The following is a 57,671-nucleotide window of genomic DNA, read 5'->3' on the forward strand; positions in this document are numbered from 1 at the left end:
ACATATATAAAAATGGTAGAAACTCTTAAAACACATTTAAAACACATTGATGGAGAAAGAGTTTTAGAGCATATAAAGTGTTTTAATGAAAGAATCCAGAAAAAAATAAATATGAAAATAGAAACAAATAGACTGATAGGAATAACGCTTCATATAGCTTGTATGATAGATAGATTAAGTGAAGGAATAAAGGCAGAGCCTTTTGAATTAAAGGAGAAATTTATAGCAGAAAACCAAGAGTTATTTAACTTGGTAAAGATTGAAATAAATAAATTAAAGAATAAATACTATGAAAATATTGAAGTAGATGATGATGAAATATGCTATATTACTAGTTTCTTCAAAGGTGGATTTATAAATTAATAATAATGTTTTAATAGAAACTCTCATTAATTGAGAGTTTTTATTTTATGTGTTTCATTAGTTTTGGCATGGCAATTGCTTTATATATTATTAAGAAAACATAAAAAATTAAGAGGTGAATAGAAGATGGATAATATGGAGTATCAAGAAGTAGTATTTGGATTAATAGTAAATGCAGGAAATGCTAGAAGTAAAGCTATGAACTCAATAAGGTTAGCTAAGAAAGGTAAGATAGAAGAAGCTAAAGAAAATTTAAAATTATCTGAAGAAGATTTAAATCTTGCTCATGAAATACAGACTAAGCTGATTCAAGGAGAAGCAGCGGGCGAGAAAACAGAACTTTCATTATTGATGGTACATGCTCAAGATCATTTGATGAACGCAATAACAGTAAAGGATTTAGCAAATGAAATAATTGATATTCATGAAAAATTTATGATAGAGCAAGGTTAATCTTTTATAAAAGTATTTATTTAAATTTATATATTTATTTTGGGAGGAAAGAATAATGAAAAAAATTACCTTAATTTGTGCAGCAGGTATGTCTACAAGTTTATTAGTAACAAAAATGGAGAATGTAGCAAAGAAAAACAATTTGCCGGTTGAAATAACCGCAATTCCACAATCAAAATTTGTTGAGTATGAAGATAAGACAGATATTCTATTATTAGGACCTCAAGTTAGCTTCCTATATGAAGATTTTAAAGAAAAATATGAACCAAAGGGAATAGTAGTTAAAGTTATAGATAGTGCAGATTATGGAATGATGAATGGTGCTAAAGTTCTTAAAGCAGCATTAACTAAATAAAAGGGGGATTTAAAAATGAACGGATCAAAAATACAAGAGAAAGTTATGCCAATTGTTAATAAAATAAGTAACAACAGATATTTAAAAGCAACATCAGATGGGGTTGCAGGAGCACTTCCAGTAATTATTGTGGGGGCAATATTTACTTTATTAGCTAACTTTCCATTTGAACCATATCAAAACTTTTTAGCAAACACAGGACTAAATACATTATTTAATTTACCAATAACATTTACAACAAATCTTCTTTCTTTATATGCCGTATTCTTTATTGGATATAAGATGTCAGAAAGCTTTGATTGTAGTGGACCTATTGCAGGGATGATATCACTATTATGTTTCTTTATAGTAACTCCATTAGCAAATGTAGATGGTACTAGCTTTATATCATTCGAATGGTTAGGAGCAACTGGATTTTTCGTTGCTATATTAGTTGGATTGCTTGTAGGTAGAATATATGCACTTATAGTTAATAAAAATATAGTAATTAAAATGCCAGCAGGTGTTCCACCAACAATTTCACAATCTTTTACCGGGTTAATACCAGCATTTATAATTACACCTATTTTTTTAGTAGTAGCAGCTATATTTACTAATACTTCTTTTGGAAGTATACATTCATTAGTCTATCAATTTGTACAAACACCATTACAAGGATTAGGTGGATCATTTGGAGCTTTATTAATAGTAATTCTGGTATCTCATTTTTTATGGTTATTTGGTATTCATGGAACTATGGTAGTTTTCTCAATAATGATGCCAATATGGACAGGATTAGATATGGCAAACTTAACAGCATATAATGCAGGAGAACCATTACCTAATATAGTAGGGTCAGCATTTTTAATGACATATGTTTTAATTGGTGGTTCAGGTGCAACTATGGGAATGAATATCTATATGTCATTTAGAGCGAAAAGCAAGCGTTATAAAACGTTAGGGGCACTAGCATTACCAGGAAGTATTTGTGGAATAAATGAACCTTTAATATTTGGAGCACCATGTATAATGAATCCAAAATTAGCGATACCATTTATATTATCTCCAATTGCTTGTGCAACAATAGCATATATGTTAACTGTAACAGGTATAGTACCAAAGTTAGCGTGTATTGGATTACCTTTAGGAACACCATTAGTAGTAGGTGGTTTCTTACAAGGTAGTTGGCGAATAGCTGCATTACAAGTGGTATTAGTAGCGGTTTCATTTATAATTTACTTACCATTTATTAAATTATTAGATAATGAAGCTTATGCAATGGAACAACAAGATTCGGAAGATGATGTAGATTTCAGTGATGTTGTTTTTGACTAAGAAAAATATAGTTTAAATTTAAAGTGAGGCTTGTTTATTATAAATGAGCCTCATTATTAGGAGGAAAATAATATGAGTAATAATAAATTTCCAGATAATTTCTTATGGGGAGGGGCTGTAGCTGCAAACCAATGTGAAGGAGCATGGAATGTTCACGGAAAAGGAGTTAGTACAGCTGATGTAGCCACAGCTGGTTCAAGAGAAAAGAAAAGAGAATATACTGACGGAGTAATTGAAGGTAAGTATTATCCATCTCATGAAGCAATAGATTTTTACCATAGATTCGAAGGTGATATTGCTTTACTTGCTGAAATGGGATTCAAATGTTTTAGAACGTCAATTGCATGGACAAGAATATTCCCAAATGGCGATGAAAGTGAACCAAATGAAGAGGGATTAAAATATTATGATAGATTATTTGATGAGTGTTTAAAGTATGGAATAGAGCCTGTAGTTACAATATCTCATTATGAAATGCCATATGCGTTGGTGGAAAAATATGGAGCGTGGAGAAATCGTAAGCTAGTAGATTTTTATGTTAATTATTGTGAAGCGATATTTTCAAGATATAAGAATAAGGTTAAATATTGGATGACTTTCAATGAGATTAATGTAATAGCATTACATCCATTTATACCTGCTGGAATAAAGTTTGTAGAAGGAGAAAACAAAGAACAAGTAGTATATCAAGCTGCGCATCATCAGCTAGTAGCAAGTGCTAAGGCTGTAAGTTTAGGTCACAAAATTAATCCGGATTTTAAAATTGGAATGATGATGATTTATCCTTTAATGTATCCTGAAACTTGTAATCCATCAGATACATTATTAGTACAAGAAGCTATGAATAAAAATTATTTCTTCTCAGATGTACAAGCTAGAGGATATTATCCAAATTATATGAAAAATTATTTTGAAAGAAATAATATAACTATAGAAATGGCTGAGGATGATGAAGAGGTATTAAGAGAGGGTTCTGTAGATTATATAGGATTTAGTTATTATATGTCTTTAGTAATGGGAACAAATAAGGATGAAGAATCTGTTTCTGGTAATATGATGGGTGGTAAGAAAAATCCTTATTTACAAGCGTCTGATTGGGGATGGCAAATAGACCCTGTTGGACTAAGAATATCATTAAATAATTTATATAATAGATATCAAAAACCATTATTTATTGTTGAGAATGGTTTAGGAGCTATAGATGCTGTTGAAGAAGATGGATCAATTAATGATGATTATAGAATAGATTATTTAAGAAAACATATAGAAGAAATGAAGAAAGCTGTTGTTATTGATGGAGTAGAGTTAATGGGATATACCCCATGGGGATGTATAGATTTGATTTCGGCATCGACTGGAGAAATGATGAAGAGATATGGATTTATATATGTTGATAAAAATAATGATGGGGAAGGAACGCTAGATAGAAAGAGAAAAAAGAGTTTCTACTGGTATAAGGATGTTATTAGAAGTAATGGAGAGAAGTTATAAAAGTTAATAATAAAAAGTATATGGAGGAAAAATTATGAAAAATATATTATTAGTATGTGCAGCAGGTATGTCTACAAGTCTTTTAGTTAATAAGATGAAGGATGCTGCAAAAGCAAAAGGAATAGAAATAAACATTAACGCTTTACCAGTTTCAGAATGTTCAAGCGTTGTTGATACAGTTGATATAGTTTTACTTGGACCACAAGTTAGATTCCAAAAGCCACAAGTTGATGCTTTAGTAAAAGGAAGAGTACCAGTAGAGGTTATAGATATGAGACTTTATGGAACAATGAATGGAGCAGCTGTTCTTGAAAGAGCATTACAATTAATTAAATAATGGTATTACAAATTTGATTTTTAGAGTAGATATATTAGGTTTTATAAATCTAATATATCTATTTAAAATTATGAAACTTATATATTGTTAAAATTGTGATAAATAAATTTAGAATGTTATGATATTGAAATGCAAGCTATAATAATACATTGGCTTGTATTTTTATGTTTTTAAAAAGTTTCAAAATAAGAAAATATAAGAACGTGTTCGATGATATAATCATAGGAGGAAGGAGATGGAAGCATGGAATTGACGGTATTTAAAAGAGAAAATGACTTCTATAAGAGAATGTTAGCTATAGCTATTCCAATAACGTTACAAAATTTAATTACGATAGGAATAAGTATGGCAGATACGATGATGCTTGGCTCATTAGGCGAAGTAGCATTATCAGCTTCTGCATTAGCAAACCAATTTAGCTTTATATTTCTAGTAATACATTTTGGATTAGCTGGAGGAGCAGGAGTTTTAACAGGACAGTTTTGGGGAAAAGGGGATAAAGAATCTATAAGTAAGACATTATCTATGATGCTTAAGATAAGTGCGATATTTAGCTTTACTTTCTTTATATTAGGACAGTTTTTCCCATCTCAAATAATGAGAATATATACTCCAGATCCATCAGTAATTGCTGAAGGAGTTAAGTATTTAAAGATATTATCTTTTGCATTTTTAGTACAAGGTTTTTCTACTATAGCAATAGGAATTTTAAGAACTGTTGGAATAGTTAAGTTAGCTTTATGTTCAACAGCTATTTCATTCTTTGCAAATATATTTTTAAACTGGATGTTTATATTCGGTAATTTAGGTGCTCCAAGGTTAGGTGCAGCTGGAGCAGCAGTAGGAACTTTAATATCTAGGATAATTGAATTCTTAATAGTTGCAATTTATTTAATATTTATTGATAAGAGAATACAATTTAAGGTTAAAGGTTTATTTAAACATGATAAGGCTATTTTTACTGATTATGCTAAGCATGGAACTCCAGTACTTATAAGTGATTTTATATTAGTAATAGGATTAAATATGTTATCTGTAATCATGGGGAGAATGGGAGCAGAAATGGTAGCTGCTAACTCTATAAATACAGTATTACAACAATTCTGTACAGTATTTTTAATGGGAGTAGCAAATGCAAGTGGTGTAATTATAGGAAATACTGTTGGAGCTAGAGAGTATGATAAGGCACAAGATTATGGAAAGACATTTTTAGTATTAGCAGTATTAATAGGATGTATTTCTGGACTTCTTATATTTAGCTTAAAGAATGTAATGATAGGATTTTATGATGTAGCGGGAAGTACAAAGGAAATTGCATATCAACTAATGAATACAACATCTATTATAGTAGTATTCTCGGCTGTTGGCTCAACATTAACTAAAGGTGTATTAAGAGCAGGTGGAGATACTAAATTCTTAATGAAAGCTGATGTACTTTTCCTTTGGTTATTAGCAATTCCTCTTGGGTTTATAGCAGGGGTAGTATTAAATTTACCAGCTGGTATAGTATTTTTCTGCTTAAAAATAGATGAGGTAATTAAAGCATTGTGGTGTACAAAGAGATTGCTTCTGGATAAGTGGATTAAAAATGTTACTCTTGCGTAGAGAGTAGGAATTAATAATGGGAAATTTATAACAATAAATTCCTTATTATTAATTCTTTTTTTTATTTAATATATTTTCAAAAAATGAAAACTTATGTATACCTTTACTGATATAATTTAATTATAAAATATAATAATTATAACTTAATTTGTAAAAGGGTGGAAAATATGAATAAATTAACTTTAGGAATAGATATAGGTGGAACTTTTATAAAATACGCATTAGTAGATTCAGCATTTAATATAATAGAAAAGTGGAAAATTCCAACAGTTAAGTGTAATACTAAAGATGAATTTTATGATTATATATGTTCAAATGCGAAATACTTAGATGAAGTAGATAGAATAGGGGTAAGTGCTCCAGGATTAGTTAATGAAGCATCAGAAATAAAGTCTTATGCAGCACCAAATGTTGTAATAATGTTTGGGACAAGCGTTAATGAAGAAATATCAAAGAGAACTGGTAAAATAGTTGCAACTATAAATGATGCTAAATCAGCAGGACTTTGTGAGCTTAAAGCTGGTAATGCAAAAGGAACTAAATCATCAGCCTTTCTAATTATAGGAACTGGTACTGGTGGATGCCTATGTAATGAAGATGATGTTATATATGGAGTTGATGGATTTGCAGGGGAGTTTCATCATATGCCATTTATAGATTTCCATGAAAATAAGGTATTAAGACAAGGTGACTATTGCTCAATGACTGCTTTAATTCAAATTTATAATACTAAAGTAAGTGAAGATGAGAGATTAGAGTATGGTCATGAAATAACAGCTAAATATTTAGCTGGAGATGAAGTGGCTAAGTTAGCTATAGAAGACTGGACTAGAAATATAGCAAATCAATTACTATCTATAACAACATTCTATAATCCTGAAATAATATGTTTAGGAGGAGGAATATCTGAAGAGGATTGGTTTATAGATTTAATATCAGAAAGATTTAAAGTAGCATCGAAGAATTTCTTAGGACTAGATATTCTTACAACAAAAATAGGTAGATGTAAGTACAATAATGATGCAAATATATTAGGGGCAGTAATTAAAGTAAATATGAAATAAAATTAAAGAATATAATTATTAAGTAAAAGTACGGAAAGGGATTTTCGTGCTTTTTTTATATTTAATTATGAAATTTTTATATAAATATATTTTCAGTTTAAAAATGTGACTATTATCACAGTTTTTTAGATAAAAGTATGATAGATTTTACTTAGTGAAATAAATAACAATGAATTTAATGATATTAATATATAAAGAAGTGGAGATGAAGTTACTTATGAAAAAAATTCAATCAACTTGTAACTTATGTGCATTAGCATGTAACATTGACTTTCATGTAGAAGACGGAAAAATATATAAGGTTTCACCAACTGTGGATTATCCTGTTAATAAAGGGTTTTGCTGTATTAAAGGTTTAAATTTAGATAAACAGCAAACAAAAATTAAAGCAAGAAAAACACCTCTTTTAAGAGATGAAAATGGAGAAATGAAAGAAATTTCTTGGGAAGAGGGAATAAAAACATTTGCTAAAAAAATGACAGAGATTCAAGAGAAGTATGGTAAGGAAAGTGTTGCTTTCATAAGTACTGGTCAGATGCCAACAGAAGATATGGCACTACTTGGACACGTAGGTAGAAATCATATGGGTATACCTGGTGATGGTAATACTAGATTATGTATGGCTACTTCAGTAGTTGCTCATAAGCAAAGCTTTGGATTTGATGCACCTCCATATACATTAAATGATGCGGAGCTTTCAGATACTATATTCTTAATAGGAGCAAATCCAGTTATAGCCCATCCAGTATTCTGGGGAAGAATAAAGGAAAATAAAGATGCTAAGATAATAGTAATCGACCCAAGAAAATCAGAAACAGCTATGAATGCTGATATATGGATAGATGTTAAGCCAAAAGCAGACTTAGTTTTATTCTATACATTAGCGAATGTATTAATAGAAAAAGGTTATATTGATAATAATTATATTGAAAACTTCACAGAAGGATATGAAGGATTCAAGGAACATGTTTCTAAGTTTACATTAGAAAATGTAGAATCTGAAACTGGAATATCAGCGGAAAGAGTTTTAGAATTAGCTGAAATAATCCATAACGGAAAAAGAGTTTCATTCTGGTGGACGATGGGAGTTAACCAAGGATATCAAGCTGTTAGAACTGCTCAATCAATAATTAACTTAGCTTTAATTACTGGTAATATGGGTAGACCAGGTACAGGTGCTAACTCTTTAACAGGGCAATGTAATGCTATGGGTTCAAGAGCATTTAGTAATACTGCAGGACTTTACGGTGGTGGAGATTTCGATAATCCAGTACGTAGAAAGGCTGTTGCAGAAGCTTTAGGAGTAGATGAAAGTGTACTTGCTACTAAGCCAACAATTCCATATAACGTTATAATAGAAAAAGTTATATCTGGTGAAATAAAAGGTTTATGGGTAATTTGCACAAATCCAAGACACTCATGGGCAAATAATCAGGAATTTGAAAAGGCAGTTAAGAACTTAGATTTCTTTGTAGTTCAAGATATATATGAAGATACAGATAGCGCTAAGCTTTGTGATTTATTCTTACCATCAGTTCCAGCTATTAAAAAAGAAGGTGTATTAATAAACACTGAAAGAAGATTATCAAAGGTTAATCCTGTAATAGCTAAGGAAGAAGGAGAGTTATCTGATTACGAAATCTTCTACAAGATTGGTGAAGAATTAGGAATGGGAGATACTTTAAAAGGATGGGAAACTCCAAGACAAGCATTTGAATTGTTAAAGAAGTGTTCAAAAGGAATGCCTTGTGATATTACTGGTGTAACTTATGAAATGTTAGAAGGTAAGAACATGGAAGGTTCAAGAGGAGTTCAATGGCCATTTAGAGAAGGGGATGTTCTTGAAGCAGATGAAAGAAGATTATTTGAAGATGGTAAGTATTATACTCCATCAAAGAAAGCTAAATTCCACTTTGAAGATATAGCAGAAAATCCAACTCAAACAAGCGAAGAATTCCCATATATATTTAACTCAGGAAGAGGAACAGTAGGACAATGGCATACTCAAGTTAGATCTAGAGAAATTGAAGAATCTGAAAGAATATATTCTAAAGAATCCTATGCATTTATGCATCCAGAACTAGCTAAAGAGTTAAATATAGTAGAAAACGAAAGAGTTAAGATAGCTTCTCAAAACGGAGTTACTAGTGAATTTACTATAAAAATTTCAGACCATGTTAAAAAGAATCATTTATATGCACCAATTCACTACATAGAAACAAATTCACTTACTCCTTCAGTATATGATCCATATTCAAAGGAGCCATCATTTAAGACTGTGGCAGTAAATATCATCAAGAAGTAAGAGGTAGAAAAATGAAGAGAATTAAGATAGATAGAAGTAAATGCGTTGGATGCCTAACATGTACAACTGCATGTATAGTATCTCACGGTTCAGAAGATACAAGAAGTAGAATTACAATAGATAGTAACGGTAAATATGCTCCAATATTCTGTAGACATTGTGATAAACCAGAATGTGTTTATACTTGTATGACTGGTGCTATGAGCAAGGATAGAGAAACAGGAAAAGTAATGTACGATAAAAATAAGTGTGCAAGCTGTTATATGTGTATAATGGCTTGTCCATACGGAGTGTTAAAGGCTGATTCAAGAACTCATAAAGAGATAATGAAATGTGATGGATGTAAGGAAAAAGGAAGCCCACAATGTGTGGCTAAATGCCCGATGTCAGCAATTACTTTAGAGGAGGTTAAGTAATGAGATATGTAGTTATAGGAGCCTCTGCAGCAGGAATCAGCGGAGTTAAGACTTTAAGAGAATTAGATAAAGATGCAGAAATAATATTAGTATCTAAAGATGAAAATGTATATTCAAGATGTATACTTCACCACTATATATCTAATCATAGAGATGTAGAAGCACTAAACTTCACAGATAAAAAATTCTTTGAAGATAATAATATAACTTGGATTAAAGGTGTTGAAGTTAAGTCTATAGATGATAAAGCTCAAAGTTTAGAATTATCTAATGGAGAAACTTTAACATATGATAAAGTGATGCTATGTACAGGTGCATCTGCATTTATACCTCCAGTAGAAGGTTTAAGAGAAGGTAACAATGTAGTTGGATTAAGAAACTTAGATGATGCTGTATTAATAAAGGAACAAGCTAAAAAAGTTAAAAATGTAGTAGTTCTTGGTGCAGGTCTTGTTGGAATAGATGCAGTTAGTGGATTATTAGGACAAGGGTTAAATGTATCTTTAGTTGAAATGGGAGATAAAATATTACCTATTCAATTAGATAAATATACTTCTGATGTATATCAAAAGAAGTTCTCTGAAAATGGTGTTAATTTAAAGCTTGGCGTTAGAGCTGAAAAGTTAATATTAGATGAAAATAAAAACCCTAAGGCTTTAGTTATAAATACTGGCAATGGAACAGAGGAAATTCCATGTGAGTTAGTAATAGTAGCAACAGGTGTTAGATCTAATACTGCATTCTTAGAAGGAAGCAACATAGAATTTGATAGATTTGGTTTAATTATAGATGAAAAGGGTAAAACTAACATTGACAATGTATATGGTGCAGGAGATATAACAGGTAGAAATCCAATATGGCCAACAGCTGTTAAGGAAGGTATTATTGCAGCTAATAATATGTTAGGAAATGAAATGATAATGACAGATTTCTTTGGAAGCAAGAATACTATGAACTTTGTTGGGATAGCAACTATGTCTCTTGGTGATACTGAACCAAAGGATGAAACTTATAAAGTAGAAGTTAAGATTGATGGAGATAACTACAAGAAGATTATCCATAAGGATGGTAAGATTTATGGAGCTTTAATTCAAGGTGATTTATCTTATGCAGGAGTTTTAACTCAGCTTATAAAAGAAAATATAGATATTTCAAAAGTAACTAAAAGTATATTTGATATAGACTATGCAGATTTCTTTAATATGAAAGAAAATTTTGAGTTTATATATTAGTTATAAAAATATCATAACAATCAAGTTTCCACTAAAATTTATATATCAAGGAAGTCCCATCGTTACATTGAATGATGGGGCTTTTTTATAACAGCTGATATATTTTTACAAAAAGATTGTGAAAAAAATATTAAAATACCAAGTAAAACGTGATATTAATCACAGTTTTTAAAGAATTAGTTATATATAATTACAAGTGAAGAGAGACGTTTCGGGAAAAGAGTTAAAAACTTAACAAAAACTAGAAATTTTAATTGAATTAGGAGGTAATTATGAGTAATAAATCATTTTTACAAAAGGTCCAAAACATGCCAGTTGCGATTTTACCTACTATGGTGGGAGCCTTAACGTTAGGAAATGTTTATTCAGGTATGGGTTATACATGGGTAAGACATATTACTACATGGGCGGCAATAATAATTTTATTAGTTTATTTAACAAAAATTATATTCCATTTTGATACTTTTAAGAAGGAATATTCAAACACTGTACCAGCTTCGCTTTATGCAGGAGCTACAATGATAACTATGATTGTAGGTAGTTATTTTTACAATGCAAGTGCTGTCTTTGGTAAGACTTTATGGTTTACTGGTTTAATATTACATGCAATTCATATTTTAATATTTACATATAGAAATGTTATTAAAGGTGTAAATATGCAAACTTTCGTTCCAAGCTGGTTTGTAACATATAATGGAATAATGGTTTCTACTGTTGTTGGCGGAGTTATGAATGAACCTCTTATTGGTAAGATAGTTGTATTTTATGGTATAGCAGTGCTTACTATAATAATGCCATTTATGATTTATAGATTAGTAAAACATGAAATTAAAGATCCAGTATTCCACACTCAAGCAATATTACTTGCACCATCAAGTCTTTGCTTAGTGAGTTACTTTAATTTTATTAAAGAACCGAATGCAATAATAGTATATTATTTATATGCTTTAGTATTAGCTGCATTTATATTTATATTATGGAGATTACCAAAGTTCTTCTCATTTGATTTCCATCCAGGATTTGCAGCATTAACATTCCCTATGGCTATAGGAATAGTTGCTTCAAATAAAATGTCAGCTTATTTAATAGCTCAAGGATATGAAGCTGCTGGAAACGCAGTTAATCAATTAGCAGGAATACAAATTTATGTAACAACAATGTTAATTGGATATATTTTATTACGTTTCTTCATGTTATTTAAAGATAGCTATAAGAAAGATAAACAAGAAAAAGCAGCTTAATTACAAAATAATAAGTTGATAAAGAGATAGAGGTATTTGTTAAAGAATACTTCTATCTTTTCTTTATTTTAAATTTTGAAAACAAAAATATATAATAATTGGTATAATAATTTGTGAAAGTTTTACAGTTGTAAGAATTAAATAATAAATGTAGGTAGAAGGAGATAATTATGATTAAACTTATTGCATCAGATATGGATGGAACATTACTAAATAGCAATCACACTATATCACAAGGAAATATTGAAGCTATAAGAAAAGCACAAGAGCTAGGTGTGAAATTTGCTATAGTTACTGGGAGAAGTTATGATGGTGTTAAACCAATTGCAGATGAATTTAATCTTGATTGTGAATATATTTTAATGAATGGTTCTGAATATAGAGATAGGAATGGAAATATTCTTGAAAATATAACAATTGATAAAGAGAAAGTTAAAGTTGTTATGGAGATTATGGAAGAAGCAGATTTATGTATAGAGCTTTTTACTAATAAAGGAACTTTAACATCAGATTATGAAAAAGTTAAAGCTTCAATAGAAGATAGGGTAAGGTCTTTAAATCCTGAACATAGTGATGAGGAAATTCAAGGATTTTTAAAGGAATTTATTGGCAGAAGAAAAATTACTATTTTTAATAGTATAAATGAGCTAATGGATGATAAAATAGATATATATAAAATTATAACTTTTAATAAAGATGTTGAATTAATTAAGAGTATTAAAGAAAAATTAAAGAAGTTACCAGGACTATCAGTAGTATCAACTTTTGATAATGATATAGAAATTAGTGACATGCAAGCCCAAAAGGGGTTAATACTTGCAAAGGTAGCTGAAAAGATGGGATTAGAAAGAGATGAAGTTATGCCTATAGGGGATAGTTTTAATGATTATTCTATGTTTACAGAGTTTAAAAATGCATGCGCTATGGGAAATGCTATACCTGAAATAAAGGAGTTAGCAGGTTTCATAACTGACACAAATGATAATGATGGAGTAGCTAAAGCGATTTACAGAGCTTTAAATATATAAAATAAAATTATTAGGTGAGATTATGGTTAAGATAAGCTTAGAAGAACTTAAAGACATGGAACTATTTCAAGAGCTATCAGATGAAACATTAAAGCTATTAAGCGAGCATTGTGATATGAAGGAGTATAAGAAGGGGAGTCATGTTTTTAGGGATAGGGAGATTGTAAGTAGAATATATATACTATATTCAGGAAAAGTATCATTATATAAAATGAATGAATCAGCTCAAAAGAAGATAATTTTTATATTAGGGGCAGGTAAGATAATAAATGATTATGCTATTGATGATCTTCCATCTTCAATAAATTGTGAAGTATTTGAAACAGCACAAATCTTATCTATAGATAAAAAGATTTTTCTTGAAATAATGAAAAGTGATTTTGACTTAACAAAGATTTTTATTAAGGCTCAAGCATTAAAAATTAGGAGACTATATAGGCAAATGAAGAATTCAACACCTATAAAAGTCGAAAAGCGTGTTGCAGCTAAACTGTGGAAATTAGCAAAGGACTACGGAGAAGAAGTAGAAGAAGGAACGTTAATAAAATTAAACATAAGTGTTACATATTTAGCTGATATGTTTGGCGCACCCCGTGAAACTATATCGAGAGCATTAAAACTTTTAAGTAAAGAAGATTTAATAATAAATGATAATAAAAAAATTATAATTAAGGACAAAGATAGGCTTTCGAAATTTTTTAAAGGACTGTGATATTAATCACAGTCTTTTTTTCTATCAAAAATTATAATAAAAACATAGATTATTGTTAGTTTAATAACAAAGATAAGAATAACAATTTGAGTAGGAAGTCTTTTAACCTAATAAAATAAAGTTGATTAAGAGGTGTTCAAATGGGATATAAGTTTGATATAGAAAATTTTAATGGCGCATTAAAAGAATTATCAAAGGAGTACAAGATATATGCTCCTAAGGTATTAGAAGGAAAAGGAAGATTCTCAGATACTGATATAGTAAGATATGAAGAAGTATCAAGAGTTGAAGAAATTGAGTTCAATAAAAAATCTCAATTTTCATATAAAGAAGTTTTACTTCCAATTTCTCAGACATTATTCTTCTTTACAGAAAATGAAATGAAAGAAGCTGATATGGAAGAAAAGGCTCCATTAATATTCTTAAGAAGCTGTGATATAAATTCTTTAAGAAGAATTGATGATATATATTTAAGAAATGGATTTGAAGATCCATTTTACAAGAAGATAAGAGAAAAAGCTAAATTTGTATTAATGGGATGCGAAAAAAGCTTTGAAAATTGTTTCTGCGTAAATATGGGAACAAACACAACTGATGAGTATGACATGTACATAAAAGTTAATGGAAATGAAGTTTACTTAGATGTTAAAAATGAAGAATTCAAAGACCTTATGGATAAATTCAACAACGAATCAGTAGATGTAACTCCAGATTTCGTAACTGAAAATGAAGTTAAAGTTAATATTCCAGAAAATTTAACTCAAGAAGTAATGAAATCTAAGATGTGGGATGAATATTCAGAAAGATGTATAGCATGTGGAAGATGTAACTTCGTATGTCCAACATGTACATGCTTCACAATGCAAGATATTTTCTACAAAGAAAACGAAAAATCAGGTGAAAGAAGAAGAGTATGGGCTTCATGTCAAGTTGATGGATACACAGATATGGCTGGAGGACATAGCTTCAGAAATGATAAGGGACAAAGAATGAGATTTAAAGCTCTTCACAAGGTTTATGACTACAAGAAGAAGTGGGGATACCACATGTGCGTAGGTTGTGGAAGATGTGACGATATATGTCCTGAATACATATCATTCTCAAACTGCATAAATAAATTAGAGAAAGCTATGGATGAGGTGAAATAGATGACAAACAATATATACAAACCATTTATATCAGAAATATTAGATGTTATTGAACATACTTCAATAGAATATACTTTTAGAATGGCATTTACAGGAGATGTAAAGCCAGGGCAATTCTTTGAAGTTTCACTTCCTAAGTACGGGGAAGCTCCTATATCTGTAAGTGGAATTGGAGAAGGATATGTTGACTTAACAATAAGAAGAGTTGGTAAAGTTACTGATGAAATCTTCAAGAACTATAAGGGTGACAAGTTATTTATGAGAGGACCATACGGAAATGGTTTCGATATAGATAACTATAAAGGAAAAGAAGTAGTTGTTGTTGCTGGAGGAACAGGACTTTCACCAGTAAGAGGAATAGTAGAATACTTCTCAAGAAATCCTCAAGATGCTAATGGATTCACTTTAATTTCAGGATTTAAATCACCTGAAGATGTATTGTTTAAGGCTGATATAGAAGAATGGAAGAAAAACTTAAATGTAATAATAACAGTTGATAAAGCTGAAGAGGGATATACAGGAAATACAGGACTTGTTACAAAGTATGTTGCGGAGCTTAAGCTAAAAGACTTAGAAAACGTAGAAGTAGTTGTAGTTGGACCTCCAATGATGATGAAGTTTACAGTTTTAGAGTTCTTAAAACTTGGTGTTAAAGAAGAAAATATCTGGATTTCTCAAGAGAGAAAAATGTGTTGTGGAGTAGGTAAGTGCGGACACTGTAAGATAGATGATACTTATATCTGTTTAGATGGACCAGTATTCAACTACACTAAGGGTAAACTTTTAATAGATTAATTAGGAGGCAGAAGTTATGGATATAAATACTAAAAAGCTTAAAAAGAATGCTTTTAGAATAACTAAAACTAGAGGAGTTACAGCTTCAAGAGTTAGAGTTCCAGGAGGACATCTAAAAGCTGAATATTTAGGATTAATTCAAGAAATAGCTGATAAGTACGGAAACGGAACTGTACATATAACTACTAGACAAGGATTTGAAATACCAGGAATAAGCTTCAAGGATATGGATGCAGTTAATAAGATGCTTCAACCTATAATTGAAGGATTAGAAATAAACCAAGAAAATCCTGGAGATGGATATAATGCAGCAGGTACAAGAAATGTATCAGCATGTATAGGAAATAATGTTTGTCCTTTTGCTAACTATAATACTTCTAAGTTCGCAAAGAGAATAGAAAAGGCTATATTCCCAAATGACTTACATTTTAAAATAGCTTTAACTGGATGTCATAATGACTGTATAAAAGCTAGAATGCACGACTTTGGAATACTAGGTATGACTGAGCCTCAATTCGATAAAAACAAGTGTGTATCTTGTGGTGCTTGCGTAAGAGCTTGTAACAAGAAATCAACAGGAGCTATACATGCTGAAAACTATAGACCAGTAAGAGATCACGGCAAATGTATTGGATGTGGAGAGTGTGTAATCAACTGTCCAACAGGTGCATGGACTAGAAGTAAGGAAAAATACTATAGATTAGTTATCATGGGTAGAACAGGAAAGAAGAACCCAAGATTAGCTGAAGACTTTATAGTTTGGGTAGATGAAGATAGTATAGTTAAAATAATTACTAATACTTATAAATATGTTACAGAACATATTGCAAAAGATGCTCCAGGTGGAAAAGAACACATTGGATATATCATAGATAGAACTGGATTTATGGAATTTAAGAAATACGCATTAGAAGGTGTAGAACTTTCAGATAAAGCTGTATTAAAGAATAATGTATATTGGAGCGGAGTAAGATATTAAATTAGATTAGTATAATAATTGCTGACTAATGAAAGAATACTACTATGTAATTAAAATTTAACAAACTAAACTAAAATTAAGGTCGCTATATTAAATTATAGCGGCCTTAAAAAATAGATGTTAAGTTAAAAGGAAACACTAATTCTGATGAATTAATTGGCGTACTCTGCTAGAGTAGCTTAAAGTTACAAAATTATAGATTTGGACTTTTAGTTAACAGTTCATCTACCTAAATCAGAGATTTGGAGACTCACTTAAAAAGTAGTATAATGTAAATATAATAATAAATATTAGGAGCGATAAAATGATAAGATTATTAGCTATAAGAAAAAATATTTCATTAGATATAAGAGAAAAGTTCGCACTTAATCCTAAAAAGCTAGAAGAAGGGCTTAAAGCACTACATAATATATTTGATGAGGTAGTAATATTAAATACATGTAATAGGACAGAAATTTATTTTAATAGCTCTTGTGAAGAAAAGGATGAAGAGATATTAAAAAAGATTTTTGAAGCATTAAAGTGGGAATATGAGTTAGCTGATAATTGTGTTGTTTTAGACCAAGAAAGAGCTATAAGACATCTTATGGATGTAGCCTGTGGATTTCATTCAAAGATTTTTGGAGAAGATCAAATTTTAGGGCAGATTAAAAATGCTTATTCTAAAGCTTTAGAATTAAAAACTGTAAAAAGCATATTAAAAAAATTATTTGAAATGACAATCAGCTGTGGAAAGGAATTTAGAACAAAAAGTAAGCTATATGAAATACCTGTATCTTCAGCATCTATAGCAGTAAATGAAGCTATAAAAAATAATTCGAAAAAATTTATGATAATAGGATATGGGGATGTAGGAAAATTAGTTTCAAAATATATTTTAGCTAATGATTTTGAATCATTAATTATTGGTGTAAGAGATATAAGTAAAGTTAATGATATTAATGATGATAGAGTTTTAGCAATGAATTATGAAGAAGCTAGAAAACATATAGAAAATATAGATTGTCTAATAACTTGCACTTCCGCGCCACATTTAATGATAGAAAGAGTACATATTAAAGAGAGAAATACGCCATTACATATTTTTGATTTATCAGTTCCTCGTGATGTAGAGGATTCTGTAAAATACATAGATAAAGTTTATTTATATGATATTGATAAGGTAAGTTCTATTGATGATAAAAACAAAGAAATAAGAAAAGAGATAATGATATCAAATAAATATATTATTGAAAAAAGTATTGATAAATTTAACCAGTGGAATAAGCAACGTAAAATTTCTCCGTATATAAAAGAAATGAAAGAAGAAAGAGATAAAGTAATATTAGATAGAATAAATAGTTTTTCACATAAGTGTAAGAATGAAGATGATATACAACTGGCAAATACTCTTATAAAAAGCGCTACAGATGTATACATTAATAGAGCAATAGAAGTTTTAAAAGAGGAAACATTAAAGGGTAGTGAGGAAGAATGTTTAAGAATTTTGAAGAGAATATTTATGGAGAAGAAATAGAAAGAATATATTTATCATTTTTCTCAAATAAATTACGAGTTGGAGTAATTGGTGGAGGGAAGGCTGCTATCATAAAGATAAGAAGCTTTTTAAAGAGAAATGTATACGTAGAAGTATTGTCAAGAGAATTTTCTGAAGATATTTTAAATATAAGAGATAAAAACCTTAGATTAATAAAATCAGACTATAAAAGTGATTTTATTCAGGATAAACATATAATTGTAATAGCAATAAATGATAATGAGTTATTACAAAGAATAAAAGATGAATGTGATGAAGCTTATAAGCTATACATTAATTGTTCTGATTTTAAAGATGGTATTGCAGCTATGCCAGTTCAACGAAATTTGAAAAATATATCTTTTGGAATAAATACTGTTGGTGGAAATCCTAGAGGTGCATTAATGGTTGCTGATATTGCTTATAAATCACTTTGTAGTATTGATGATTTTATAGGTTTTATAACAAGGCTTAGAAATAACGCTAAGGTATTAGGAAATCATAAGAAGGAAGTAATAGAATTTTTAAATTCTAATGATTTTAAGTTTTTTTATGATAAAGGAAAAGATAAAACTGTATTTAAGCTTTTTTTAGAGGATGAAGATTTACAGTGCTTATATAGAGGTGAGATAAATGGAGATAGTTATAGCAACAAGAAAGAGTATTTTAGCTCAAGTTCAAGCAGATAAAGTAGGAAAGCTTTTAGAAGAAAAGAGAAATCTAGATTATAAGAAGCTTTTAATCGTAACAGAAGGTGACAGAAGGTTAGATGTGTCTCTTAATAAAATTGGAGGTAAAGGTCTTTTTGTTAAAGAGATAGAATATTCACTAATTAGATTAGAAGCAGATTGTGCTGTTCATTCTATGAAAGATGTACCTTATGCTTTAAGTAATGAATTTGAAATAATAGCAATACCTGAAAGGGAAGATATTAGAGATTGTTTTATCTCAGCTGACGGTACTCATTTTAATGATTTAAAGGAAGGTGCTACAGTAGGAACAAGTAGTATAAGAAGAGCATCTTTTTTAAAAATGATGCGACCAGATTTAAATATAGTACCTATAAGAGGAAATGTTCAAACAAGATTAGAAAAGATGAAGAAGGAAGAAATGGATGGAATAATCCTTGCTGCTGCGGGCTTAAAAAGATTAGGTATGGAAGATATAATAACAGATTATTTTGATCCAAAGGTATTTTTACCAGCTATAGGGCAAGGTGCATTAGGAATAGAGTGTTTAAAAGAATCTAAATATAGAGATGAGTTTAAAGCATTAGATTGTAAGAATTCAAGAATAACTGTTGAAGCTGAAAGAAGTTTTATGACAGCTTTAAATGGAGACTGTCATAGTCTTATTGGAGCTTATTCAGAAATAATAGATGATGAATTATATATGATAGGCGCTTATGAAGTAGATGGTGAAATAATAAGAAAAGAAATAAAAGGGAAAATTGAAGATAACAAAGAGTTGGGAGTTAAACTTGCGGAAAAAATATTAAATCATTAGGAGTATAGTTATGAGTAAAGTTTACATAATAGGAACTGGGCCAACAGATGAAGAGTTATTAACACTTAAAGCTGTAAGAATATTAAAAAAATGTACAGCTGTGTTATATGATAGATTAGTTTCTAATAATATTTTAAATTATTTAAATGAAGAATGTGAAATTTATTACTGTGGTAAAGAGCCAGGAAGTCATTATAAAACTCAAGAAGAAATTAATGAGTCTATTGTAAAACTTGCTAAAGAAGGTCATATTGTAGGAAGGATAAAAGGTGGAGACCCTTATGTTTTTGGTAGAGGTGGAGAAGAGGTATTAGCTCTAGTAGAAGAAAACATAGATTTCGAAGTAGTTCCAGGGGTAACCTCTCCTATAGCAGTTTTAAACTATGCAGGTATACCAATAACTCAAAGGGCTATGGCACAAAGTTTTCATATAGTGACTGGGATGTCTGCAGGAAGTTCAAAAATAAATTATGAGGCATTAGCAAAAGAAACAGGTACCTTAGTTTTTATGATGGGTCTTGAAAATTTAGATTTGATTATAGAAAATTTATTGAAAAATGGTAAAGATGCAAATACAAAAGCTGCAGTAGTTATGAGAGGAACATCATCAAAGCAGAAGAAGGTAGTTGGAACTATTGCCGATATATCTCAAAAGGTGAAGGAAGCTGGATTGAAATCGCCTTGTATAATAGTATTTGGAGAGGTTGTATCTCTAAATGATAAATTAGATTGGTATGGAAACAAACCTTTATTTGGAGCTAATATTTGTGTAACAAGAACTAGAGAGCAATCACAAAGCTTGAAAGAAAAATTAAGAGATTTAGGTGCTGAGGTTACTGAAATAAATTCAATAAGAATTAAAGGTACAGAAGAGAATCTTAAAGGATATTTAGATAGGTTGGAAGATTATGACCATATAATATTAACTTCAGTAAATGGAGTTAATAGATTCTTTGATTATCTTGTAAAAGAAGAGTATGATATTAGAAAAATTAAAGCAAAGTTTTCTGTTATAGGAAAAGCAACTAAGAAAGCATTACAAGCAAGAGGTATTCAGCCTTTTATAATGGCAAGAGAATTCGTAGGTGAAGGTTTGTTTAAAGTTTTAGAGCCTGAACTTAAAAAAGATGAGAAGGTTCTTATACCATGCTCATCATCAAGTAGAACATATTTAAAAAATGAAATTGAATCTTTAGGATTAAAAGTTGATAGAGTACATACATATGATACAGTTTGTGGTGAGATAAAAAATCCAAAAGCTTTTGAGGAAGTAGATATAATTCTTTATACTAGTCCTTCAACAGTTAAAAATATGGTTGATATGGTTGGATTAGAAAAGATAAAGGAAAAGACCAATATAGCTATAGGTCCTCAAACTAATAAAGCCTTAGCTGAAAGAGGAGTAGAGGCTCTTATTTGTAAAAAGCATTCAGAAGATGGTTTCTTAGAAGAAATCGTTGAGATGTATAGGAATATGGAGGATTATTATGATTAAAAGAGGAAGAAGAATAAGAGAAACAGCAGCTATTAGAGCTATGGTTCGTGAAAATATATTAACAGCAAATGATTTTATATATCCTATATTTGTAGTTGAGGGTGAAAATATAAAGGAAGAAATAAAATCTATGGAAGGCAATTATCATTGGTCTATAGATAGATTAGAGGAAGTAATAAATGAAGTTATTAATTGTGGTGTAAAAGGAATAATTTTATTTGGAATTCCTGATACAAAAGATGAATGTGGTAGTTCAGCTTTTGATAGTAATGGAATAGTTCAAAGAGCCATAAAGAAAATAAGAGAAATATCTAAAGATTTATATATAATAACGGATGTTTGTATGTGTCAGTATACTATTCATGGTCACTGTGGAATATTAGATGGTCATAGAATAGATAATGATGCTACTTTAGAAAAGTTAGGTCAAATAGCACTATCACATGCAAAGGCAGGAGCTGATATGGTGGCCCCTTCGGATATGATGGATGGAAGAATAGGATTTATAAGAAATGTATTAGACAATAATGGGTTTACACATGTGGCTATTATGAGTTATGCAGCTAAATATGCCTCTGCATTTTATGGTCCGTTTAGGGAAGCGGCACATTCAGCACCACAGTTTGGTGATAGAAAGTCATATCAAATGGATCCTGCAAATGGAAGAGAAGCTTTAAGAGAAATAAATATGGATATTGAAGAAGGTGCAGATATAATAATGGTTAAACCAGCACTTTCTTATTTAGATATAGTAAGAAAAGCCAAAGATATTGTCGATATTCCAATATGTGTTTATAATGTAAGTGGAGAATATTCAATGATTAAGGCTGCTGCGAAGGCAGGACTTATGAATGAAAAGGCAACAGCTTTAGAAATGCTTCTTTCTATGAAAAGAGCAGGAGCTGATATAATTATAACTTATTATGCATTAGAGGCATCTAAATGGTTAAAGGAAACACAGAACTAATCAGAGATTTAGAGTGTCAGTTAGAGGAGAATTAATATGGGTAACAGAGAAATATTTGAAGAATCTAAAAAATATATGCCAGGTGGAGTTAATTCACCAGTAAGAGCATATAAAGATATGGGAATAAATCCTCCAGTAATGAAAAGTGGTAAAGGTGTTATAGTAAAAGATGAAGATGGAAATGAGTATATAGATTTTGTTTTAGCTTGGGGACCTATGATATTAGGTCATTGTAATGATGATATTGTAAAATGTATACAAGAAATAAGTGAAAGTTCTATAGCTTTTGGAGCACCTACTGAATTAGAGCTTCAAATGGGAAGATTCTTATGTGAAAACTTAGATAATGTTGAGATGGTAAGAATGGTTAACTCTGGAACAGAAGCTACTATGAGTGCTATAAAACTGGCAAGAGGATATACTGGAAAAAATAAAATAATAAAGTTTGCAGGTTGTTATCACGGGCATTTTGATGGTTTTTTAGTTGAGGCTGGTTCTGGAGTTTTAACAGAAGGAATTGCTGGATGTTTAGGTGTGCCTAATGAAAGTGTTAAAAACACATTAATTGGTGTATATAATGATATTGAACAAGTTAGAGCTTTATTTGAAGCTTATCAAGATGATATAGCTGCTGTTATTATTGAACCTGTAGCTGGTAACATGGGAGTTATAAAGGCTGATGATAAATTTATGGAAACTCTTAGAGTGCTTTGTGATGAATATGGTTCGCTTCTTATATTTGATGAAGTTATGAGTGGATTTAGAGTGGCATTTAAAGGAGCCCAAAGTTTATTTGATGTTAAGCCTGACCTTGTAACTTATGCAAAGATTATGGGTGGAGGTCTACCTTGTGGAGCTTATTGTGGAAGAAAAGAAATAATGGAAAAGTTGGCACCTCTAGGTGGGGTATATCAAGCAGGTACAATGTCTGGAAATCCTGTAGTTATGGCAGCTGGACTTGCAACTTTAAATATACTTAAAGAAAACCCAGAGATATATAATCATATAAATAAAATAGGTGAAAAATTAGAAAATGGGCTTTTAGAAATAGCAAAAGAAAAGAATATAGATATAGTTGTTAATAGAGTAGGGGGAATGATGACAATATTCTTCACAGATTTAGCAGCAGTTAATACTTATAATGATGTAAAGACTTGTGATATAGAGAGATTTAAGAGATATTTCCTTCATATGCTTAAGAATGGTATTAATTTACCTCAATCTCAATATGAAGCAGTATTTTTATCTTCAGAACATACAGAAGAACATATTAATAAATTCTTAGATGCATTTAGAAAGTTTGAAGGATAATGAAGAGAGCAGTATTAATAGTTAGTTTTGGAAGTTCTAACTTAGATGCTTATAAACAAGTTGAATCTTTTATAAAAAATATAAAAGATTCGATAGATAAAGAACTATTTATACAGTGTGTATTTACATCAAATATACTTATAAAGAGAATGAAAGAAAAAAATAATATAGATATTTTAAATGTTAAAGAGGCCTTAGAAATATTATTTAATGATGGATATAAAGAGGTGATTTTGCAGCCATTACATATGATTGATGGAAAAGACTGTGATTCGTTGAGAAATATCCTAGAAGAAAATAAAGATAGGTTTAATTATATTAAATTAAATCCCACACTACTTATTAATAAAGGAAAAAATACTAAAGAATCTGCTTTAAATATAGCAAATGCCATAAAGGATAATGTGAATAAAGATAGGTGTGTAGTGTTAGTAGGGCATGGTAGCAATAGATGTCAGGATAATTGTTGTTATACATCTATAGGAATTAATCAGTGTTGCGGAGATAATGGTAATGTATGTAATGATGATTGTTATCAGGAAATTGAAAAGGCCCTTCAAAGTATAGGATATAAGAATGTTATAATTGGAACATTAGAAGGTAGCAGAACTAGGAGTGTTGTACTTAAAGAACTTAAAGATAAGAAAATAGATGATGTGATAATAATGCCTTTATTAGTTTTACCTGGAAATCACATAATTAAAGATATAAAAGGAGATAACTCTTGGGAAAGCTTGTTTAATGAAAATGATATAAATGTTGAAGTAAATTTAAAGAGTTTATTAGAATACGAAAAAATTCAAAAACTTTATATTGATATGATAAATGAAGCTATAAATGTTGAGTGAAAATCTAAATCTTTGATTTAGTTATTTATATGAACTTAAGTGAAAGTTTGTAACTTTAAGTTACATAGAGTGAATTCATCTATAGGATTAGTTTGATTTACTCCATAATAAAAAGGTTGTAGCAATACAACCTTTTTATTATGGAATTGTTATATTATTAAGGCAATTATAAGTCATTTCTACTAGTGTGTAGATAACTCCACCAAGAGTAATTGTCAATAAAATACTCATAATAAAAACCTCCACTTAACAAAATTTAATTTCTATATTAATATAATAATCCAAAAGTATTAATAAAATACAGATAAAAATGTTAAGAATTATTAAATTCACAGAAGTTTCATATAAAAAATTAAATTTATAATAATAAATGTGTTATAGGCATTATAGCTACGCCTAAAAATATTGATGCTAATGAAAGTTTTATATGACCGTATTCTCTTGATGATGGAATAAGTTCAGAAAATGAAATATACATCATAATACCGGAAACTACAGCGAATACTATTCCTAGTACTAAGTCATTAATAAATGGTTTTAAAAATAAGAATGATATAAATGCTCCAAGGGGTTCAGCCATTCCTGAAAGAAAGGAGTATTTTAATGCTTTAGCTCTACTTTTAGTTGCAAAATATATTGGCATAGCTATTGCAATACCTTCTGGGATGTTGTGAAGTGCTATAGCTAAAGTTACGGAAATTCCTAAAGCTGCATCTTGGTAACCAGAAACAAATGTAGCAATACCTTCAGGGAAATTATGTATCATTAAAGCTATTGTAGATACTAAACCAACTCTGAAAAGGCCAAAATTTTTATCATCCTTTGGAACTTGAGATTTTTCTTCGTCTGGTATAAAGCTATCAATTAAAAATGCCATTAAAGCACCGATAAGCATAAATAATATTGACCAAAGTATTCCGTTTGCTTTTCCGTGATATTTGCTTATAGCTTCTTGTGCTGCTGGGAAAAGGTCTGTAAAAGATACTGTTATCATAACTCCAGCAGAAAATCCAAGAGAAAATGTAAGAAATCTATTGTTTTTTGTTTTTGTGAAAAATACTAAAACTGCCCCAATCACTGTTGAAAGTCCGGCTATAGATGAAAGTATTAATGGAAATAGAGAATTTTTATCAATCATACAGAGCTCCTTTTATCATTATTACATAACTATAATATGATTGAATTAATAAGTTTATTTATAATATATAAACTATATTTTTATATATTTTTACACTCTAATTAAATATTCGTCATATTCTATTATATGGATTTAATGAGAGGTGAAAATTATGTGTGGTATTGCAGGATGGATAGACTTTAATAACGATTTAAGAGATAAAAGAAGCATCGTAGATAAGATGGTAAAGACTTTAGAGAGAAGAGGACCAGATGATGAAGGAGTATATGTAAGTACTAATGTTTTATTAGGACACAGAAGATTAGTTGTAGTTGACCCAGAAGGTGGAAGACAACCTATGACTAAGATTGTTGATGGCAATGAATATACTATAGTTTATAATGGAGAATTATATAACACTGAAGACTTAAGAAAAGAGTTAATAAATAAAGGATTTAATTTTGAGTCATATTCAGATACTGAAGTTTTATTAACATCTTATATTTGCTGGGGACTTGAAGTAATAAATAGATTAAATGGTATATTTGCTTTCGCTATCTATGATAAGAAGAAAGAACAAGTTTTTTTAGCAAGAGATCATATGGGAGTAAAGCCTTTATTTTATGCTAAGAGAGGTAACTCTATAATTTTTGGATCAGAGCTAAAGACTATATTGGCACATCCTTATGTAAAAGCAGAAGTGGATAGAGAGGGATTAACCGAAGTGTTTGCAGTAGGACCAGCTCGTCCTCTTGGAAGTGGTATTTATAAAGGGGTAAATGAAATAGCACCAGCTAATTGTATGGTTATCAATAAAGATGGTGAACGTATATGGGAATACTGGAAGGTTACTGCTAGAGAATTGGATGAAACTACAGATGAATCTATAGAACATGTTAGAGAACTATTAATAGATGCGATTAAGAGACAATTAGTTGGAGATGTACCTATATGTACATTTCTTTCAGGTGGTTTAGACTCTTCAATAATATCAGCAGTAGCAGCAAAGGAGTTTAAAGAGAGAGGAAAGACTTTAACAACTTATTCTATTGACTATGAAGATAATGATAAATATTTTAAATCATCACTATTTCAACCAACATCTGATCAATATTGGGCAGAAAGAATGGCTGAATTTATAGGAAGTAATCATAAGACAGTAGTTTTAAGTCAAAAAGATTTAGCAGAAGCACTTATAGAATCTACTTTAGCTAGAGATTTGCCAGGTATGGCTGATATAGATTCATCTTTATTACTATTTACAAGAGAGATACGAAAAGATTTTGTAGTTGGATTATCAGGAGAATGTGCAGATGAAATATTTGCAGGTTATCCTTGGTTTACCAATGAAGAAATGATAAATGCAAAGACATTTCCTTGGTCAAGAAGTGTAAGTAGTAGAAGAGAAATTTTAAATTCTAATTTAAAGAATTTAGATATTGAAGGCTTTACAAATGATCAATATGAAAAAACATTAAAAGATGTTCCTCATATAGATGGAGAAGATGCAAAAACTTATAGAATGAGAGAGATATTCTATCTTAATTTAAAGTGGTTTATGGTTAATTTACTAAATAGAAAAGATAGAACCACTATGTATAATAGCTTAGAAGTAAGAGTTCCTTTTGCTGATCATAGAATAGTTGATTATGCATTTAATTTACCAGTTGAAACTAAGCTGTTAGATGGAAGGGAAAAAGGACTATTAAGAAAAGCATTTGTAGGTATTTTACCAGATGAAATACTATTTAGAAAAAAGAGTCCTTATCCTAAAACTCATAATCCTATATATACTTCAATAGTTTGTAGTATGATGAATGAAATTTTAAATGATAAGACTTCTCCGATATTAGAAGTAATTGATAGAAATGTGGTTAAAGAAATTGTTGAAAGTAAAGGGGAATCTTTTAAGACCCCTTGGTATGGACAATTAATGACAGGACCTCAATTAATAGCTTATTTAATACAAGTTAATGCATGGCTTAAAGAATATAATGTTAATTTAATATTATAAGATTAAATTTGTTAAGCTAATATGCTCACTTTATATTGGACTGTTAAGAATAACAGTTCATATTAAGTGAGCTTTTTTAGTTAATAGTTAATTAGATAAGAGGAATATGTTTGAAATGTCTATAAAAGTATTTAATTTAAGAAAATTATAAAATTGATACAGATATATGTTTTAATGGTAAAATATAGTTAATAAATGTATATTTAAGTGATATGAAATATTTAGAGTTAGAATAAAGATAGGAGTTGAGGTAAGTGATAGGGACGATAGTTAATAGTGTAGCAGTTGTTATTGGTTGTTTAATTGGATTTATAATTAAGGGAAGATTAAAAACAAATATAAGTAATACTATAATGAGTGGACTTGGATTATGTGTATTATATATTGGTGTATCAGGAGCATTAAAAGGTGAAGATACTCTTTTGATGATAATATGTATTGTTATCGGAGCCTTAATAGGAGAATTAATAGATATAGATAAATGGTTAAGTAGATTGGGTGAGATAATAGAAAGAAAGGTAAATAAAGTTGGTAAGAGCAATATTTCAATTGCAGAAGGCTTTGTATCAGCAAGTCTTTTATTTTGTGTTGGAGCTATGGCTATAGTTGGCTCGTTAGAAAGCGGATTAAGAGGAAATCATGATACATTATTTGCAAAATCTTTATTAGATGGGGTAACTTCTATAATATTAACTTCGACATTAGGAATAGGAGTTATTTTTTCAGCTGTTACAATTTTTATATATCAAGGATTAATAACTTTGGGGGCAGGCATGTTAGCTAATGTTTTAAGTGAGTCAGTTATTAATAATATGACAGCAGTGGGTAGTTTACTGATAATAGGGCTGGGATTTAATATTTTAGGAATTACTAAAATTAAGGTAGCTAATATGTTACCAGCTGTTATTTTACCTGTTTTATTAGGGGTTTTTATGTAGATTTTAGAAGAATGATATTAGTATTATATTTGATAATATTAAATATAATTATAGTGATGTAGAGTAGTTAAGTGAATTGTTTAAGTATTATATGGTGCAAATTAAATAAAAAATATTAAATTAATGTATCTATTTAGTTGTTGTATTGAAAAAAAGTAAATAATGGTATAAAATTGAAAGTGAATTAATGTGCAAATATAAAATCTCTCTATTAACTCGTAAATTACGACAAAAATATCTAAAAAAATTAAAAAAGATACAAATGGTATTGAAAATACGAATAATATGTTTTATAATAAATTCATAATTCGTATACAATATAAATTAAAGAGTATATTATTTGAGGGGGAAATTAAAAATGAAAAAAAGAGCAATCGCATTAGCACTTTCTGCACTTGTGCTTACTGGTCTTGTTGGATGTGGAAGCAAATCAGAAGGGGGACAAACACCTGCTGAAGATGCAATGAAAGTCGGGATGGTTACTGACTCAGGGACAATTGATGATAAATCATTTAACCAAGGTACTTGGGAAGGTATAATAAAGGCAGAATCAGAACTTGGTATCGACAAGAACTATATAAAACCAGCAGGAGAAACAGAAGCTGATTACTTAAAAGAAATTCAAAATCTTTATGATACAGGATATAAATTTATAGTAACTCCTGGATTTAAATTTGAAACAGCTGTATTCCAAGCTCAAACAAAATATTCAGATGCTAAATTTGTAATTTTAGATGGAGCTCCACACTCAGGAGATTATAACAATGTTATAGCTGATAATACAGTTTCAATTATGTTTGCTGAACATGAATCTGGATTCTTAGCTGGTGTAGCAACTGCTTTAGAATTACAAGATGGTGAACTAGGATTCATTGGTGGATTAGAAATTCCTGCAGTTCAAAGATTTAACTGGGGATTCCAACAAGGTGTAGCTTATGCTAACGAAAACTTAGGAACTAAGATGTCAATAAAAGAAGAAAATGTTAAATATGCAAACAGTTTTGCTGATATCCCAGCAGGTAAGCAATTAGCTGCTACTATGTACGATAGAGGAGTTAAAGCTATATTCTGTGCTGCTGGTGGAACTGGACTAGGTGCTATAAACGAAGCTAAAGAAAGAGTTTCTAATGGAAATGAAGTTTGGGTTGTAGGTGTTGACGTTGACCAATATGCTGATGGTATATATGATGAAGCAAATAACAAATCAGTTGTTTTAACTTCTGCTATGAAGAAGATAGATACAGCTACATTTGATGTTATTAAAGCTGAATTAGATGGTGAATTCCCAGGTGGAGAACAATTAACATTTGATGCTAAGAATGACGGTGTTGGTATTCCTGCTGAGAATCCAAACTTAAGCAAAGAAACTACTGATAAAGTTGCAGAAGTATTTGAAAAGATCAAATCTGGAGAAATTGTGGTTTCAGGAGAACAAGGGGACTTAATAAAATAATTTTCTTGTAGAAATAGGTGAGCTTAAGCTCATCTATTTTTTTATTTTCAAGTAAAATGCAAAAATAAAGAGGATTCCGTTTAGAAAAAAGTAGATTGTTCTTTAAAACTATGAATTAAGCATATACTATTATTTATGAATATATATACTTAAAAACAAAAAGAATATACTAAATTGAATGCGTAAGTGATGTAAAATATAATTGAAATAAAGTTAATAGTAGTTGGAATGAATAGTGTTAATTTAAGTAGTAATAAATTCAATAAAGAAATCATTAAATAAAGTGGTTAAAGTTTTTTATGAAATTAAAGAAAGTAATATAAATGTTTCAAATGAAAAAGTATACATTGGAATCTGGCGAAAAGTTGAGGAATATAATAATAAACTTTTGAGAGTGATTTAATAAGATAGAGGTTATAAATGGAATTATATTACATAATATTGCAATTCAAAATATGACGAAAATTGTTGAAAATACGAAAGATATGATATATAATTTTAATATAATTTGTGTATCACTGTAGAGTGATAAAATAGAGTTTAAAAGTAAAAGTATATTAGTTCTGAATGTTGATTTTAGATTCAAAAAAAGTTCGGTATTTATTTTTAAATACTTTATGGAATTGTTTAACAATGATATTAAATATTGTATAATTAAAATTGAGACAGAGCTTTCAATAAGTAAAAAAATAGGAGGAGATCCGATGGAATATGTAGTAGAGATGCTGAATATTCGAAAAGAGTTTCCAGGGATTGTGGCGAACGATAATATCACACTTCAGTTAAAGAAGGGTGAAATTCATGCTCTTTTAGGAGAGAATGGTGCTGGTAAATCTACTTTAATGGGAATGCTTTTTGGTATGTATCAACCAGAAAAAGGGACGATAAAGATAAGAGGAAAAGAAGTTAAGATTTCTAATCCAAACGTAGCAAATGATTTGGGAATAGGAATGGTTCATCAACATTTTAAATTAGTTGAGAACTTTACTGTTACAGAAAATATTATTTTAGGTTATGAGCCTAAAAAATATATGACAGTAGACATAAAAAATGCAGCGAAAAAGATAGAGCAACTTTCTAAACAATATGGATTAAATGTTGACCCATATGCAAAGATAGAAGATATTTCTGTTGGTATGCAACAACGTGTTGAGATATTAAAGATGCTATACAGAGATGCTGAAGTTTTAATATTTGACGAACCTACAGCAGTATTAACTCCACAAGAAATAATAGAGTTAATAGATATAATGAAAAATCTTATTAAAGAAGGAAAGTCAGTTATATTAATTACACATAAGTTAAAAGAAATTAAAGAAGCTGCAGACCGTTGTACGGTTATAAGAAGAGGTAAATACATAGGAACTGTTGATGTAAAAGATACAGATGAAGCTGAAATGGCTAAAATGATGGTTGGTAGAGAAGTATCATTTAAGGTTGATAAAAAAGAAGCTAATCCTGGAGAAGTAGTTCTTAAGATAGACAAGCTATCAGTTAAAAATAATAAAAAAGTACTAGGATTAAAGGATTTTTCTATAGAATTAAGAAAAGGTGAAATTCTTGGGATAGCTGGTGTTGAAGGTAATGGACAAACTGAACTGGTTGAGGCATTAACTGGAATGAGACATATAGAATCAGGTGTTATAACGTACAAAAATATGGATATAACTAAAAGCTCTATTCGTGCAAGAATTGATAACGGTATAGCACATATTCCAGAAGATAGACATAAAAGAGGATTAATTCTAGATTATACTATAGAAGATAATATGGTTTTAAAAGCTTATAAAAAGAGACCTTTCTCAAAGAATGGGTTAATTAACAGAGCTAAGATAAGAGAGTATGCAAATCATATTATAGAAACTTTTGACGTAAGATCAGGTGAAGGTGGACAATCTATAGCTAGAGGTCTTTCAGGAGGAAACCAACAAAAAGCTATAATAGGACGTGAAATAGAATCAAATCCGGATTTATTAATCGCTGTACAACCTACAAGAGGATTAGATGTTGGTTCTATAGAGTATATTCATAAGAGATTGGTAGAACAAAGAGATGCTGGTAAGGCCGTATTACTTGTATCACTAGAATTAGATGAAGTTTTAAATGTATCAGATAGAATTGCTGTTATAAATAATGGTGAATTAATAGGTATAGTAAATGCTTCAGAAACAGATGAAAATGAAGTTGGTTTAATGATGGCTGGTATAAAGAGAGGTGACAAGTAATGGAAAAGAACAGAGGATTAAAGTCTATATTAGCTATAGTATTAGGTCTTTTAGCTGGTGCTCTTTTAATGTTAGCTATGGGGTTTGAACCAATCAAAGGTTATCAATTCCTATTCAAAGGTGGATTGATGAATATTGAAAGAATTGGTAATACGATAGCTACAGCAACTCCATTAATACTTACAGGTCTTTCAGTTGCCTTTGCATTTAGAACAGGGTTATTTAATATTGGTACTCCTGGGCAAATGTTATTTGGAGGATTTTGTACAATAGCAGTAGGTTTAAGCTTTGATTTACCAACTGTTGTTATAGTACCATTGATGGTTTTAGCTGGTATTTTAGGGGGAGCTTTATGGGCAATAGTTCCAGGGTTACTAAAAGCACTATTTAATGTTCATGAAGTTGTTTCGTCAATAATGATGAACTGGATTGCTTACTGGACAATATATTATACAGTTCCAAAATATTTTAAAGGTGAGTATTTGGAAACAGAATCTAGGATGTTACCAGAAACGGCAACATTAAGAGTAAAGTGGTTAAGTGATCTTTTCGGAGGTTCATATATTAACTTAGGTATTATACTAGCATTAGTTGCAGTATTTGTAGTTTGGTTTATATTAAATAAAACAGTTTTAGGATATGAATTAAAAGCAGTTGGATTTAATAGATTCGGTGCTGAATATGCAGGTATGCCTGTTAATAGAAATATAGTTATTTCTATGATGATTGCAGGTGCTTTATCTGGTCTTGCAGGTGTAATTCAGTATATGGGTAATGCAACAGTTATGCAAATAGGTGTAATGCCTTCTCAAGGATTTGATGGTATCGCAGTATCATTATTAGGGGCTAATACTCCAATAGGAGTTCTTTTCTCAGCGTTATTCTTTGGAATACTATATGTAGGAAAAGGATTTATGAATGCAGCTGTAAAAATACCACCAGAACTTGCAGATACTATAATAGCTACAATAATATACTTTGCAGCTACAAGCGTAGTTATGGATAAAGTTATTAAGAAGTTTAAGAATGTTAAAAAAGATAGACTAGAAAATAAGGCTAATTCATCAGAAAGGGCGGTGGAGAAATAATGTGGACAATAATTCAGCAGATATTTCCATATGCAATAGCTTATACAATTCCACTATTAATAGCAGCTCTAGGTGCTCTTTATTGTGAAAGAAGTGGTATTGTAAATATCGGTATTGAAGGGCTTATGGTTGTAGGATCATTTGCAGGAGCTTTCACCATTTCAAAACTACAAGCAGCTGGTGTTCCAGGAGCATTATGGATTGGATTATTAGTAGCAGCTTTAGTTGGGATGTTATTCTCGTTACTACATGCTTTTGCAAGTATTAATTTAAGTGCAAACCAAGTTATTAGTGGTACAGCTATTAATATGATAGCTGGTGCATTAACAGTTTTCTTAGCAAGAAACCTTACTGGAAGTGGTAATATAAGAGTAACATTAGGATTTATTCCAAAAGATATACCTGTACTTTCAGATATACCTGTAATAGGACCGTTATTATTTACAAGATCATATATAACTACATGGTTAGTGTTATTAATATTAGCTATATTTACATTTTTACTATACAAGACAAGCTTTGGTTTAAGATTAAGAGCTTGTGGGGAGCATCCTCAAGCAGCTGCAGCAGCAGGTGTTAATGTATATAAGATGAGATATATAGGAGTTATGATTTCAGGAGCTTTTGCAGCCTTAGGTGGAGCTATAATACTTGTAACTTACTCAGGAGAGTTTAATGGTAACGTAGCTGGATTAGGATTCTTAGCAATAGCAGCATTAATATTCGGACAATGGAAGCCATTAGGTATTTTAGGAGCTACATTATTCTTCGGATTTGCAACTACCCTTGCGAATGTATCTCAAGCTATACCTGAACTAAGTAGCATTCCACAGGTTGCATTAAAGGTATTCCCATATGTGGTTACTTTAATAGCGTTAATAATATTCTCTAAATCATCACAAGCACCAAAAGCAGCTGGTGAAACATTTGATGCAGGAAAGAGATAATAATAGTAAAAATAAGCCGTGCAAAATTTTGCACGGCTTATTTTTATATGAATTTTTAATCATTTTTAGAATGAAAAATACAGAGTTTTTTCATTTTATTTACATATTATTGTCATTAGTTATAAGTATTATAAATATGAAATTTAATGAAGGGACTGAAATAAATGGACTTTATATTTAGAGCAATTATAACTTTAAAAGAAAAATTAGGAAGAACATTGATTTTATTAAGTATCATGTTCGTTATATCAGCAGTTGTATTATCATCTTTTGGAATTCAATCAGCTACTGATGCAGCAGCTGTATTAGCAAGGCAAAAGTTAGGAGCAAATGTAACTTTATCACAGAATGTAGAAAAATTAATGCAAGAGCAAAGAGAGAATATGGCTGCTAATAGTGCAGAAGGAGAGAAACAAGGGGGAGGGGCAGGAAGATTTAATATAACTAGAGTACAAGTTCCTTTAGAATATATTGATGAGCTAAGTAGCAATGAAAGTGTTGTTGCATATTTAGCTACAAATAGTATCCAAGCTAACTTACATGAATTACTAGCAGTAGGAGCTAGTGAAGAAGAAACAATAGAGGAAACATCATCAAAACAAGGATTTGGTGGTGGAATGAATATGAAAGGTAGTATGGGAGATATCACATTCACTGGAATAAATGATTTTAAGACAACATCAGCTTATGTTAATGGTGAAGCGGAGCTATTAGAAGGTAGAGAACTTACTGAAGATGATTTAGGTACTAATAATATAATGATTGAAGAAAATTTTGCTATTGCAAATAATTTAGAAATTGGAAGTGAATTTAATATCACAAATATATCAGGTGAGAATTTAATTGGAGTTACAGTTATTGGAATATATAAAACATACACATCTATTGATGATAATGGATTAAGAAATACTGCAATGTTACCTTATAACAATATATATTCATCTTATACATTAGTTAATCTATTAAATGGAAAAGCAGAAAATTCAGGTGTTGATTCAATTACATTTTACTTAGATGATCCAGCTAATGTAGATAGTTTTTTAGAATATGGAGATAGCACATCAATTGATTTTGATACATTTATACTTGATGCAGGAAATAGAGAGTATGAAGCAATGATAGAACCTATTGAAAATGTTGCATCATTTTCTAAAATAACTATTTTAATAGTAGCAGTATTTGGTGGAGCAATTTTAGCATTAATTATAATGTTATCGATAAAAGATAGAATTCATGAAGTTGGAATTCTTATGTCATTAGGGGAAAAGAAGTTTAAAATAATAGGACAATTTACTGTTGAAGTGCTAACGGTTCTACTTCTTGCAATAGTAATTTCAGTAGCAGCAGGTAATACAATAAGTAATAAAATGAGTGATATATTATTAGCAAATGAATTGAAAACTGAGCAAACAGAAGTGAGTAATTTGGTTACTAGTGATAGACCTACCAAAGGAAATAAACCTATGATAGGGATGAATAGCTCTAGTACAACTGTAGATAAAATTGAAGAATTAAATGTTAATATAAGTCTTTTAGACATAGGAAAGATGTCTGGTATTTCGATATTAATAGCGATAATTGCTACTATCCTACCATCATTGATGATAATGAGATATAATCCAAAACAAATTCTAAGTAAACATAATTAATGGAGGAGTTAAATATGGAAGAAAGAGTTGAAAGAAAAAATGATGTTTTATTAAAAACTAAAGGGTTAGGATATTGGTACGACAATAATAAAAAGATATTAAATAATATAGATATGGAATTTGAGAAAGGGAAATTTTATTCTATAGTTGGATCATCAGGAAGTGGAAAAACTACATTATTATCATTAATTGCTGGATTAGACCAAGTAAAAGAGGGAGATATATTTTTAGGTGATAATAACATAAAAAATATTGGGTTAGATAATTACAGAAATAAACATGTTTCTATTATATTTCAAGGATATAATTTAATGAATTACATGACAGCGCTTCAAAATATAACTTCAGCTATGTCAATAAAAAAAATTAAAAAGGACGATAATAAGAAATTTGCTTTGGATATGATTAAACGTGTTGGATTGACAGAGGAACAAGCAAATCAAAAGGTATTAACGTTAAGTGGCGGACAACAGCAAAGAATTGCTATAGCAAGAGCCTTATGCTGTGATAATGATATTATAATAGCCGATGAACCAACTGGAAACTTAGATGATGAAACGACAGTAGAAATAATTAAATTATTTAAGGATATAGTTTATAAGGATGGTAAAACCGTTATTATGGTTACTCATGATAAGGATGTTGCTAAAGAAACGGATGAAATTTATGCTGTAAAAAATAAAGGGATAATAAAAATTAAATAGAAAATATAGAGAAATGGTTGAATTTTAAAATATATAAAAATTCAACCATTTTTCTTGTAAAAATACATTTAATGTTCACATTAGACACACAGAGTTACCATATAAACTTGTTATTATATTTCTAAAGAAAGAACTAGAAAGGACAGAAGTTTTATAGATGAGTAGCAGAAGAAGAAGGGTGTATAGAAGAAAAAAAAGAAGATATAGAAGAATTTTTATAATTAATTTATTTCTAATTTTTAGCTTAATATCGTTGATTAAAATTGTTAATATTTGTAGTGGGTTGATTAAGTCACCAGATGCAAGAATGGTTTCAAGTGATATTAATCTATTAGAAGATACTGATGTTTTTACAGTTTGTATTGATCCAGGTCATGGCGATTGGGATGTTGGTGCTATTGGTGTAAATGGTTCATATGAGAAAGATATTGTACTAGATATAGCACTTATAGTTGGAGAACTATTAGAAAATAGTGGGCTAAATGTTGTATACACGAGAAATAATGATACATTAAATTGGTCCGATGATTCTATAGAAAATTTATATGAAAGAGTTCGTATAAGCAAAGATAATAATGCGGACTTATTTATATCAATTCATTGTAATAGTGCATATGATTCTTCAGAGTATAAAGGAGTAGAGACATGGTATAATCCTAAAAGTAAGGAGAGTAAAGCTTTAGCATCATTGATACAAGACGAGTTGAGTAGCTTAGAGTATACAAATGATAGAGGAATAAAATTTTATAGTGATGATGCGCCTTTAGCAGTTCTAAATAATAATGATGCACCATCAGCTCTTATTGAATTAGGATTTTTAAGTAATTGGTCAGATGAAAATATTTTAACTTCGAAAATTTGGCAAAAAAATATAGCGGAAGCAATATGTAATGCAATTTTAAGCTATAAAGATTTAATTGAGTAAAAAAATCGCCAAGGCAATTAAGCAGTTGGCGATTTTTTACATGCATTTCATTAAATCTACTTTTTACAAAACATATTTATCATATAATTCAGTAAATAGTTTTATATGATACTCCTCGTCTAAGATGATTCTATTTATTATATCAACTATATGAGTATCATCTATTTGTTTTGCAGTTCTTTTATATTGAGCAATAGCTTCTTTTTCGTCTATTATATCGATAGTTAAAGCTTTTTTTAAATCTGTATTAAATGATAAAAATTCAGGAGTCCAAAGATTAGTTTTTTTATGTTTATATATCCAATAGCCAGGATCTTTTCCAAGCTTTACGATTAGCTCACCAAGTATTTGAAGATGATGCATTTCAACTATTGATATTCCCTTAATAGTTTCTGAAATATCTGGATATTTATTATCACTAAATGCTATTTCGTGGTACACATATTGGGTAACAGCTGAGAGCTCTGATACAGAACCAGCATAGTTCAATAAGATTAAGTTTGCGTAGATAGGATTTTTTTCGTTTACCTCTATTGGCGGATAAGGTATATTAACATAGTATTCCATAAAATTTTCTCCATAAATTATTTTAATAATATAGTATGAAGAAGAGTAAATAAAGTGAGAAGCACTTTGGTGAAAAGTTTGACTGCGTCAAAAGAGAAAGGGTCACTAACGTGACAGAGAAAATATTACCTTTGGTAATAGTGAAAAGTGTCTACATTAGTGCCTTTCATTTTAACTTAAGTTAACTTTTCCCCGCTACGTTAGTAGCCTTTTCACTTCGACGAAGTCGACTTTTCACCTGCTAGCTTTGCGAACAATTTCTTTCTAAATAAATCTATTTCTGATTTTTCCATAAGCTGATAAAGCTAAGGAATATGGTGCATCAAAAATGCTGTAGGATTCATCAGTGGAATAAAGATTATATAAAGGATATTTGTTGATTTTACCCTTATATAATAATGTTTTGTTTTCTAGGTCTAATAAATCCATAGGTCTAATAAGCTCTGGGAGCTTGTCTGTTTTGTAGATTCCAGATTCTATTAAAGCTTCAGCGACAAATTGTGAACAGAAATAATAATTTTCTCTTTTAATTGGTTTATTAAATAAAAGAGTAGCGGTCCCTAGTACGCTATATTTGTATTTTGACTTATCCATTAAAAATTTATCGATATGATTTTTTAATGAAGTATATTGTTCAGAAGTAACAGAAACCTTATATATTAGGCATTTACTTTCAGGAAACATTGAAAATACTCCTGAGTAAAGATTTTCTTCTACGAATCCAGCTGGAAGTACATATGCTGGATTTATACGTCCAAATGAATACATTGTTTGAAATGTCGGATCAAATGAGATAGATATATGTGCAAATTCTTTTTTTGTAAAGAATGAAATAACGTTAGAAAATAGAGTTCCAGTTTTTGAAAAAATTATGTAAATATCGTTATTAATCAATTTAATTCCCTCCCCCGTTTTATATATTCATATTTTACACCAAATTACCAGTAATGTTAATAAAAAATGAATAATTTTAATGAAAAGTAAATATAACAATAATAAAGTATTAATGGAAAAAATAATAGTAACATTTAACTTTATAAGTTATTTATGATAAAATAGTATAAATTAAATAAGAAAGTAAGGTACATATTATGGAATACACATTTAAATTTGATGAAAAAGAATATATATTAAATGAAGAAAATCTATATTGTTTTTTTAATGATGAAGAAAATCCTATTAATGATGTAGATGAAAAAAAGATTATAGAAATATTAAATAATAGTGATAAGGTAGACTTTTCTAAAGCATACTTTAATTTAGCTTGTGAGAATTGTCAAACAGGAGTTGAAGAAAAGAAGAAATTCTTTGATTTCTTAGGATATAATTTTTATATTTTCACAAAGAATGGAAAATACGTTGTAAGCAATATAGAACCACAATATGAAGGCTCAACATATGATAAGTTATATGCACTTGGTAAAGTTGATAACAGTTATTTAGTAACTATTAACGTATGTAAGCATTGTGGAGAATATTCAATAGAGATAGAAGAGTTTGAACTTTAATATAGTATATTAATAAATAATGACTACCTAAATTATAGGTAGTCATTAAATTTTTTAGCTAAGTAAATTTTTAAAACTTATTTTAATAGACCATACTGAGATTAATAAACAAATAGCTTCAGATAATATTGTTGCTATCCATATTCCATTTCCTCCGTATAGAATTATTGTAATAATTAGTGTAATTATTATTATAACTAGTCCTCTAGATATAGAGATTAGTGTGGCTAGGATTGGTGATTCTATAGAAGAACAAAAACCAGATGATAATATATTAAAGCCAACTAATAAAAATGATAATGAATATATTCTAAATATAATTATAGATTGATTTATTAGAGCACTATCATTTGATGCTATAAATACATTAATTATAGATGGTGCAAATAAAATACATATAATAAATATTCCAACTGATACTATAGCTATAGTTTTTAAAGTAATACTAAATAAATATTTTAGTGATTTAACATCTTCTGAACCATAGTAAAAACTACATAAAGGTTGAGCACCTTGAGTAATTCCTATCATAGTCATAAGAACTAATGTAGACACATAACATATTACACTATATGTAACTAATCCATTTTCACCTATAAATTTTAAAATGCTTTGGTTAAATATAAGAATAACTATTCCAGAAGTTAATTCTGTTATTCCATCAGGAAAACCTATACTTATAATTCTTTTAAATATATTAAAAGAAGGTTTGAATTTAACAAATTTTAAAGTTGATACTGGCTTTAAAAAGTGCAATGTAAAAAATAAACAAGATGCAACTTGAGATATTCCAGTAGCTATAGCAGCTCCTTTCACTCCAAATCCAAACTTTATCACAAATAAGTAATCTAATATAATATTGGTAATTGCTGATATAGAAACTCCTATTATTGCAAGGTTAGGAAAACCATCAGCTTTAGTTAATACTTCTAAACAGTAAGAAACTATAAAGAATCCATTAAAAAGTATTATTATACTTAAATAGTCTTTTACCATTTTAAAAGTACTTTCAGTAGCCCCTAGAAAAATTGATATTTTATTTATAAATATTAAACTAAATGCTAATAAAATTATTGAAAATATAATCATTATAGCTACATTAAAAGAAAAAATATTGTTTGCTTCATCTTTTTTATCTTGTCCTAGTCTTATTGAGATTAGAGTGGAAGTTCCTGTAGCGAAAAATATAGAAGATGCAAAAATTAAATTTACAAATGGCATAGCTATATTTACTGATGCTAGTGCAGTAGAACCAACTCCTTTTCCAACAAATATTCCATCAATTATTGTATAAATCGAATAGACCCACATAGCAGTTACTGATGGAATAAGATTTCTAAAAAAGCTTTTTCTTAAAGTTTTATTATCAGTCATTCTATCACTCCTAAATTAAACGGAAACTATTTCTTCTAGTGTTGAATTAGTAACTTTAAGTTACTAAATTGAAGTTTGGACTTTCAGTTAATGATAACTTATAATTTGCTAATGGTCAAAGTTATAAAAAAATGAATTAATATAAACAATAAGACAAAAGATATAGATTGAAGGGAGTGTGAAATATGAAAAAAGACCGTTGGGATAAGAACTCAAATACAAGTAATCCTATGCAAAAAGGAGCTAGAAGACAAAAGCTACATCAAGATCAAGATAATGTAGGAAATGATAAAAATTCTCCTGCATATAAGAGCTTTGATGGAGAACCTTTAGATTAAATATGTGTAAATAATAAAACGAGGCTATAAATTGATATATCTATGTATTAATTACTAGATTAAAATCATTTGGCCTCGTTTAATTATTTTATACAAAATTTACATATTAATTATTTATTAAAATTGATTACACTGTTAGAATATAAGTGAGATTCTTAAGGAGGAATTATGATGAAAAAAATTAAAAAGATAATGATATCAGCATTAGCTATAGTTATGTCAGTGGCTATGGTTGGTTGTGGAAACAGCAATGTTAAAACAGAAAATAATAATTCAAGTGATAATTCTACTACTCAAGTAGAAAGACCAGAAAATTTACCAATAGCTACTATAAAGGTTAAGGATTTTGGAACAATAGAAGCAGAGCTTTACCCAGATAAAGCCCCTAATACTGTAAATAACTTTATTGAGTTAGCTAATTCAGGATTTTATGATGGATTAACTTTTCATAGAGTAGTAGAAGGTTTTATGAATCAAGGTGGAGATCCAAAGGGTGATGGAACAGGAGGACCTGGCTATAGTATAAAAGGTGAATTTTCAGGAAATGGATATAAAGCTAATGACTTAAAGCACACTACAGGAGTTTTATCTATGGCAAGAGCTCAAAATCCAGATTCAGCAGGAAGCCAATTCTTTATAATGGCAGCAGACGCTCCAAGTTTAGATGGGCAATATGCAGCATTTGGTAAGGTTATAAATGGGTTAGATGTTGTTGAGGCTATAAATAAAGCTGAAGTAGAAAAGAATAAAGCTACAGGAGAAAAATCAACTCCAGTAAATACTATTGTTATTGAAGAAATAAGAGTAGATACAAAAGGTGTAGAATATCCAGAATCAGAAAAGATAAAGTAAATTTACTAATTAAAATATAGAGAGTAAATGAAAGAAATTGTTCGCGGAGCTCACAGGTGAAAGGTCGACTTCGTCGAAGTGAAAAGGCTACTAGAGTAGCGGGGAAAAGTTAACTTAAGTTAAAGTGAAAGGTACTAATGTAGACACTTTTCACTATTGCTATAGGCAATATTTTCACTGTCACGTCAGTGACATTTTCCCCTTTGACGAAGTCAAATTTTTCACCAAAGTGCTTCGCACTTTATTTAATTATTGAATTTCTAATTTATATCCAAGTCCCCAGACAGTCTTTAAGAATTTAGGGGCTTTGGGATTATCTTCTATTTTATCTCTAAGTCTTTTTATATAAACCATAATAGTATTATCATCTATTGTGGTATTATTCCAAATTGTTTCGTATAATTGTTCCTTTGAAAAAACTTTATTTGGATTTTCTAATAAAAATTTAAGGAAAAGAACCTCTTTTGCCGTTAAATCAAGAGGTATATTATTTTTAAATATTTGAAAGTTATTTTGACAAAATCTAAAAGGGCCAATGGTTAAATCAGGATTAATAGTTTTTTGATACATATTAGAACGCCTATAAAAAGCTTTAATTTTTGAAACTAATAAATTAATACTGAAAGGTTTTGTTAGATAATCATCAGCTCCTAAGCCTAACCCTAATATCTTATTATGTTCTTCTTCTTTACCACTAAGAATTATTATTGGAGTGAAAATATTGTTATTTCTTATTTGACGTATAAGTTCAAAGCCGTCTATATCAGGCATAACTAAATCTATTATTATTGTATCGTATGAATATTTCTTTAATAGAAGTAAGGCTTCATTACCTGAAGTTGTTGCTGTTGTATTTATTTGCTCCCTAGCTAAGGCTGTTCTTAAAGCTTTTTGGATTAATAGATCATCATCAATTAAAAGTACGTGTTCTTTAAACATTAAATGTCCTTTCTAAATAAACTATATTAATTTAATAGATGTAAAAAATTAATATATAACTATGATATAATTGTTAATTATTTGACTTTTATAATATATAACTCATTATAAGCGAATATAGAATATTACTTCAAGAGGTAAAGATATGTTAGAAAAAAGAAAGTTTAGGTATAAAAGTATTATATGGATATATGGAATTGTAATATTAACAATAATGATTGTTATCTGGATGATATATATCAATCAAAGGAATACCTTAATAGCTTTAAGAAGTGATGAGATGATTTCTATAGCAAAGATTTCAGCTAATAATTTAAAGACATATTTTGATGAAAAAATAGATTATTTAAATGGTGTATTTCAAATAGATGATGATTTATTAGAACAGGGAATAGATATAGAAGATTACATAGGAAATAAGATACTATATATAAATGAAAATAATAGTGATTATGAAGGAAAGCTAAGTTATATACCTTATGAGCTATTTGATAAATATAATATAAATAAAGATGAATTAAAAGAATGCGAAATTGGACCTGTGGTATTTACTAAAGAGAATAACTATGTGATACAGATAATAAAACCTATTTTCTCAAAATACAAAGTTCAAGGAGTTGTACTAGTAGAATATTTATTAGATGAAGTTTATAAGGAAACTTTAGGAGAAATACAAGTTGGTGAATATGGTTATTGTACATTAAAAGATAGGTCTGGAGCCATATTAATGCATGGAGATAAGAAGCAGATAGGACTAGATTCACTAAAAGATAGACAAGAGAAGTATCCACAATTAGATCCAGCTGGAATAGATAGATTAGTTACTAATCAATTAAGTGGTAAGACAGGTAGTGATATAGTAAAGTCCTATTGGTGGGGAGAAGATGAAATAAAACAAGTAAAGAAGATAATTGGATATGCCCCTGTAGATATAGGGGAACATAGGTGGGTTATAAGCGCTATTACATCTTATGATGAAATAGCACGTCCTTTAGATAAAATATTTTATTTCATAGTAGGATTAGGGATTATTTTATTAGTATTAATAGTCAGCTTTATAGTTTTTATTATCAAGATGAAAAATCAACAAGAAAAAATTATATTAGAACTAAAATATTCAGAAGAAATAAATAAGACTACTAATATGCTTAGAAAGCATGAAGAAAAGTTAAGTAAGATTAATAGTATACATACTTTAGGAATGATGGCTAGTACAATAGCCCATGAATTCAAAAATTTATTAACACCAATTTTTATTTATAATGAACTATTAATGAATAGCTTAAAAGATAATAATGAGGCTATAGATGATTTAAAAGAAATTAAATTAGCAGCAGATAACTGTTTAGAGTTATCTAAAAATATATTAATGTACTCAAAAGAAGGTGGGGAAGAAACTACTGAGTGGTTTAATAGTACTGAGGAAATAAAAAAAATACTAAATATCTTAAAAACTATAGTACCACCTAATATACAAATAGATAATTTAATTTTAGATAAATCAATTTATATATATGGCAATAGAAGAGAATTAAAACAAATAATCTTAAATATATGCACTAATGCATACCAGGCTATGGAAAGTAGTGGGGGAGTTATACAAGTTAAATACTATTTAGAGGACAATAAGGCTATTTTAATTGTTAATGATAATGGGGAAGGTATTGAAGATGAAGCAAAAAATAAAATATTTGAGCCTCTTTATACGTCTAAAGGAAATAATGGAAATGGGTTAGGATTAAGTATAGTAGTAGAATTATTGAAAAAAATTAATGGAACAATACAGATTGAAAGCACTAGAGGTTTAGGAACAGCGGTAAAAATAGAATTTTATAATATAAAAAGTGATAATTCTTAACAAATTTTAAGAATTTAGTCAGAATTTATATAGAATTTATCTCTATACTTAAACGTGTATGATAAAAAAATATCAATATATTGTTAGGGGAGAGATAAAATGAAAAAGAAATTTTTATCTGTTTTTTTAGCGTGTGCAATGGCATTAACATTTGTAGCATGCGGTAATAATGAAAATAGTAATAGTAGTGCTGAAAATACTTTTGTAGCTGGTACATATGAAGGTACAGCTAAAGGATTCGGTGGAGAAATTAAAGCAACTATTAAATTATCAGATTCTAAAATTGAAGAAATAGTTGTTGTAGGAGATAAAGAAACTCCAACTATAGGGGGAGTAGCAATTGAAAGTATGCCACAAGATATGTTAGCAAAACAAATTGCTAATGTTGACATAGTTTCAGGTGCAACCGTAACTAGTAATGCTGTTATTGAAGCTGTTACAGCAGCATTTGCTAGTGCTGGAATAGATGCTTCAACTTTAGTATCACAAGAAGGTTCAGCTACAGAAAAGACTGAAGAGACTTTAAATGTGGATTGTGTAGTTGTAGGAGCTGGTGGAGCTGGTATGACAGCTGCTTTAGAAGCAAAGGCTGCAGGTTTAAATGTAGTTATAGTTGAAAAGATGGCTATGGCTGGTGGTAACTCAGTAAAAGCTACAGGTGGAATGAATGCTGCTGAGACAGATGTGCAAGAAGCATATGGCGTTGAAGATAGTGTTGAAGTTTTTGTTGAAGACACTATGAAGGGTGGATACGAACTTAACAACCGTGAATTAGTAACTAAAATGGCTGAAGAGTCATCTGATGCTATAGAGTGGTTAGAAGAAATAGGAGCGCCATTACCTGAATTATCTTTCTCAGGTGGAGCAACTAATAAGCGTATACATAGACCAGAAGGTGGAGAACCTGTTGGAAGTTTTATAGTTGATGCATTAATTAAAAATGTAGAAGAGCAAGGCATAGAAATAATATACAATACTGAAGCTAAAGAGATATTAACAGCTGATAATGCTGTAGCTGGAATTAAGGCTGAAGGTAAAGATAAAAATTATACTATAAATGCACAAGCTGTTATCTTAGCAACTGGTGGATTTGGTGCTAATGAAGATATGTATACTCAATATAGACCGGAATTAAAAGGATTCGTAACTACTAATACTCCAGGAGCTACTGGTGATGGTATAACTATGGCCGAAGCTGTAGGTGCGAACTTAGTTGACATAGAACAAATTCAAATTCACCCAACAGTTGAACAAACAACTAGTTTATTAATAACTGAGTCAGTTCGTGGTGGTGGAGCTATATTAGTCAATAAAGATGCCAAGAGATTCGGTAATGAATTACTTACGAGAGATGTTGTTTCAGCATCTATAATAGAGCAAGAAGATGGATATGCATATACTATCTTTGATCAACAATTAAGAGATAGCTTAAGTGCTATAGAAAAATATGTTGAAAATAATATAGTTGTTCAAGCAGATACAATAGAAGATTTAGCTAAAGAATTAGGATTAGATGAAGCTACATTAGTCTCTACAGTAAATACATGGAATGAAGCTGTAGCTAATCAAAGTGATGCTGAATTTGGAAGAAATACTGGGATGGAAAAAAATATATCAGTAGGACCTTTCTATGCTATAAAAATTGCACCAGGTGTACATCACACAATGGGTGGAGTTGAAATAAATACAAATGCAGAAGTTATTTCTAAAGAAGATACAGTAATACCAGGATTATTCGCAGCAGGTGAAGTAGCTGGTGGAGTTCATGGTGGAAATAGAATTGGAGGAACTGCTGTTACTGATTTCGTTGTGTTTGGACGTATAGCAGGACAATCAGCAGGTAAATTTGTAAATAGATAATACAAATAAATTTTACAGATGTTTAATATAAAACTATAAAGATAATATAATAACCCCTAAAATTTTATAATATAGTGCTGTTAATATAAAAATAGTAAAATTTGTTTTTATTAAATAAATTAAGAAAACATGAATCTTTAATTGATTCATGTTTTTTGTTAATAATTAGATTTGATGTGGCTTAAATTAGATAATAATTTTTATAATAGAATATCAACGTGTAAAAAATAAAATTATATAGTGAAGGATAATAAGAAGTTTTCTGTAAGAATAGGTAATTGACTAAAACTCTATACAGATATATAATTACTAAAGATAATTACTATTAGTAATTATCTTTAGTAATTATATAAAGGGGGATATTATGAACGATAAATTAGTAAAAGAAATTTTTGATGCATGTTTTATAGCAAAGAAAGTTACTGAAATGATGCCAGAGCTTCCCAAAGATATGAAACCGAGGCATATACATGTTATTGATGCTATTTATACATGTAAGAAAAATAAGGAATTAGTATGTGTGAGTGATATAAGTAATGCTTTGAATATTACTACACCAAGTGTAACAAAACTGATAAAAGAATTAGAGAAGAAAGACGTAGTTCAAAAAATTGAATGTAAGGAAGATAAAAGAATAACTTATTTAGAATTAACTACTTATGGTAAAGAACTGTATAAAGTGTTTGTTGAGGAATATCATAGCAAGGTAGCAAAAGTTTTAAATAATATATCTGATGAAGAGGCTAAAACTTTTATTAAAGTTGCAAATGATGTTTATAACCTAATGAAGAATAATATTATGGAGGATAATTAGATGAGTGATAAAATAGATTTTTCAAAAGGAAAGTTATTACCTATAATTTTGAAATTTTCTATACCAGCGGCTATTTCTTTATTAATTACTGCTATTTATAATATAATTGATAGAATATTTGTAGGAAACTTTGTTGGTAATACAGCTTTAGCAGCATTATCCATATGTTTTCCGTTATCATTTATGATGATAGCTTTTGGATTAACATGTAGTGCTGGTGGCTCCACTTTATTTTCTTTATTTCGTGGAAATAAAGAAGAAGATAAAATGAATTTATCATTTGGTAATGCATTTATAATGGTTATTGTATTTGAAGCAATACTTACAGCAATTTTATTAATATTTCCTGATATATTTTTAAAGGTGTTTGGAGTTACTGATACAACATATAATATGGCTAAAACTTATTATACTATAGTGTCTTTAGGTTGTGTTTTTCAAGGGTTGACATTTGTTTTTTGTGATTTTGTACGTGCTTCTGGAAAACCTATAATGGGAATGTGTGTTACAGCTATTGGAGCTATAACCAATATAGTATTAGATGCTATATTTGTTGCAGTTTTAAATTGGGGGATAGAAGGAGCAGCTATTGCAACAGTAATAGGACAAGTTGTTTCTGTATTATTTGGTGCATATTTATTATTTGGTGGTAAAACACTTGTAAAAATAAAGAAAGATACTTTCAAATTGGACTTTAAGCTTCAAAAAGAAATATTTAGATGTGGATTTGCTTTTTGGATAGCACAAATGGCAATGGGATTTATAAGTTTAATTTATAATGGTCAACTTGGAAAATATGGTGGAGATATTGCTATTAGTGTTTATGCAGTAATTTCAAGTATAATGACATTTGTAATAATGCCAGCTAGTGGAATAAGTCAAGGTATTCAACCGATTTTAGCATATAACTACAGTAGTAAAAATACTTTAAGAGTTAAAGAAACTTTAAATAAAGCATCGATGCTTTCGGTAGGGGTAACATCAATAATATGGGTTGTAGTAATGTTCTTTCCGGCTTCTATTATTAGAGCATTTGGAGGTGGAGAGGAGTTAATGTCTATAGGGATTGCTGCTCTAAGATGGAATTTTATAATTACTCCTATTTTAGGATATGTAATGCTATGCACAACATTCTTTCAATCAATTGGTAGACCTAACCCATCAATTGTAATTAGTTTATTGAGACAAGTAGTGGCCTTAGTTCCTTTCTTATATTTATTGCCTAAAGTTATAGGAATTAACGGAATATTTATGGCTCAACCTATAAGTGATATTATAGCACTGGTAATTTGTGTAGTATTGATTAAAAGAGAATTTTCAAATATAGCAAATGATAAGTATAATGTCGCCTAAAGATTAATAGAAAAATTAGTATATATAACATTGATATTTAAGCTATATTTTTCAGAAGAAAGAGTAGCTTAAATATCAAAAGAAAAATATTTGCGGAAAATTTTCCGAATTAAGTTGTAAAAAAGTAATGAATATTTTGAAAAAATATGATATAGTTAATTATATCAGAAATATGTAATCGGTTTTTGAAAACATTTCCTGATAGGAATTTAATTATTGAATTCTATTTAGAGGTATTGTAACATAATATATAATAGTAAATTTATAAGCTATAAATAAAAATTTATATAATAAATATTAAATATAATGTTTTAGTTTTAGGAGGAATTATCATGAAAAATATTTTATTAGTATGTGCTGCAGGAATGTCTACAAGTCTTTTAGTTAATAAGATGAAGGATGCTGCAAAAGCAAAAGGAATAGAAGTAAACATTAACGCTTTACCAGTTTCAGAATGTTCAAGCGTTGTTGATACAGTTGATATAGTTTTACTTGGGCCACAAGTTAGATTCCAAAAACCACAAGTTGATGCTTTAGTAAAAGGAAGAGTTCCAGTAGAAGTAATCGATATGAGATTATACGGAACTATGAACGGTGCTGCTGTTCTTGATAGAGCATTAGAATTAATTAAATAGTTTATAGTATATTATTAGGTGAATTCATCAATTTGAATTCACCTTTTTTATTTCAGTTTATAAACACAGTAGTTTTAGCAGGAACATTATCATATATCCATTTAGCATTAACTTTAGCTAGACGGATACAGCCATTTGAAATTTTCATACCTAAACGACCATCTTTAATGGTTCCATCTAAATTATACAGAATTGAATGAAACAAGTAGTCATTTTTAAATTGAGAGTAATAATAACAAACATATCCATGAGAATATCCAAAGGAATAACCTTTAATTCCTATATAGAAGGTACCTTTAGGTGTAGGGGTAGTAGGTTTGCCTATGGAACAAGAATAACTTTTGATTAGTTTCCAATTAGATTTTTTACCTGTAAAGATATTAACTTTAAAACTTTGAGTATCAACCCAGATCAGATAATTGGTTGTACTAGATAAATTACTATTATTAACAAAGGATTCACCATAAGTAGAAAGAGAATTAACTAACAGGAAATCTGATAGAACTGTACTATTTAACTTTGTAGCACGATAGATATTTTTTAAAATATTTATTAGCATAATATATCTCCAATCACTAATTATATAATTATATAAAGTTAGGTAATAAATATGGTTGTTCCACCAGGGATATTTTCATAAATCCATTTTGCATGAGGTGTTGATAAACGAACGCACCCGTCTGTAAGCATCATTCCAAGTCTATCGTCTTTTATGGTTCCATCTAAGTAATAAGGTATTGAGTGAAATAGGTAATCGCCTTTTATTTGAGTGTAATAAAGACATCGAAAGCCTCTTGATTCTCCAAAGGAATATCCTTTTACCCCAACGAAGTAAGTTCCTTTTATAGTTGGATTATTAGGCTTTCCTATTGTGCATAGATAACTATTAATAAGAGTCCAGTTATTTTTTGAACCTCTAAAAATATTAGTTTTAAAATTTTCAGTATCAACCCAAATAAAGTATGGCGAACTACTAATGAAGCCGTTAGTATTTACAAATTTCGTTGCGGAATCTAAATAATAAGAACTTGTTCTAAATGAATTTACTAATAGGCGACCATTAAGTCGTCCAAATCTATATAAGCCTTTAACTTTGTTAATAAGCCACATAACTTAAACTCCTTAAAATTTACTTATACTCTATTTTATTTAAATGCTCCCACTTTGTTGATGGTTGTCGAAATAATTATATTGATTTTTGTGATTTACTGTTATACTATAACTATAACAAATATATCGGGGGTAATAATATGTTAGAAATAAAAAATTTCTCAAAGGCATATAAACAAGGTAAAAAGGCAGTAGATAATATATCTTTAACAATAAATTCAGGTGATATTTTTGGATTTATTGGACATAATGGAGCTGGTAAAACTACTACAATAAAATCTGTAGTAGGTATATTAGAGTTTACTGAAGGAGAAATATTAATTGATGGATTATCAATTAAAGATAACCCTATAGAATGTAAAAGGATTATGGCATATATTCCAGATAATCCAGATTTATATGAAGCATTAACAGGAATTCAATATTTAAGCTTTATATCAGATATTTATGGGGTTAGTAAATCACAAAGAGAAGAGCTTATAAAAAAGTATGCGGACAAGCTTGAATTAACTAGATTTTTAGGTGATTTAATAGGATCATATTCGCATGGAATGAAGCAAAAGTTAGCTGTAATTTCTGCATTAATTCATAAGCCTAAATTATTAGTATTAGATGAACCTTTTGTTGGGCTAGATCCAAAAGCTGCCCATACATTAAAAGAGATAATGAAAGAAATATGTTTAGAAGGTAGCGCTATATTCTTTTCTACGCATGTATTAGAAGTTGCTGAAAAACTATGTAATAGAGTGGCTATAATAAAGGATGGAAAAATTGTTGCACAAGGAAATACAGATGAAGTAAGGGGTAATAGTTCTTTAGAAGATATATTTATGGGGTTGATTGATAATGAATAATTTATGGGTTGTATTAAAAGCAACATTTATTAATGATTGGGGATTAAATGGATTTTCAAAAAATGTTTCTGGGACAAAAGAAAAAAGAAAAATGATGATGTCATCTTTAGTGCTTCTTATTGGAGCAATGGCAATAGCATTTACTGTAACTATATACGCTTATCTTATGGCTGATGCTTTAGAAAGTATAGATTTTTTAGATTTACTATTAATGATGGCTGGATTGATGAGCGTTATGATGGTATTTTTTACATCTATATATAAAGCTCAGGGAACATTATTCACTTCAAGAGATTATGATATGTTAATGTCATTGCCAATTAAAAATAGTGTAATACTAACTAGTAAAATAATAAATTTACTAGTATTCAATTGGATATTTACAGCTTTTGTGCTTATACCAACTGGAGTTATATATTATATGAGAGTTCCAGGATTATCATGGCTTTATTTAGTAATATTAATAATATCAGTTATATTTATGCCATTAATTCCGGTTATAATAGCTTCAATTTTAGCTGTATTTATAAGTTATTTTGCTACTAAGTTTAAGCATAAGAATTTAGTAACTATACTAGGTGCGACTATTGTTACATTACTAATTCTTATAGGTTCATTTAATATGAATTCTATTATTGAATCATTAATAATAAATAGTGCTTCTATTATGGAAGGTATAGGTAAAATATATATTCCAGTAACTTTTTTTACTAATACATTAAGAGATACAAACTTAATAGAATTAGTAAAGCTTATAGCTATATCAATAGTTCCTTTTATAATATTCATAATTGTATTTAGTAGATTATTTGGGAAGATTAATGCTAGACTAGGAGAAAACTACAAAAAGGCAAATTACAAAATACAGTCACTTAAATCTAGTAGTATAGCTAAAGCTTTATTACAAAAAGAGATAAGAAGGTATTTCTCAACACCTATATATGTTTTAAATACAGGCATTGGAATGATTATAATTTTAGTAGCTTCAATTGCGACTCTATTTGTTGATGGACAAACTTTGGCTATGTATATGGAAATGCCATATGTAGATGAACTAATGCCGCTTAATGTTTTGTTAATAATAGCTTTTGGAATAGGAATATCGTGTACAACGACTTCTTCAATATCTTTGGAAGGGAAGAATTTATGGATAATGAAGTCATTACCTATAAGAGAAAAAGATATATTTAGAGGTAAAATATTATTAAATTTAATTATTACTATTCCATTAGGAATACTAGCTAATTTAATATTTTCCATAGGCTTAAAATTTAGTTTTGCAGCTTTAGTATGGAATTTAGCATTTACAATAGTATTTTCTTTATTAACAGCAATAGTAGGTTTACTTATAAACTTATATTTACCTAAATTAGATTGGGTATCACCAACTGTAGTTGTAAAACAAAGTGCAGCAGTAATGATAGAAATGTTATTTGTATTTGCGATTATTGGATTATCTATAGGAGTATTCCTTTTATTTAAAATAACAAATATAACTATGTTTTTATTATTATTGTTAGGTATACTTGTAATTTTATTAATAATTTCATATAGACTTCTAAATACAATTGGGATAAAGAAGTTTATTAAATTATAAAGTAAAGTTAAAGTTTATATTGATAAATAAAATAAAGAGTTTTGAAAGTACCATAATAAAAAATGGTACTTTTTTTATTAATTAAGTAGCGATTAAGTGTATAGAAACATAAAATATATTAGGAAGCTATGATGAATAAAAAAATAGTTAAGTACTATCGAGTGGGAATAGTATGATAAAAGATGAATGCGTATGTAAATATGAGTTATGAAAAGAACTTTTAGAAAAATATGACTATGAAGAATGGTACAGAAAAGACATTATTAAAAAATAATATATAACTAGAAGAGCTATGCATAATAAATGTATAGCTCTTAGTATATAAATAAAAAAATGAAATATGTAAATAATAAGTTGGAATTAGATATTATCGACGATAAAAAACAATAATTAAATTTTTAGAAAAGCCTAATATAATGAAGAAAAATTTATTTTATAAAAAGAAGAAAGAAGAGAGTTTAAGGAGGTAGTTTTATGCAAGTAATAAAAAAAGATGGTAGATTACAAGAATTAGATGCTAATAAGATTAAGATTAGTATTTTAAATGCAACAAGTGGAACTAAGGCGCTTTTAAATGAGTCAGATATTAAAATAATAGTAAAAGATATAATTAAAATTATAGAGGATTTAAGATCTGAATATGGTAATACGTCAAGTTATGAAATTGTAGGAGTTGTAGTTGAGGTATTAAAGAGAGATGGATTTGATGATGTAATTTCATCTTATATAGAATATAGTAAGTAGTTTGCCTAAGGGCAAGAGATAAATGTTTTGCTAGAGCAAAAGATGAAAGATTGCTTTGTGGTAAAGTGAAGGGTTTTGCTCTAGCAAAAAGTAAAAGATTAACTTTTGATTAGGACTAAAACATTCTTTCGTGTTATAATAGTACCGATATTTTGAAGCAAGGATCGGTGAATTATATGTATAAATTAATAGCATTAGATATGGATGGAACTTTATTAAATGAAGAAAAAATAGTAACAGAAAGAACTAAAAAGGCAATACAAGCGGCGAGAGATAAAGGTGTAACAGTTGTTCTTGCAACAGGTAGACCAATTGATGGTGTTACTAGATACTTAGAAGAGTTAGATATGTACACAGATAATGATTATGTTTTAAGCTATAATGGGGGATTAGTATTAAAGACAAAGAGCAGAGAAGTTGTATGCAAGATGGGATTAATAGGGGAAGATGTTCATTATCTTTACGATTTAAGCAAAAAATTGGGTGTTAATATTCACGCATTCTCTGAAGAAAATGGACTAGTTACTCCTAAAAATAGTAAGTATACTGAAGTTGAAGCAAGTATAAATAACATAACAATACAAGAAATAAATTTTGAAAATATAAAAAATGATGAAAGTTACATAAAGGTAATGATGATAGATGAGCCTGAAATACTTCAAAATGCTGTAGATAATTTACCAAAGGAAGTTTTTGAAAAGTATACAGTTGTTAGAAGTACTCCTTACTTCTTAGAGTTTTTAAATAAAGAAGTTAATAAAGGTGTAGGTGTTGAGCTTTTAGCTAAGCATTTAGGTGTAAAGAGAGAAGAAGTAATAACTATGGGTGATGCAGGAAATGACTTACACATGATTGAATATGCAGGAATGGGAATTGCAATGGGAAATGCTTTTGAAGAAGTTAAAAAAGCTGCTAATTACATAACCGATTCAAATAATGAAGATGGAGTTGCAACAGCTATAGAAAAATTTGTTTTATCTTAGGAGGAATTAAATCTTTATGCATTATGGAAACCTTCAAAAAATTAGAGATGGAAGAAGAACTTATGCAATAACTCCAGATATACCTGGCGGATTTGTAAGTGCAGAAACATTAGAAAAAATAGCTAAAGTTTCAAAGAAGTATAATGGTGTATTAAAAATAACGTCAGGTCAAAGAATTTTAATTACAAATCTTAAGGAAGAGGATTTACCACAAATTTGGGATGACTTAGGGATGGAACCAGCTGTTGTAAAGGCTAATTCTGTTAAGAACGTAGAAATATGTCCAGCGGGCTTTTGCAAAAGAAGCAAGTATAATACTATAGGAATTGGAATGAAGTTAACTAAAAAGTATGGCAAGAAGGATATGCCTTGTAGAACTAAAATAGGAGTTGCTGGATGTAGAAATTCTTGTGGAAGTGTTTATGCTAAAGATGTAGGAGTAATAGCCGATGTAACAGGATTAATGGTAGTTGCTGGAGGTTCAGCAGGGTTTAATCCAAGAATTGCAGATATTATTGCAAAAGATTTAGATGAACAGCAAACTTTAAAACTTATAGATTCTATCTTTGATTATTATAGAGAAAATGCTGAGTTAGGTGAAAAGCTAGGATTTATGATAGAAAGATTAGGAATAGAAAAATTTAAAGCAGATGTAATAGAAAAAGCAAAATAATTAATAGTTAAGAGTTGATACTTTAAAATTAACCATTAAACTAAGATAAAATTTCTTTGAGGATATTTTAAAATCCAGCAAAATATAAATATTATTCTGCTGGATTTTTTTTATGAATAGTTACTATTAATTCTTAAATTTTAAAATGTCATAGTTGATAAAATATATCCAAAGTATCCAAAAGACATTAAAACAAGATTCCATACAAAAATTCCAATAGAGGAATATATTATATAATCTTTGAATTTAACTTTGAAAATCCCAGACATTAGAGATATAAAAGTTCTAATCGTAGGAAGCATTCTACCAATAAGACACATCTTAGCTCCATATTTTTCAGCTGTTTCTTTAGCTTTTCTTAGTGATTTTTGAGTACTCGGAAATTTATTATAAAAAAAGTTATATATGATATCACCAAATTTGGATGACACTAAATAATAAGTTATACTTCCAAGAATTGACCCTAAAGTTGCAATAGCAAAAACTATCAGAAAAGAATGTCCACTGCTTTTTATAAAAACACCTACAGCTGGCATAATTACGATTGCAGGAATACCGGTAAGATTTAATGCTTCTAAGAACATAATTATAAAAATAATTACTAAAGTATTAGCTTTTAAAGTTTCTATTAAATTTGTCATTTGTTTCTCCTTATACTTGATAAATGTAATATATAGTGGTGAAGCTACCTTTATATTTTTTCTTATTAAGGTAAGTTGTCCATAGTTACTTACCTCATAAGATACTACCGAGTTATGACCGCTATTTGAGAAATATAGATATTTTCAATTAGAAGTTATAGAGTTATAAGGTAGAATAAACATCAGGTAAAGTACTTATATAATATAAAATTTTAAATCCATTCTAACCTAATTATTCTAATATTATAACTTCGCTATAAAGTTCACACAATATGTAAGCAAATCTTTTACTGGGATAAATACCATATAGATTTATTTTTCATATAATGCCTTAGATAAAATATAACTTAATACTATTATATCTAATCATAACAATGATAATTGTTAAGAAACTGTATACAAAATGTTTTTATAGTAAAATATTGAAATCAAGCGTATAGCTAAGAAATTTTACATATAAATATTAAAGATGAATTGTTTGCTAGTATTTATATAAGGTTTTTTCTGTTTTTAGAAATATATAAGTAAAAACGGTAAGTTTAGAATGAATATTTATTATGAAAATATGAAGGTTTAAGGGTAAGATTAGATGAATAAAAAGGATAGAATAAATAGAGGCAAATTTTATATTTTATTAACAATAATATTTGTAGCTCTGACTATTTTAATATTAAATGTAAAGTATCTTAATGGTAAATTAAGTATAGTGGTAATAGCTAATTTTATAAGAAAAAATGGTGTTTTTTCGTCTTCGATATATCTTTTGATATTTGCGATAAAACCTTTTTTTGTTATAATTCCATCAAATATAATAGCTATAGCTGCTGGAAAAGTATTTGGCGCTTTTTGGGGATTTATACTAACTATGATTGGATATTATATTTCTGGGACTGTGGCATTTTTTTTATCAAGGCTTTTAGGGAGAAGTTTTGTAGAAGATTTAATCGGAAGTAGATTTGTAAAGCTAGACCAAAACCTTGAGAAAAATGGATTTAAAATACTATTTTTATTAAGACTTCCTCCAATATTACCATATGATGCATTAAGTTATACTTGTGGATTAACTAAAATAAAGTATAGCGATTTTATTTGGGCATCAGTTTTAGGGGTAGCTCCTGAAACACTTTGTTATGTAATTTTAGGAATGAACTTTAATAATCCATTTTCCGTGAAGTTTATATTGCCATTAATAATTATTATTTTTGGGATAATTTTCGCAAAGAAATTAGTCAAAAGATAGTAGTTTATATCCAGATTAATCTATAAAAGATAAAATGTTGGATTAATTAATTAATCGTGTTACAATACAAGAGAATATTTTTGTAGAGAGGAATGTTATAAAATGGATAAGTACAAAGAACAGTTTATTGAATTTATGATTGAAAGTAATGTATTAAGATTTGGAGAGTTTACTACTAAGAGTGGAAGAC

At 29.1% G+C, this 57,671-nt stretch carries 56 protein-coding genes (2 of these 56 cut by a window edge); 48 read left to right on the forward strand and 8 right to left on the reverse strand.

Translation table 11 applies throughout. The features are described from left to right. The 24 genes from LQE93_RS10210 to LQE93_RS10325 all read left to right on the forward strand — a co-directional run. On the forward strand, positions 1 to 363 hold the 3' portion of the coding sequence (locus LQE93_RS10210) for a sigma 54-interacting transcriptional regulator (protein WP_231073473.1). The gene continues 2,352 nt to the left of window position 1, outside the view; only the last 363 of its 2,715 coding nucleotides appear in the window; its start codon lies beyond the left edge, outside the window; its stop codon occupies positions 361 to 363. Between the two features lie 126 nt (positions 364 to 489). Beyond that, positions 490 to 816 (forward strand): PTS lactose/cellobiose transporter subunit IIA, encoded by a 327-nt coding sequence (locus LQE93_RS10215; RefSeq protein ID WP_207642907.1) that lies wholly within the window; start codon positions 490 to 492, stop codon positions 814 to 816. 55 nt (positions 817 to 871) lie between these two features. Further along, the gene (locus LQE93_RS10220) at positions 872 to 1,171 is read left to right on the forward strand and encodes a PTS sugar transporter subunit IIB (RefSeq protein ID WP_055266433.1); all 300 of its coding nucleotides are present in this window, start codon (positions 872 to 874) and stop codon (positions 1,169 to 1,171) included. A 15-nt stretch (positions 1,172 to 1,186) separates the two neighbouring features. Further along, on the forward strand, positions 1,187 to 2,485 hold the full coding sequence (locus tag LQE93_RS10225; RefSeq protein ID WP_231073475.1) for a PTS sugar transporter subunit IIC: 1,299 nt from the start codon (positions 1,187 to 1,189) through the stop codon (positions 2,483 to 2,485). A gap of 72 nt (positions 2,486 to 2,557) precedes the next feature. Next, positions 2,558 to 3,976, forward strand: a complete 1,419-nt coding sequence (locus tag LQE93_RS10230; RefSeq protein WP_055266437.1) for a 6-phospho-beta-glucosidase — start codon at positions 2,558 to 2,560, stop codon at positions 3,974 to 3,976. 34 nt (positions 3,977 to 4,010) lie between these two features. Continuing rightward, the gene (locus LQE93_RS10235; RefSeq protein ID WP_055266439.1) at positions 4,011 to 4,313 is read left to right on the forward strand and encodes a PTS sugar transporter subunit IIB; all 303 of its coding nucleotides are present in this window, start codon (positions 4,011 to 4,013) and stop codon (positions 4,311 to 4,313) included. Positions 4,314 to 4,556: 243 nt separating this feature from the next. Beyond that, positions 4,557 to 5,918 carry an MATE family efflux transporter gene (locus tag LQE93_RS10240; RefSeq protein WP_231073477.1) on the forward strand — a complete coding sequence of 454 codons (1,362 nt, stop codon included), beginning with the start codon at positions 4,557 to 4,559 and terminating at the stop codon, positions 5,916 to 5,918. Positions 5,919 to 6,085: 167 nt separating this feature from the next. Continuing rightward, positions 6,086 to 6,982, forward strand: coding sequence for an ROK family protein (locus LQE93_RS10245; RefSeq protein WP_055266443.1), 897 nt, complete (start codon positions 6,086 to 6,088; stop codon positions 6,980 to 6,982). Between the two features lie 217 nt (positions 6,983 to 7,199). Continuing rightward, complete coding sequence (locus LQE93_RS10250) at positions 7,200 to 9,287, forward strand: molybdopterin oxidoreductase family protein (RefSeq protein WP_231073479.1); 2,088 nt, start codon at positions 7,200 to 7,202, stop codon at positions 9,285 to 9,287. An 11-nt stretch (positions 9,288 to 9,298) separates the two neighbouring features. Beyond that, on the forward strand, positions 9,299 to 9,703 hold the full coding sequence (locus LQE93_RS10255; protein WP_231073480.1) for a 4Fe-4S dicluster domain-containing protein: 405 nt from the start codon (positions 9,299 to 9,301) through the stop codon (positions 9,701 to 9,703). Beyond that, complete coding sequence (locus tag LQE93_RS10260) at positions 9,703 to 10,935, forward strand: NAD(P)/FAD-dependent oxidoreductase (protein WP_055266448.1); 1,233 nt, start codon at positions 9,703 to 9,705, stop codon at positions 10,933 to 10,935. Before LQE93_RS10255 ends, LQE93_RS10260 begins: the two co-directional genes overlap by 1 nt. Positions 10,936 to 11,207: 272 nt before the next feature. Then, positions 11,208 to 12,176: a TDT family transporter gene (locus tag LQE93_RS10265; protein WP_055266450.1), complete on the forward strand. Its 969-nt coding sequence runs from the start codon at positions 11,208 to 11,210 to the stop codon at positions 12,174 to 12,176. A gap of 170 nt (positions 12,177 to 12,346) precedes the next feature. Then, a complete protein-coding gene (locus LQE93_RS10270) occupies positions 12,347 to 13,204 on the forward strand; it encodes a Cof-type HAD-IIB family hydrolase (RefSeq protein WP_055266452.1) in 858 nt (285 codons plus the stop codon). Between the two features lie 22 nt (positions 13,205 to 13,226). After that, on the forward strand, positions 13,227 to 13,916 hold the full coding sequence (locus LQE93_RS10275) for a Crp/Fnr family transcriptional regulator (RefSeq protein WP_055266454.1): 690 nt from the start codon (positions 13,227 to 13,229) through the stop codon (positions 13,914 to 13,916). Positions 13,917 to 14,056: 140 nt separating this feature from the next. Then, complete coding sequence (gene asrA / locus LQE93_RS10280; RefSeq protein ID WP_055266456.1) at positions 14,057 to 15,064, forward strand: anaerobic sulfite reductase subunit AsrA; 1,008 nt, start codon at positions 14,057 to 14,059, stop codon at positions 15,062 to 15,064. Next, positions 15,065 to 15,859 carry an anaerobic sulfite reductase subunit AsrB gene (gene asrB / locus LQE93_RS10285; protein ID WP_055266458.1) on the forward strand — a complete coding sequence of 265 codons (795 nt, stop codon included), beginning with the start codon at positions 15,065 to 15,067 and terminating at the stop codon, positions 15,857 to 15,859. Between the two features lie 16 nt (positions 15,860 to 15,875). Next, positions 15,876 to 16,838, forward strand: a complete 963-nt coding sequence (gene asrC, locus LQE93_RS10290) for a sulfite reductase subunit C (RefSeq protein ID WP_055266460.1) — start codon at positions 15,876 to 15,878, stop codon at positions 16,836 to 16,838. A gap of 304 nt (positions 16,839 to 17,142) precedes the next feature. Further along, positions 17,143 to 18,354, forward strand: coding sequence for a glutamyl-tRNA reductase (hemA, locus tag LQE93_RS10295; RefSeq protein ID WP_231073482.1), 1,212 nt, complete (start codon positions 17,143 to 17,145; stop codon positions 18,352 to 18,354). Then, positions 18,312 to 19,043: an NAD(P)-dependent oxidoreductase gene (locus LQE93_RS10300; protein ID WP_055266464.1), complete on the forward strand. Its 732-nt coding sequence runs from the start codon at positions 18,312 to 18,314 to the stop codon at positions 19,041 to 19,043. Before hemA ends, LQE93_RS10300 begins: the two co-directional genes overlap by 43 nt. Next, the gene (hemC, locus tag LQE93_RS10305; protein ID WP_055266466.1) at positions 18,988 to 19,860 is read left to right on the forward strand and encodes a hydroxymethylbilane synthase; all 873 of its coding nucleotides are present in this window, start codon (positions 18,988 to 18,990) and stop codon (positions 19,858 to 19,860) included. The genes LQE93_RS10300 and hemC overlap by 56 nt, the downstream gene beginning before the upstream one ends. Before the next feature lie 10 nt (positions 19,861 to 19,870). Beyond that, on the forward strand, positions 19,871 to 21,355 hold the full coding sequence (gene cobA / locus LQE93_RS10310) for a uroporphyrinogen-III C-methyltransferase (protein WP_055266468.1): 1,485 nt from the start codon (positions 19,871 to 19,873) through the stop codon (positions 21,353 to 21,355). Then, entirely contained in the window at positions 21,348 to 22,322 is a 975-nt protein-coding gene (hemB, locus tag LQE93_RS10315) for a porphobilinogen synthase (protein WP_055266470.1), read from the forward strand. Before cobA ends, hemB begins: the two co-directional genes overlap by 8 nt. Before the next feature lie 36 nt (positions 22,323 to 22,358). Further along, entirely contained in the window at positions 22,359 to 23,633 is a 1,275-nt protein-coding gene (hemL, locus tag LQE93_RS10320) for a glutamate-1-semialdehyde 2,1-aminomutase (RefSeq protein WP_055266472.1), read from the forward strand. Beyond that, a complete protein-coding gene (locus LQE93_RS10325) occupies positions 23,633 to 24,481 on the forward strand; it encodes a sirohydrochlorin cobaltochelatase (protein ID WP_055266474.1) in 849 nt (282 codons plus the stop codon). The genes hemL and LQE93_RS10325 overlap by 1 nt, the downstream gene beginning before the upstream one ends. Positions 24,482 to 24,839: 358 nt before the next feature. Here LQE93_RS10325 and zupT read toward each other — a convergent pair whose 3' ends face one another. Continuing rightward, a complete protein-coding gene (zupT, locus tag LQE93_RS10330; protein ID WP_055266476.1) occupies positions 24,840 to 25,619 on the reverse strand; it encodes a zinc transporter ZupT in 780 nt (259 codons plus the stop codon). A 151-nt stretch (positions 25,620 to 25,770) separates the two neighbouring features. Between zupT and asnB the strand changes: the two genes are divergently transcribed. The 9 genes from asnB to LQE93_RS10375 all read left to right on the forward strand — a co-directional run bounded on the left by asnB (position 25,771) and on the right by LQE93_RS10375 (position 37,541). Next, positions 25,771 to 27,612, forward strand: coding sequence for an asparagine synthase (glutamine-hydrolyzing) (asnB, locus tag LQE93_RS10335; RefSeq protein ID WP_231073484.1), 1,842 nt, complete (start codon positions 25,771 to 25,773; stop codon positions 27,610 to 27,612). 254 nt (positions 27,613 to 27,866) lie between these two features. Continuing rightward, positions 27,867 to 28,550 (forward strand): DUF554 domain-containing protein, encoded by a 684-nt coding sequence (locus tag LQE93_RS10340; RefSeq protein WP_055266480.1) that lies wholly within the window; start codon positions 27,867 to 27,869, stop codon positions 28,548 to 28,550. Between the two features lie 358 nt (positions 28,551 to 28,908). Beyond that, positions 28,909 to 30,003: a BMP family lipoprotein gene (locus LQE93_RS10345; RefSeq protein WP_055266482.1), complete on the forward strand. Its 1,095-nt coding sequence runs from the start codon at positions 28,909 to 28,911 to the stop codon at positions 30,001 to 30,003. Between the two features lie 704 nt (positions 30,004 to 30,707). Continuing rightward, positions 30,708 to 32,228 (forward strand): ABC transporter ATP-binding protein, encoded by a 1,521-nt coding sequence (locus LQE93_RS10350; RefSeq protein WP_055266484.1) that lies wholly within the window; start codon positions 30,708 to 30,710, stop codon positions 32,226 to 32,228. Beyond that, positions 32,228 to 33,316: an ABC transporter permease gene (locus tag LQE93_RS10355; RefSeq protein WP_231073486.1), complete on the forward strand. Its 1,089-nt coding sequence runs from the start codon at positions 32,228 to 32,230 to the stop codon at positions 33,314 to 33,316. The genes LQE93_RS10350 and LQE93_RS10355 overlap by 1 nt, the downstream gene beginning before the upstream one ends. Continuing rightward, positions 33,316 to 34,263 (forward strand): ABC transporter permease, encoded by a 948-nt coding sequence (locus LQE93_RS10360; RefSeq protein ID WP_055266488.1) that lies wholly within the window; start codon positions 33,316 to 33,318, stop codon positions 34,261 to 34,263. Before LQE93_RS10355 ends, LQE93_RS10360 begins: the two co-directional genes overlap by 1 nt. A 164-nt stretch (positions 34,264 to 34,427) precedes the next feature. After that, entirely contained in the window at positions 34,428 to 35,912 is a 1,485-nt protein-coding gene (locus LQE93_RS10365) for an ABC transporter permease (RefSeq protein WP_231073487.1), read from the forward strand. A 14-nt stretch (positions 35,913 to 35,926) separates the two neighbouring features. Beyond that, positions 35,927 to 36,616: an ABC transporter ATP-binding protein gene (locus tag LQE93_RS10370; RefSeq protein WP_231073489.1), complete on the forward strand. Its 690-nt coding sequence runs from the start codon at positions 35,927 to 35,929 to the stop codon at positions 36,614 to 36,616. Between the two features lie 157 nt (positions 36,617 to 36,773). Then, positions 36,774 to 37,541 carry an N-acetylmuramoyl-L-alanine amidase family protein gene (locus tag LQE93_RS10375; protein WP_231073491.1) on the forward strand — a complete coding sequence of 256 codons (768 nt, stop codon included), beginning with the start codon at positions 36,774 to 36,776 and terminating at the stop codon, positions 37,539 to 37,541. Positions 37,542 to 37,604: 63 nt separating this feature from the next. Here the strand turns inward: LQE93_RS10375 and LQE93_RS10380 are convergent, their stop codons facing one another. Further along, entirely contained in the window at positions 37,605 to 38,108 is a 504-nt protein-coding gene (locus LQE93_RS10380; protein WP_231073492.1) for a ferritin-like domain-containing protein, read from the reverse strand. A gap of 264 nt (positions 38,109 to 38,372) precedes the next feature. Beyond that, positions 38,373 to 39,002: a hypothetical protein gene (locus LQE93_RS10385; RefSeq protein ID WP_055266498.1), complete on the reverse strand. Its 630-nt coding sequence runs from the start codon at positions 39,000 to 39,002 to the stop codon at positions 38,373 to 38,375. 197 nt (positions 39,003 to 39,199) lie between these two features. Between LQE93_RS10385 and LQE93_RS10390 the strand changes: the two genes are divergently transcribed. Then, positions 39,200 to 39,616: a DUF3785 family protein gene (locus tag LQE93_RS10390; protein ID WP_186838350.1), complete on the forward strand. Its 417-nt coding sequence runs from the start codon at positions 39,200 to 39,202 to the stop codon at positions 39,614 to 39,616. A 54-nt stretch (positions 39,617 to 39,670) separates the two neighbouring features. On the opposite strand, the gene LQE93_RS10395 is transcribed toward LQE93_RS10390, so the two are convergent. After that, a complete protein-coding gene (locus LQE93_RS10395; protein ID WP_231073495.1) occupies positions 39,671 to 40,990 on the reverse strand; it encodes an MATE family efflux transporter in 1,320 nt (439 codons plus the stop codon). Between the two features lie 230 nt (positions 40,991 to 41,220). On the opposite strand from LQE93_RS10395, the gene LQE93_RS10400 reads away from it, so the two are divergent. Together LQE93_RS10400 and LQE93_RS10405 are read left to right on the forward strand one after the other, a co-directional pair. Further along, positions 41,221 to 41,328 carry a clostri-philic family protein gene (locus tag LQE93_RS10400; RefSeq protein WP_423230667.1) on the forward strand — a complete coding sequence of 36 codons (108 nt, stop codon included), beginning with the start codon at positions 41,221 to 41,223 and terminating at the stop codon, positions 41,326 to 41,328. Between the two features lie 171 nt (positions 41,329 to 41,499). After that, complete coding sequence (locus tag LQE93_RS10405) at positions 41,500 to 42,180, forward strand: peptidylprolyl isomerase (RefSeq protein WP_231073497.1); 681 nt, start codon at positions 41,500 to 41,502, stop codon at positions 42,178 to 42,180. Positions 42,181 to 42,429: 249 nt separating this feature from the next. Here the strand turns inward: LQE93_RS10405 and LQE93_RS10410 are convergent, their stop codons facing one another. After that, complete coding sequence (locus LQE93_RS10410; protein ID WP_055266506.1) at positions 42,430 to 43,119, reverse strand: response regulator transcription factor; 690 nt, start codon at positions 43,117 to 43,119, stop codon at positions 42,430 to 42,432. Between the two features lie 145 nt (positions 43,120 to 43,264). Here LQE93_RS10410 and LQE93_RS10415 point away from each other — a divergent pair, with 145 nt between their 5' ends. From LQE93_RS10415 to LQE93_RS10435, 5 genes are all read left to right on the forward strand, one after another. Continuing rightward, positions 43,265 to 44,977, forward strand: coding sequence for a sensor histidine kinase (locus tag LQE93_RS10415; RefSeq protein WP_231073498.1), 1,713 nt, complete (start codon positions 43,265 to 43,267; stop codon positions 44,975 to 44,977). Between the two features lie 99 nt (positions 44,978 to 45,076). Further along, positions 45,077 to 46,837, forward strand: coding sequence for a flavocytochrome c (locus LQE93_RS10420; protein WP_231073500.1), 1,761 nt, complete (start codon positions 45,077 to 45,079; stop codon positions 46,835 to 46,837). A gap of 364 nt (positions 46,838 to 47,201) precedes the next feature. Then, positions 47,202 to 47,651: a MarR family transcriptional regulator gene (locus LQE93_RS10425; protein ID WP_231073502.1), complete on the forward strand. Its 450-nt coding sequence runs from the start codon at positions 47,202 to 47,204 to the stop codon at positions 47,649 to 47,651. Then, on the forward strand, positions 47,652 to 49,004 hold the full coding sequence (locus LQE93_RS10430) for an MATE family efflux transporter (protein ID WP_231073504.1): 1,353 nt from the start codon (positions 47,652 to 47,654) through the stop codon (positions 49,002 to 49,004). A gap of 332 nt (positions 49,005 to 49,336) precedes the next feature. After that, positions 49,337 to 49,639, forward strand: a complete 303-nt coding sequence (locus LQE93_RS10435) for a PTS sugar transporter subunit IIB (RefSeq protein WP_055267683.1) — start codon at positions 49,337 to 49,339, stop codon at positions 49,637 to 49,639. A gap of 52 nt (positions 49,640 to 49,691) precedes the next feature. Here LQE93_RS10435 and LQE93_RS10440 read toward each other — a convergent pair whose 3' ends face one another. Together LQE93_RS10440 and LQE93_RS10445 are read right to left on the reverse strand one after the other, a co-directional pair. Further along, positions 49,692 to 50,198, reverse strand: coding sequence for a L,D-transpeptidase (locus tag LQE93_RS10440; protein WP_231073506.1), 507 nt, complete (start codon positions 50,196 to 50,198; stop codon positions 49,692 to 49,694). A gap of 38 nt (positions 50,199 to 50,236) precedes the next feature. Further along, positions 50,237 to 50,749 (reverse strand): L,D-transpeptidase, encoded by a 513-nt coding sequence (locus LQE93_RS10445; RefSeq protein ID WP_055267685.1) that lies wholly within the window; start codon positions 50,747 to 50,749, stop codon positions 50,237 to 50,239. Positions 50,750 to 50,889: 140 nt separating this feature from the next. On the opposite strand from LQE93_RS10445, the gene LQE93_RS10450 reads away from it, so the two are divergent. From LQE93_RS10450 to LQE93_RS10470, 5 genes are all read left to right on the forward strand, one after another. Beyond that, complete coding sequence (locus LQE93_RS10450; RefSeq protein ID WP_186838357.1) at positions 50,890 to 51,603, forward strand: ABC transporter ATP-binding protein; 714 nt, start codon at positions 50,890 to 50,892, stop codon at positions 51,601 to 51,603. Continuing rightward, a complete protein-coding gene (locus LQE93_RS10455; RefSeq protein WP_231073507.1) occupies positions 51,596 to 53,200 on the forward strand; it encodes a putative ABC transporter permease subunit in 1,605 nt (534 codons plus the stop codon). Before LQE93_RS10450 ends, LQE93_RS10455 begins: the two co-directional genes overlap by 8 nt. Positions 53,201 to 53,674: 474 nt before the next feature. Then, positions 53,675 to 53,944 carry an ATP cone domain-containing protein gene (locus LQE93_RS10460; RefSeq protein ID WP_055267691.1) on the forward strand — a complete coding sequence of 90 codons (270 nt, stop codon included), beginning with the start codon at positions 53,675 to 53,677 and terminating at the stop codon, positions 53,942 to 53,944. 176 nt (positions 53,945 to 54,120) lie between these two features. Beyond that, on the forward strand, positions 54,121 to 54,927 hold the full coding sequence (gene yidA / locus LQE93_RS10465; protein ID WP_055267693.1) for a sugar-phosphatase: 807 nt from the start codon (positions 54,121 to 54,123) through the stop codon (positions 54,925 to 54,927). A 16-nt stretch (positions 54,928 to 54,943) separates the two neighbouring features. Beyond that, positions 54,944 to 55,600, forward strand: a complete 657-nt coding sequence (locus LQE93_RS10470; RefSeq protein ID WP_055267696.1) for a nitrite reductase — start codon at positions 54,944 to 54,946, stop codon at positions 55,598 to 55,600. A gap of 140 nt (positions 55,601 to 55,740) precedes the next feature. Here LQE93_RS10470 and LQE93_RS10475 read toward each other — a convergent pair whose 3' ends face one another. Continuing rightward, positions 55,741 to 56,241 (reverse strand): DedA family protein, encoded by a 501-nt coding sequence (locus tag LQE93_RS10475; protein WP_055267698.1) that lies wholly within the window; start codon positions 56,239 to 56,241, stop codon positions 55,741 to 55,743. Between the two features lie 589 nt (positions 56,242 to 56,830). Between LQE93_RS10475 and LQE93_RS10480 the strand changes: the two genes are divergently transcribed. Beyond that, positions 56,831 to 57,481: a TVP38/TMEM64 family protein gene (locus tag LQE93_RS10480; RefSeq protein ID WP_231073509.1), complete on the forward strand. Its 651-nt coding sequence runs from the start codon at positions 56,831 to 56,833 to the stop codon at positions 57,479 to 57,481. Positions 57,482 to 57,583: 102 nt separating this feature from the next. After that, positions 57,584 to 57,671 carry the start of an orotate phosphoribosyltransferase gene (gene pyrE, locus LQE93_RS10485; RefSeq protein WP_055267702.1) on the forward strand. 584 nt of this gene lie beyond the right edge of the window, so the window shows 88 of its 672 coding nt (coding positions 1–88); the start codon lies at positions 57,584 to 57,586; its stop codon lies off the right edge, out of view.

This window comes from Clostridium sp. NSJ-145, from assembly GCF_021044725.1.
Classification (GTDB): Bacteria; Bacillota; Clostridia; order Clostridiales; family Clostridiaceae; genus Clostridium; species Clostridium disporicum_B.

Coding starts and splice junctions, on each gene's coding strand:
- LQE93_RS10215 (WP_207642907.1), top strand. CDS start 490: ATGGATAATATGGAGTATCAAGAAGTAGTATTTGGATTAATAGTAAAT.
- LQE93_RS10220 (WP_055266433.1), top strand. CDS start 872: ATGAAAAAAATTACCTTAATTTGTGCAGCAGGTATGTCTACAAGTTTA.
- LQE93_RS10225 (WP_231073475.1), top strand. CDS start 1,187: ATGAACGGATCAAAAATACAAGAGAAAGTTATGCCAATTGTTAATAAA.
- LQE93_RS10230 (WP_055266437.1), top strand. CDS start 2,558: ATGAGTAATAATAAATTTCCAGATAATTTCTTATGGGGAGGGGCTGTA.
- LQE93_RS10235 (WP_055266439.1), top strand. CDS start 4,011: ATGAAAAATATATTATTAGTATGTGCAGCAGGTATGTCTACAAGTCTT.
- LQE93_RS10240 (WP_231073477.1), top strand. CDS start 4,557: ATGGAATTGACGGTATTTAAAAGAGAAAATGACTTCTATAAGAGAATG.
- LQE93_RS10245 (WP_055266443.1), top strand. CDS start 6,086: ATGAATAAATTAACTTTAGGAATAGATATAGGTGGAACTTTTATAAAA.
- LQE93_RS10250 (WP_231073479.1), top strand. CDS start 7,200: ATGAAAAAAATTCAATCAACTTGTAACTTATGTGCATTAGCATGTAAC.
- LQE93_RS10255 (WP_231073480.1), top strand. CDS start 9,299: ATGAAGAGAATTAAGATAGATAGAAGTAAATGCGTTGGATGCCTAACA.
- LQE93_RS10260 (WP_055266448.1), top strand. CDS start 9,703: ATGAGATATGTAGTTATAGGAGCCTCTGCAGCAGGAATCAGCGGAGTT.
- LQE93_RS10265 (WP_055266450.1), top strand. CDS start 11,208: ATGAGTAATAAATCATTTTTACAAAAGGTCCAAAACATGCCAGTTGCG.
- LQE93_RS10270 (WP_055266452.1), top strand. CDS start 12,347: ATGATTAAACTTATTGCATCAGATATGGATGGAACATTACTAAATAGC.
- LQE93_RS10275 (WP_055266454.1), top strand. CDS start 13,227: ATGGTTAAGATAAGCTTAGAAGAACTTAAAGACATGGAACTATTTCAA.
- asrA (WP_055266456.1), top strand. CDS start 14,057: ATGGGATATAAGTTTGATATAGAAAATTTTAATGGCGCATTAAAAGAA.
- asrB (WP_055266458.1), top strand. CDS start 15,065: ATGACAAACAATATATACAAACCATTTATATCAGAAATATTAGATGTT.
- asrC (WP_055266460.1), top strand. CDS start 15,876: ATGGATATAAATACTAAAAAGCTTAAAAAGAATGCTTTTAGAATAACT.
- hemA (WP_231073482.1), top strand. CDS start 17,143: ATGATAAGATTATTAGCTATAAGAAAAAATATTTCATTAGATATAAGA.
- LQE93_RS10300 (WP_055266464.1), top strand. CDS start 18,312: ATGTTTAAGAATTTTGAAGAGAATATTTATGGAGAAGAAATAGAAAGA.
- hemC (WP_055266466.1), top strand. CDS start 18,988: ATGGAGATAGTTATAGCAACAAGAAAGAGTATTTTAGCTCAAGTTCAA.
- cobA (WP_055266468.1), top strand. CDS start 19,871: ATGAGTAAAGTTTACATAATAGGAACTGGGCCAACAGATGAAGAGTTA.
- hemB (WP_055266470.1), top strand. CDS start 21,348: ATGATTAAAAGAGGAAGAAGAATAAGAGAAACAGCAGCTATTAGAGCT.
- hemL (WP_055266472.1), top strand. CDS start 22,359: ATGGGTAACAGAGAAATATTTGAAGAATCTAAAAAATATATGCCAGGT.
- LQE93_RS10325 (WP_055266474.1), top strand. CDS start 23,633: ATGAAGAGAGCAGTATTAATAGTTAGTTTTGGAAGTTCTAACTTAGAT.
- zupT (WP_055266476.1), bottom strand. CDS start 25,619: ATGATTGATAAAAATTCTCTATTTCCATTAATACTTTCATCTATAGCC.
- asnB (WP_231073484.1), top strand. CDS start 25,771: ATGTGTGGTATTGCAGGATGGATAGACTTTAATAACGATTTAAGAGAT.
- LQE93_RS10345 (WP_055266482.1), top strand. CDS start 28,909: ATGAAAAAAAGAGCAATCGCATTAGCACTTTCTGCACTTGTGCTTACT.
- LQE93_RS10350 (WP_055266484.1), top strand. CDS start 30,708: ATGGAATATGTAGTAGAGATGCTGAATATTCGAAAAGAGTTTCCAGGG.
- LQE93_RS10355 (WP_231073486.1), top strand. CDS start 32,228: ATGGAAAAGAACAGAGGATTAAAGTCTATATTAGCTATAGTATTAGGT.
- LQE93_RS10360 (WP_055266488.1), top strand. CDS start 33,316: ATGTGGACAATAATTCAGCAGATATTTCCATATGCAATAGCTTATACA.
- LQE93_RS10365 (WP_231073487.1), top strand. CDS start 34,428: ATGGACTTTATATTTAGAGCAATTATAACTTTAAAAGAAAAATTAGGA.
- LQE93_RS10370 (WP_231073489.1), top strand. CDS start 35,927: ATGGAAGAAAGAGTTGAAAGAAAAAATGATGTTTTATTAAAAACTAAA.
- LQE93_RS10375 (WP_231073491.1), top strand. CDS start 36,774: ATGAGTAGCAGAAGAAGAAGGGTGTATAGAAGAAAAAAAAGAAGATAT.
- LQE93_RS10380 (WP_231073492.1), bottom strand. CDS start 38,108: ATGGAATACTATGTTAATATACCTTATCCGCCAATAGAGGTAAACGAA.
- LQE93_RS10390 (WP_186838350.1), top strand. CDS start 39,200: ATGGAATACACATTTAAATTTGATGAAAAAGAATATATATTAAATGAA.
- LQE93_RS10395 (WP_231073495.1), bottom strand. CDS start 40,990: ATGACTGATAATAAAACTTTAAGAAAAAGCTTTTTTAGAAATCTTATT.
- LQE93_RS10400 (WP_423230667.1), top strand. CDS start 41,221: ATGCAAAAAGGAGCTAGAAGACAAAAGCTACATCAAGATCAAGATAAT.
- LQE93_RS10405 (WP_231073497.1), top strand. CDS start 41,500: ATGAAAAAAATTAAAAAGATAATGATATCAGCATTAGCTATAGTTATG.
- LQE93_RS10410 (WP_055266506.1), bottom strand. CDS start 43,119: ATGTTTAAAGAACACGTACTTTTAATTGATGATGATCTATTAATCCAA.
- LQE93_RS10415 (WP_231073498.1), top strand. CDS start 43,265: ATGTTAGAAAAAAGAAAGTTTAGGTATAAAAGTATTATATGGATATAT.
- LQE93_RS10420 (WP_231073500.1), top strand. CDS start 45,077: ATGAAAAAGAAATTTTTATCTGTTTTTTTAGCGTGTGCAATGGCATTA.
- LQE93_RS10425 (WP_231073502.1), top strand. CDS start 47,202: ATGAACGATAAATTAGTAAAAGAAATTTTTGATGCATGTTTTATAGCA.
- LQE93_RS10430 (WP_231073504.1), top strand. CDS start 47,652: ATGAGTGATAAAATAGATTTTTCAAAAGGAAAGTTATTACCTATAATT.
- LQE93_RS10435 (WP_055267683.1), top strand. CDS start 49,337: ATGAAAAATATTTTATTAGTATGTGCTGCAGGAATGTCTACAAGTCTT.
- LQE93_RS10440 (WP_231073506.1), bottom strand. CDS start 50,198: ATGCTAATAAATATTTTAAAAAATATCTATCGTGCTACAAAGTTAAAT.
- LQE93_RS10445 (WP_055267685.1), bottom strand. CDS start 50,749: ATGTGGCTTATTAACAAAGTTAAAGGCTTATATAGATTTGGACGACTT.
- LQE93_RS10450 (WP_186838357.1), top strand. CDS start 50,890: ATGTTAGAAATAAAAAATTTCTCAAAGGCATATAAACAAGGTAAAAAG.
- LQE93_RS10455 (WP_231073507.1), top strand. CDS start 51,596: ATGAATAATTTATGGGTTGTATTAAAAGCAACATTTATTAATGATTGG.
- LQE93_RS10460 (WP_055267691.1), top strand. CDS start 53,675: ATGCAAGTAATAAAAAAAGATGGTAGATTACAAGAATTAGATGCTAAT.
- yidA (WP_055267693.1), top strand. CDS start 54,121: ATGTATAAATTAATAGCATTAGATATGGATGGAACTTTATTAAATGAA.
- LQE93_RS10470 (WP_055267696.1), top strand. CDS start 54,944: ATGCATTATGGAAACCTTCAAAAAATTAGAGATGGAAGAAGAACTTAT.
- LQE93_RS10475 (WP_055267698.1), bottom strand. CDS start 56,241: ATGACAAATTTAATAGAAACTTTAAAAGCTAATACTTTAGTAATTATT.
- LQE93_RS10480 (WP_231073509.1), top strand. CDS start 56,831: ATGAATAAAAAGGATAGAATAAATAGAGGCAAATTTTATATTTTATTA.